The organism is Streptomyces cyaneofuscatus, from assembly GCF_033109485.1.
Classification (GTDB): Bacteria; Actinomycetota; Actinomycetes; order Streptomycetales; family Streptomycetaceae; genus Streptomyces; species Streptomyces cyaneofuscatus.
Window position 1 is genome coordinate 4,958,151 of the sequence record NZ_CP137002.1, and the last position, 57,671, is coordinate 5,015,821.

Annotated in this window: 46 protein-coding genes and 1 tRNA gene (1 of these 47 only partly in view); 27 read left to right on the forward strand and 20 right to left on the reverse strand. The window is 72.5% G+C overall.

Annotated elements, in window-relative coordinates; genetic code table 11:
* Positions 1 to 33: 33 nt before the first annotated feature.
* Positions 34 to 888, forward strand: coding sequence for a LuxR C-terminal-related transcriptional regulator (locus R2B67_RS21920; protein WP_317820431.1), 855 nt, complete (start codon positions 34 to 36; stop codon positions 886 to 888).
* Here R2B67_RS21920 and R2B67_RS21925 read toward each other — a convergent pair.
* Positions 847 to 1,344 carry a MarR family winged helix-turn-helix transcriptional regulator gene (locus tag R2B67_RS21925; RefSeq protein WP_018515683.1) on the reverse strand — a complete coding sequence of 166 codons (498 nt, stop codon included), beginning with the start codon at positions 1,342 to 1,344 and terminating at the stop codon, positions 847 to 849. The two genes, R2B67_RS21920 and R2B67_RS21925, sit on opposite strands and share 42 nt — an antisense overlap.
* An 89-nt stretch (positions 1,345 to 1,433) precedes the next feature.
* Between R2B67_RS21925 and R2B67_RS21930 the strand changes: the two genes are divergently transcribed.
* Positions 1,434 to 2,261, forward strand: a complete 828-nt coding sequence (locus R2B67_RS21930; RefSeq protein WP_317820432.1) for a trans-aconitate 2-methyltransferase — start codon at positions 1,434 to 1,436, stop codon at positions 2,259 to 2,261.
* A gap of 161 nt (positions 2,262 to 2,422) precedes the next feature.
* Here the strand turns inward: R2B67_RS21930 and R2B67_RS21935 are convergent, their stop codons facing one another.
* Positions 2,423 to 3,103 carry a TetR/AcrR family transcriptional regulator gene (locus R2B67_RS21935; protein ID WP_026242145.1) on the reverse strand — a complete coding sequence of 227 codons (681 nt, stop codon included), beginning with the start codon at positions 3,101 to 3,103 and terminating at the stop codon, positions 2,423 to 2,425.
* Positions 3,100 to 4,095 carry an acyl-CoA desaturase gene (locus R2B67_RS21940; RefSeq protein ID WP_317820433.1) on the reverse strand — a complete coding sequence of 332 codons (996 nt, stop codon included), beginning with the start codon at positions 4,093 to 4,095 and terminating at the stop codon, positions 3,100 to 3,102. The genes R2B67_RS21935 and R2B67_RS21940 overlap by 4 nt, the downstream gene beginning before the upstream one ends.
* Before the next feature lie 400 nt (positions 4,096 to 4,495).
* On the opposite strand from R2B67_RS21940, the gene ppc reads away from it, so the two are divergent.
* The gene (gene ppc / locus R2B67_RS21945) at positions 4,496 to 7,225 is read left to right on the forward strand and encodes a phosphoenolpyruvate carboxylase (protein ID WP_317820435.1); all 2,730 of its coding nucleotides are present in this window, start codon (positions 4,496 to 4,498) and stop codon (positions 7,223 to 7,225) included.
* A 72-nt stretch (positions 7,226 to 7,297) separates the two neighbouring features.
* On the opposite strand, the gene R2B67_RS21950 is transcribed toward ppc, so the two are convergent.
* The 7 genes from R2B67_RS21950 to R2B67_RS21980 form a co-directional block, all read right to left on the reverse strand.
* Positions 7,298 to 7,789 (reverse strand): hypothetical protein, encoded by a 492-nt coding sequence (locus R2B67_RS21950; protein WP_317820437.1) that lies wholly within the window; start codon positions 7,787 to 7,789, stop codon positions 7,298 to 7,300.
* Between the two features lie 113 nt (positions 7,790 to 7,902).
* Positions 7,903 to 8,496, reverse strand: coding sequence for an aminoacyl-tRNA hydrolase (gene pth / locus R2B67_RS21955; RefSeq protein WP_237326305.1), 594 nt, complete (start codon positions 8,494 to 8,496; stop codon positions 7,903 to 7,905).
* A gap of 116 nt (positions 8,497 to 8,612) precedes the next feature.
* A complete protein-coding gene (locus tag R2B67_RS21960) occupies positions 8,613 to 9,209 on the reverse strand; it encodes a 50S ribosomal protein L25/general stress protein Ctc (RefSeq protein ID WP_317820439.1) in 597 nt (198 codons plus the stop codon).
* A 223-nt stretch (positions 9,210 to 9,432) separates the two neighbouring features.
* Positions 9,433 to 10,410, reverse strand: coding sequence for a ribose-phosphate diphosphokinase (locus tag R2B67_RS21965; protein WP_018515674.1), 978 nt, complete (start codon positions 10,408 to 10,410; stop codon positions 9,433 to 9,435).
* Between the two features lie 120 nt (positions 10,411 to 10,530).
* Positions 10,531 to 11,979, reverse strand: coding sequence for a bifunctional UDP-N-acetylglucosamine diphosphorylase/glucosamine-1-phosphate N-acetyltransferase GlmU (gene glmU, locus R2B67_RS21970; RefSeq protein WP_317820445.1), 1,449 nt, complete (start codon positions 11,977 to 11,979; stop codon positions 10,531 to 10,533).
* Positions 11,980 to 12,087: 108 nt separating this feature from the next.
* Positions 12,088 to 12,159: transfer RNA gene (locus R2B67_RS21975), tRNA-Gln, on the reverse strand.
* On the reverse strand, positions 12,160 to 13,053 hold the full coding sequence (locus tag R2B67_RS21980; RefSeq protein WP_317820446.1) for a hypothetical protein: 894 nt from the start codon (positions 13,051 to 13,053) through the stop codon (positions 12,160 to 12,162).
* Between the two features lie 156 nt (positions 13,054 to 13,209).
* Here R2B67_RS21980 and R2B67_RS21985 point away from each other — a divergent pair, with 156 nt between their 5' ends.
* Positions 13,210 to 14,574: a sensor histidine kinase gene (locus R2B67_RS21985; protein WP_317820447.1), complete on the forward strand. Its 1,365-nt coding sequence runs from the start codon at positions 13,210 to 13,212 to the stop codon at positions 14,572 to 14,574.
* Between the two features lie 192 nt (positions 14,575 to 14,766).
* Here R2B67_RS21985 and R2B67_RS21990 read toward each other — a convergent pair whose 3' ends face one another.
* Complete coding sequence (locus R2B67_RS21990) at positions 14,767 to 15,321, reverse strand: SUKH-3 domain-containing protein (protein WP_237326300.1); 555 nt, start codon at positions 15,319 to 15,321, stop codon at positions 14,767 to 14,769.
* 10 nt (positions 15,322 to 15,331) lie between these two features.
* Positions 15,332 to 15,865 (reverse strand): YwqJ-related putative deaminase, encoded by a 534-nt coding sequence (locus R2B67_RS21995; RefSeq protein WP_026242143.1) that lies wholly within the window; start codon positions 15,863 to 15,865, stop codon positions 15,332 to 15,334.
* Between the two features lie 236 nt (positions 15,866 to 16,101).
* Here R2B67_RS21995 and R2B67_RS22000 point away from each other — a divergent pair, with 236 nt between their 5' ends.
* The 4 genes from R2B67_RS22000 to R2B67_RS22015 all read left to right on the forward strand — a co-directional run bounded on the left by R2B67_RS22000 (position 16,102) and on the right by R2B67_RS22015 (position 21,939).
* Positions 16,102 to 17,079 (forward strand): SMI1/KNR4 family protein, encoded by a 978-nt coding sequence (locus tag R2B67_RS22000; protein ID WP_109978103.1) that lies wholly within the window; start codon positions 16,102 to 16,104, stop codon positions 17,077 to 17,079.
* 5 nt (positions 17,080 to 17,084) lie between these two features.
* Complete coding sequence (locus tag R2B67_RS22005) at positions 17,085 to 19,673, forward strand: SUKH-4 family immunity protein (RefSeq protein WP_381075004.1); 2,589 nt, start codon at positions 17,085 to 17,087, stop codon at positions 19,671 to 19,673.
* Positions 19,674 to 19,896: 223 nt separating this feature from the next.
* On the forward strand, positions 19,897 to 20,796 hold the full coding sequence (locus R2B67_RS22010; protein ID WP_317820452.1) for a coiled-coil domain-containing protein: 900 nt from the start codon (positions 19,897 to 19,899) through the stop codon (positions 20,794 to 20,796).
* 150 nt (positions 20,797 to 20,946) lie between these two features.
* Entirely contained in the window at positions 20,947 to 21,939 is a 993-nt protein-coding gene (locus R2B67_RS22015; RefSeq protein ID WP_317820453.1) for an aldo/keto reductase, read from the forward strand.
* A gap of 45 nt (positions 21,940 to 21,984) precedes the next feature.
* Here the strand turns inward: R2B67_RS22015 and pdxR are convergent, their stop codons facing one another.
* From pdxR to R2B67_RS22030, 3 genes are all read right to left on the reverse strand, one after another.
* Positions 21,985 to 23,430 carry a MocR-like pyridoxine biosynthesis transcription factor PdxR gene (gene pdxR, locus R2B67_RS22020; RefSeq protein WP_317820455.1) on the reverse strand — a complete coding sequence of 482 codons (1,446 nt, stop codon included), beginning with the start codon at positions 23,428 to 23,430 and terminating at the stop codon, positions 21,985 to 21,987.
* A 20-nt stretch (positions 23,431 to 23,450) separates the two neighbouring features.
* Positions 23,451 to 24,284, reverse strand: a complete 834-nt coding sequence (locus R2B67_RS22025) for a hypothetical protein (RefSeq protein WP_317820457.1) — start codon at positions 24,282 to 24,284, stop codon at positions 23,451 to 23,453.
* Between the two features lie 127 nt (positions 24,285 to 24,411).
* A complete protein-coding gene (locus tag R2B67_RS22030; protein ID WP_317820458.1) occupies positions 24,412 to 24,621 on the reverse strand; it encodes a DUF397 domain-containing protein in 210 nt (69 codons plus the stop codon).
* 93 nt (positions 24,622 to 24,714) lie between these two features.
* Here R2B67_RS22030 and R2B67_RS22035 point away from each other — a divergent pair, with 93 nt between their 5' ends.
* Positions 24,715 to 25,026 carry a hypothetical protein gene (locus tag R2B67_RS22035; RefSeq protein WP_317820459.1) on the forward strand — a complete coding sequence of 104 codons (312 nt, stop codon included), beginning with the start codon at positions 24,715 to 24,717 and terminating at the stop codon, positions 25,024 to 25,026.
* Positions 25,027 to 25,048: 22 nt separating this feature from the next.
* Here the strand turns inward: R2B67_RS22035 and R2B67_RS22040 are convergent, their stop codons facing one another.
* Positions 25,049 to 26,737: an MFS transporter gene (locus R2B67_RS22040; RefSeq protein WP_381075000.1), complete on the reverse strand. Its 1,689-nt coding sequence runs from the start codon at positions 26,735 to 26,737 to the stop codon at positions 25,049 to 25,051.
* 480 nt (positions 26,738 to 27,217) lie between these two features.
* On the opposite strand from R2B67_RS22040, the gene R2B67_RS22045 reads away from it, so the two are divergent.
* From R2B67_RS22045 to R2B67_RS22105, 13 genes are all read left to right on the forward strand, one after another.
* Entirely contained in the window at positions 27,218 to 28,006 is a 789-nt protein-coding gene (locus R2B67_RS22045; RefSeq protein WP_317820460.1) for an ABC transporter ATP-binding protein, read from the forward strand.
* The gene (locus tag R2B67_RS22050) at positions 28,003 to 30,588 is read left to right on the forward strand and encodes an ABC transporter permease (protein ID WP_317820461.1); all 2,586 of its coding nucleotides are present in this window, start codon (positions 28,003 to 28,005) and stop codon (positions 30,586 to 30,588) included. The genes R2B67_RS22045 and R2B67_RS22050 overlap by 4 nt, the downstream gene beginning before the upstream one ends.
* A gap of 361 nt (positions 30,589 to 30,949) precedes the next feature.
* Complete coding sequence (locus R2B67_RS22055; RefSeq protein WP_317820463.1) at positions 30,950 to 31,237, forward strand: hypothetical protein; 288 nt, start codon at positions 30,950 to 30,952, stop codon at positions 31,235 to 31,237.
* A gap of 65 nt (positions 31,238 to 31,302) precedes the next feature.
* Complete coding sequence (locus R2B67_RS22060) at positions 31,303 to 33,147, forward strand: AfsR/SARP family transcriptional regulator (protein ID WP_317820464.1); 1,845 nt, start codon at positions 31,303 to 31,305, stop codon at positions 33,145 to 33,147.
* A gap of 5 nt (positions 33,148 to 33,152) precedes the next feature.
* Positions 33,153 to 35,432, forward strand: coding sequence for a TOMM precursor leader peptide-binding protein (locus R2B67_RS22065; protein WP_317820466.1), 2,280 nt, complete (start codon positions 33,153 to 33,155; stop codon positions 35,430 to 35,432).
* Positions 35,422 to 37,392 (forward strand): TOMM precursor leader peptide-binding protein, encoded by a 1,971-nt coding sequence (locus R2B67_RS22070; RefSeq protein ID WP_317820470.1) that lies wholly within the window; start codon positions 35,422 to 35,424, stop codon positions 37,390 to 37,392. The genes R2B67_RS22065 and R2B67_RS22070 overlap by 11 nt, the downstream gene beginning before the upstream one ends.
* Before the next feature lie 44 nt (positions 37,393 to 37,436).
* The gene (locus R2B67_RS22075; protein ID WP_317820472.1) at positions 37,437 to 39,020 is read left to right on the forward strand and encodes a nitroreductase family protein; all 1,584 of its coding nucleotides are present in this window, start codon (positions 37,437 to 37,439) and stop codon (positions 39,018 to 39,020) included.
* A gap of 15 nt (positions 39,021 to 39,035) precedes the next feature.
* Positions 39,036 to 41,771 carry a lantibiotic dehydratase gene (locus tag R2B67_RS22080; protein WP_317820474.1) on the forward strand — a complete coding sequence of 912 codons (2,736 nt, stop codon included), beginning with the start codon at positions 39,036 to 39,038 and terminating at the stop codon, positions 41,769 to 41,771.
* Positions 41,768 to 42,823 carry a lantibiotic dehydratase C-terminal domain-containing protein gene (locus R2B67_RS22085; RefSeq protein WP_317820475.1) on the forward strand — a complete coding sequence of 352 codons (1,056 nt, stop codon included), beginning with the start codon at positions 41,768 to 41,770 and terminating at the stop codon, positions 42,821 to 42,823. Before R2B67_RS22080 ends, R2B67_RS22085 begins: the two co-directional genes overlap by 4 nt.
* Positions 42,820 to 43,929: a site-2 protease family protein gene (locus tag R2B67_RS22090; RefSeq protein WP_317820476.1), complete on the forward strand. Its 1,110-nt coding sequence runs from the start codon at positions 42,820 to 42,822 to the stop codon at positions 43,927 to 43,929. Before R2B67_RS22085 ends, R2B67_RS22090 begins: the two co-directional genes overlap by 4 nt.
* A gap of 41 nt (positions 43,930 to 43,970) precedes the next feature.
* Complete coding sequence (locus R2B67_RS22095) at positions 43,971 to 44,930, forward strand: ABC transporter ATP-binding protein (RefSeq protein WP_317820477.1); 960 nt, start codon at positions 43,971 to 43,973, stop codon at positions 44,928 to 44,930.
* Between the two features lie 50 nt (positions 44,931 to 44,980).
* Positions 44,981 to 45,736, forward strand: a complete 756-nt coding sequence (locus R2B67_RS22100) for an ABC transporter permease (protein ID WP_317820478.1) — start codon at positions 44,981 to 44,983, stop codon at positions 45,734 to 45,736.
* Positions 45,733 to 47,679: a TOMM precursor leader peptide-binding protein gene (locus R2B67_RS22105; protein ID WP_317820480.1), complete on the forward strand. Its 1,947-nt coding sequence runs from the start codon at positions 45,733 to 45,735 to the stop codon at positions 47,677 to 47,679. Before R2B67_RS22100 ends, R2B67_RS22105 begins: the two co-directional genes overlap by 4 nt.
* An 80-nt stretch (positions 47,680 to 47,759) precedes the next feature.
* On the opposite strand, the gene R2B67_RS22110 is transcribed toward R2B67_RS22105, so the two are convergent.
* Entirely contained in the window at positions 47,760 to 47,936 is a 177-nt protein-coding gene (locus R2B67_RS22110; RefSeq protein WP_018515646.1) for a thiazolylpeptide-type bacteriocin, read from the reverse strand.
* Positions 47,937 to 48,280: 344 nt separating this feature from the next.
* Here R2B67_RS22110 and R2B67_RS22115 point away from each other — a divergent pair, with 344 nt between their 5' ends.
* Entirely contained in the window at positions 48,281 to 49,534 is a 1,254-nt protein-coding gene (locus R2B67_RS22115; protein ID WP_317824932.1) for an amidohydrolase, read from the forward strand.
* Positions 49,531 to 49,812, forward strand: coding sequence for a hypothetical protein (locus R2B67_RS22120; RefSeq protein ID WP_317820483.1), 282 nt, complete (start codon positions 49,531 to 49,533; stop codon positions 49,810 to 49,812). The genes R2B67_RS22115 and R2B67_RS22120 overlap by 4 nt, the downstream gene beginning before the upstream one ends.
* A gap of 22 nt (positions 49,813 to 49,834) precedes the next feature.
* Here R2B67_RS22120 and R2B67_RS22125 read toward each other — a convergent pair whose 3' ends face one another.
* Entirely contained in the window at positions 49,835 to 50,830 is a 996-nt protein-coding gene (locus tag R2B67_RS22125) for a helix-turn-helix transcriptional regulator (protein ID WP_317820485.1), read from the reverse strand.
* Positions 50,831 to 51,340: 510 nt separating this feature from the next.
* Between R2B67_RS22125 and mfd the strand changes: the two genes are divergently transcribed.
* Complete coding sequence (gene mfd, locus R2B67_RS22130) at positions 51,341 to 54,874, forward strand: transcription-repair coupling factor (protein WP_317820487.1); 3,534 nt, start codon at positions 51,341 to 51,343, stop codon at positions 54,872 to 54,874.
* Between the two features lie 157 nt (positions 54,875 to 55,031).
* A complete protein-coding gene (locus tag R2B67_RS22135; protein ID WP_317820488.1) occupies positions 55,032 to 55,610 on the forward strand; it encodes a chloramphenicol phosphotransferase CPT family protein in 579 nt (192 codons plus the stop codon).
* 7 nt (positions 55,611 to 55,617) lie between these two features.
* Here the strand turns inward: R2B67_RS22135 and R2B67_RS22140 are convergent, their stop codons facing one another.
* On the reverse strand, positions 55,618 to 56,442 hold the full coding sequence (locus R2B67_RS22140) for a nucleotidyltransferase domain-containing protein (protein WP_317820490.1): 825 nt from the start codon (positions 56,440 to 56,442) through the stop codon (positions 55,618 to 55,620).
* 222 nt (positions 56,443 to 56,664) lie between these two features.
* Here R2B67_RS22140 and R2B67_RS22145 point away from each other — a divergent pair, with 222 nt between their 5' ends.
* Positions 56,665 to 57,468 (forward strand): HNH endonuclease family protein, encoded by an 804-nt coding sequence (locus tag R2B67_RS22145; protein ID WP_317820492.1) that lies wholly within the window; start codon positions 56,665 to 56,667, stop codon positions 57,466 to 57,468.
* A 51-nt stretch (positions 57,469 to 57,519) separates the two neighbouring features.
* Here R2B67_RS22145 and R2B67_RS22150 read toward each other — a convergent pair whose 3' ends face one another.
* Positions 57,520 to 57,671, reverse strand: partial view of a hypothetical protein gene (locus tag R2B67_RS22150; protein WP_026242136.1) — the 3' end only. The gene runs 514 nt beyond the window's last position; only the last 152 of its 666 coding nucleotides appear in the window; its start codon lies off the right edge, out of view; it ends in the stop codon at positions 57,520 to 57,522.

Consider the following 57,671-nt stretch of genomic DNA (forward strand, 5'->3'; position numbering starts at 1 on the left):
CAGCTGTCCGCCCCCGCTGATGGGGGTCTCTCTGTGGCTCGAATCCGGGTTCTGGTGGTCGACGACCACCGCATCTTCGCCGAATCTCTCGCGGCGGCCCTCGCGGCCGAACCGGACGTGGACGTGGCGGCGGCGGGCAGCGGCCCGGCCGCGCTGCGCGCACTGGAGCGCGCGGCCGCCGAGGCGCGCCCGTACGACGTGATCCTGGTCGACGCCGAGCTGGGCGGGCCGGCCCCCGGGGGCGCCGCGGCCCACGGGGGTGCCCCTGCTCTCGGCGGCTCCCCTGCTGCCGGTGGCGTCCCGGCTGCCGGCGGTGTCCCGGCGCTCCCCGTGCCCCGGCCGGAGGAGCCGGGGGCCGTCGACGGCATCTCGCTGGTCGCCCAGGTCCGCGTGGCCCGGCCCGGCGTGCGCTCGGTGGTGCTGGCGGAGAAGGACGACCCGCGGTGCGCGGCCCGGGCGCTCCAGGCGGGGGCCTCGGGGTGGGTGGCCAAGGACTGCTCGTTGCAGCGGCTGCTCACGGTGATCCGGGGGGTGCTGCGCGACGAGACGCATCTGCCGCCCGCCCTGCTCACCGGGGTCCTGCGGGAGCTGACCACGGCCCGCAAGCACCGCACCGAGAGCGAGCAGCTGGTGGAGTCCCTGACGCCGCGCGAGCGCGAGGTGCTGCGCTGCATGGTGGCGGGTCTTGGGCGGAAGGCGGTCGCGGAGCGGTTGTTCCTCTCCCCGCACACGGTCCGTACGCATATGCAGAACGTGCTGGGCAAGCTCGGGGTGCACTCGACGCTGGCCGCCGTGGCGCTCGCCCGCCGGGCCGGGGTCGGCCCGGCGGAGCCCGTAACGGTCCGGCTAGCCGGGGATGTTGTCGAACGGGGCAGTCAACTGGCGTAGCAGGCCGGCCAGTTCGCCGCGCTGGCGGCGGGAGAGCTCGCCGAGGATGGCCCGCTCCTGGTCGAGGAGCCCGGCCAGCGACTGGTCGGCCTTGTCGCGCCCCTCGGCGGTCAGCCGGACGAGGACGCCGCGCCGGTCGCTGGGGTCGGGGAGCCGCTCGACCAGGTTCTTCTTGGTGAGCCGGTCGATGCGGTTGGTCATCGTGCCCGAGGTGACCAGGGTCTGGGTCAGCAGTTGCCCGGGGGAGAGCTGGTACGGGGGTCCCGCGCGGCGCAGCGAGGTCAGGACGTCGAACTCCCACGGCTCCAGGTGGTGCTCGGCGAACGCTATGCGGCGGGCCCGGTCGAGGTGGCGTGCCAGGCGGGAGACGCGACTGAGCACCTCGAGTGGTTCCACGTCGAGGTCGGGGCGCTCTCGGCGCCATGCTGCGACCAGTCGGTCGACCTCGTCCTCCATGTGGATCAGTGTAGAGGGTCTGTCGACATGAAGTCTCTTGAATTCAAGTGTCTTGACATCAAGATATCGCCAGCGTGATCCTGTTCCCCATGACACCGACGCCCCCGTCCACGCCGCCCACGACCGACCCCACCTGGGACCCGCAGCAGTACCTGCGCCACGCGGACCACCGCACCCGCCCCTTCCACGACCTCCTGGCCCGGATCGGCGACCTCCCCGGCCACCCCGCGCCCCGCATCGCCGACCTCGGCTGCGGCGCCGGCAACGTCACCGCCCTCCTCGCCGACCGCTGGCCGCAGGCCCGTATCACCGGCTACGACACCTCCCCGCAGATGCTCGCCGAGGCCGCCGCCCACGCCCGCCCGCCCCTCCTCGACTTCGCCGAGGCCGACGCCGCCACCTGGACGCCCACCGAGACGTACGGCCTGATCGTCTCCACCTCCGCGCTCCAGTGGATCCCCGGCCACGCCGCGTACTTCCCCCGCTGGCTGGACGCCCTCGCCCCCGGCGGCACCCTTGCCTTCCAGGTCCCCGGCAACTTCACCGCCCCCAGCCACACCCTCCTGGCCCGCCTCCGCGACTCCGACCGCTGGCGCCCCCGCCTCCACGGCACCGGCGACCGCACGGCCTCGGTCCTGGAGCCCGCGGACTACCTCACCCGCCTCCGCGACCTGGGCTGCACGGCGGACGTCTGGGAGACCACCTACCTCCAGACCCTCCAGGGCGAGGACGCCGTACTCGACTGGGTCAAGGGCACCGCCCTGCGCCCCGTCCTCACCGCGCTCGCCGACGACCCCGAGGCCCGCGACGCGTTCGTCACCGAATACCGCGACCTGCTGCGCGAGGCGTACCCGCCGGGCCCGTACGGCACGGTCTTCCCGTTCCGCCGCATCTTCGCCGTAGCCCGCAAGCCGTAGACCGAGCCCTCGAGGAGAACCGTTGACCGCCCCTGTGGGCCTCGCCGCCGTCGACCACGTCCAGCTCCACCTGGGCATCGAGCAGGACCTCCACCGACCCGGCGGGCAACCGGCCGGAGTTGCTGGAGCCGGACACGGCTTGAGGCGCCGGGGGCACCCGGTCAGCTCTTCCGGTGCCCTATCAGCCGCGGCTTCGCCTCCAGGTTCTCCAGCCCGTGCCAGCACAGGTTCACCAGGTGCGCCGCGACCTCCGCCTTCTTCGGCTTGCGGACGTCCAGCCACCACTGGCCGGTCAGCGCCACCATCCCCACCAGCGCCTGCGCGTACAGCGGGGCCAGCTTCGGGTCGAAGCCGCGGGCCTTGAACTCCAGGCCCAGGATGTCCTCCACCTGCGTGGCGATATCGCTGATCAGGGAGGCGAACGTGCCCGTCGACTGCGCCACCGGGGAGTCCCGGACCAGGATCCGGAAACCGTCCGTGTACGACTCGATGTAGTCCAGCAGCGCGAACGCCGCCTGCTCCAGCAGCTCCCGCGGATGGCCCGCCGTGAGCGCCCCCTGCACCATGTCCAGCAGCTGGCGCATCTCGCGGTCGACCACCACCGCGTACAGGCCCTCCTTGCCGCCGAAGTGCTCGTACACCACCGGCTTGGAGACCCCGGCGCGGGCCGCGATCTCCTCCACCGACGTGCCCTCGAACCCCTTGTCGGCGAAGAGGGCACGGCCGATGTCCAGCAGCTGCTCGCGGCGCTCCTTGCCGGTCATCCGGACGCGCCGGGCCCGCCGGGAGGAGGTGGGTCTGCTCTTCTCGCTGCTGCCGTCGGTCGCCACGTCGTCAATCATGCCGGGTCGGCCGGTACGGGCGTGCGCCGGGCATCGATACGGGCCGCATCCGGCCACCGCACGTTCGACGCCCACCCCAGCTGCTCGAACCAGCGGATCAGCCGGGCGCTGGAGTCGATCTGCCCCCGCATCACCCCGTGCCGCGCGCTCGTCGGGTCCGCGTGGTGCAGGTTGTGCCACGACTCGCCGCACGACAGCACCGCCAGCCACCACACGTTCCCCGAACGGTCACGGGACTTGAAGGGGCGCTTGCCGACCGCGTGGCAGATCGAGTTGATCGACCACGTCACGTGGTGCAGCAGCGCCACCCGTACCAGCGAACCCCAGAAGAACGCCGTCGCCGCACCCCACCACGACATCGTCACCAGACCGCCCACCAGCGGCGGGATCGCCAGCGAGACGATCGTGAAGGTCAGGAAGTGGCGCGAGATGGCCCGGATCGCCGGGTCCTTGATCAGATCGGGGGCGTACTTCTGCTGCGGGGTCTGCTCCTCGTCGAACATCCACGCGATGTGCGCCCACCACAGCCCCTTCATCAGGGCCGGCAGGCTCTCCCCGAACCGCCACGGCGAATGCGGGTCACCCTCCGCGTCCGAGAACTTGTGGTGCTTGCGGTGATCGGCCACCCACCGCACCAGGGGCCCCTCCACCGCCAGCGAACCCATCACGGCCAGCGCGATCCGCAGCGGACGCTTCGCCTTGAACGAACCGTGCGTGAAGTACCGGTGGAAACCGATCGTGATGCCGTGGCAGCCGATGAAGTACATCGCCACCAGCAGCCCGACGTCCAGCCAGCTCACCCCCCACCCCCACGCCAGCGGCACCGCCGCCACCAGGGCCACGAACGGCACCACGATGAACGCCAGCAGCGCGAACTGCTCGATCGACCGCTTCTTGTCCCCGCCCAGCGTGCCGGGGGGAAGCGTGGAGACGGTGGTGGCGGTGGTCGCGGATGGGCCGGGCTCGTCGATCACATCGGGCGTGGACGGCATAGGGGAGACCCCCGGAGGGTGAGGAAGTGGTGCTCGGACGGCCATGGCTACGGTTCCGTAACCTACGGCTTGGTAAGTATGGCAGTGACGGGGCCCACAACACGAGAACCCGGTCCAGCCCGTCGTACGCGGTAGTCCGCCTGCCCGAGGGGTAGGGCACTCGGTGCCGACGGTGTTCCCCGCCCCCCGCCAGGGCTGCGGACACGCCGGAGGCGACGACACCTATCCTGGGAGGGTCGGACAGCGCGGTCCGCACCCGCTCGTCGGGGCGTGGCAACAGCACCGCTGCCTGCCGCAGGGCCCCGTACCCCGCCCAGTGCTCTCCCACCACCCAGCAGCACCGTCACCGGGAGACGCCGAAGCGACGCACCTCCTCATTCACTGCAAGGAGCCGCACACTGTGAGCAGTGCCGACCAGACCCCCGCCGCCAGCCCCGAGCTGCGCGCCGACATCCGCCGCCTCGGCGACCTCCTCGGCGAGACCCTCGTACGCCAGGAAGGCCAGGAACTCCTCGACCTCGTCGAGCGGGTACGCGCCCTGACCCGCACCGACGGCGAAGCAGCCGCCGAGCTCCTCGGTGAGACGGAGCTGGAGACCGCCGCACAGCTCGTGCGCGCCTTCTCCACCTACTTCCACCTCGCCAACGTCACCGAGCAGGTCCACCGCGCCCACGAGATGCGCGACCGCCGCGCCGCCGAGGGCGGGCTCCTGGCCCGCACCGCCGACCGGCTCAAGGACGCCGACCCCGAGCACCTGCGCGCCACCGTCAAGAACCTCAACGTCCGGCCGGTCTTCACCGCCCACCCCACCGAGGCCGCCCGCCGCTCCGTCCTCAACAAGCTCCGCCGCATCGCCGAGCTCCTGGAGACCCCGGTCATCGAGGCCGACCGCCGCCGCCACGACCTCCGGCTCGCCGAGAACATCGACCTCATCTGGCAGACCGACGAACTCCGCGTCGTCCGCCCGGAGCCCGCCGACGAGGCCCGCAACGCCATCTACTACCTCGACGAGCTCCACGCCAACGCTGTCGGCGACGTCCTCGAAGACCTCGCCGCCGAGCTGGAGCGCGTCGGCGTCGAACTCCCCGCCGGCACCCGCCCCCTCACCTTCGGCACCTGGATCGGCGGCGACCGCGACGGCAACCCCAACGTGACGCCCGCCGTCACCTGGGACGTCCTGATCCTCCAGCACGAGCACGGCATCACCGACGCACTCGAACTCATCGACTACCTGCGCGGCCTGCTCTCCAACTCCATCCGCTACACCGGAGCCACCGACGAGCTCCTCACCTCCCTCCAGGCCGACCTGGAACGCCTCCCCGACATCAGCCCCCGCTACAAGCGGCTGAACGCCGAGGAGCCCTACCGCCTCAAGGCCACCTGCATCCGGCAGAAGCTCGTCAACACCCGCGAGCGCCTCGCCAACGGCACCCCCCACCGCCCCGGCTGCGACTACCTCGGCACCTCCGAGCTCCTCGCCGACCTGGCCCTCATCCAGACCTCCCTGCGCGAGCACAAGGGCGGCCTCTTCGCCGACGGCCGCATGGACCGCACCATCCGCACGCTCGCCGCGTTCGGCCTCCAGCTCGCCACCATGGACGTACGCGAACACGCCGACGCCCACCACCACACACTCGGCCAGCTCTTCGACCGCCTCGGCGAGGAGTCCTGGCGCTACGCCGACATGCCCCGCGACTACCGGCAGAAGCTCCTCGCCAAGGAGCTCCGCTCCCGCCGGCCGCTCGCCCCCACCCCCGCCCCGCTCGACGCGGACGGAGAGAAGACCCTCGGCGTCTTCCACACCATCAAGGAAGCCTTCGAGCGCTTCGGCCCCGAAGTCATCGAGTCCTACATCATCTCGATGTGCCAGGGCGCCGACGACGTCTTCGCCGCCGCTGTCCTCGCCCGCGAGGCCGGACTCCTCGACCTCCACGCCGGCTGGGCCAAGATCGGCATCGTCCCGCTCCTGGAGACCACCGACGAGCTCAAGGCCGCCGACACCATCCTCGACGAGATGCTCGCCGACCCCTCCTACCGGCGCCTCGTCTCGCTCCGCGGCGACGTCCAGGAGGTCATGCTCGGCTACAGCGACTCCTCCAAGTTCGGCGGCATCACCACCAGCCAGTGGGAGATCCACCGCGCCCAGCGCCGGCTCCGCGACGTCGCCCACCGCTACGGCGTACGCCTGCGCCTCTTCCACGGCCGCGGCGGCACCGTCGGCCGCGGCGGCGGCCCCTCCCACGACGCGATCCTCGCCCAGCCCTGGGGCACCCTGGAGGGCGAGATCAAGGTGACCGAGCAGGGCGAGGTCATCTCCGACAAGTACCTCATCCCGGCGCTCGCCCGCGAGAACCTGGAACTGACCGTCGCGGCCACCCTCCAGGCCTCCGCGCTCCACACCGCCCCCCGCCAGTCCGACGAGGCCCTTGCCCGCTGGGACGCGGCCATGGACACCGTCTCCGACGCCGCCCACAACGCCTACCGCAAGCTCGTCGAGGACCCCGACCTCCCGGCCTACTTCCTCGCCTCCACCCCGGTCGACCAGCTCGCCGACCTGCACCTCGGCTCCCGGCCCGCCCGCCGCCCCGGCTCGGGCGTCTCGCTCGACGGACTCCGCGCCATCCCGTGGGTCTTCGGCTGGACCCAGTCGCGGCAGATCGTGCCCGGCTGGTTCGGCGTCGGCTCCGGCCTCAAGGCCCTGCGCGAAGCCGGACTCGACACCGTCCTGGACGAGATGCACGAGCAGTGGCACTTCTTCCGGAACTTCCTCTCCAACGTGGAGATGACGCTCGCCAAGACCGACCTGCGCATCGCCCGGCACTATGTCGACACGCTCGTCCCCGACGAGCTGAAGCACGTCTTCGACGCCATCGAGGCCGAGCACGCGCTCACGGTCAAGGAAGTCCTCAAGGTCACCGGCTCCACCGAACTCCTCGGCACCAGCCCGGCACTCCAGCAGACCTTCGCCATCCGTGACGCCTACCTGGACCCGATCTCCTACCTCCAGGTCTCGCTCCTGGCCCGCCAGCGCCAGGCCGCCGAGCGCGGCGAAGAGCCCGACCCGCTGCTCTCCCGCGCCCTCCTGCTCACCGTCAACGGTGTCGCGGCGGGCCTGCGCAACACCGGCTGAGCACCGGCTGAGCACCGGCTGAGTACCGGTTGAGCACCGGCTGAGTACCGCTTGAGCGAACGGGCGGCCCTGCTACAGCGCGACGAACGTCGCCGCCAGCAGGGCCGCCCCCGCCGTTCCGACCCCCCACCCCGTACGCGGCATCCGCAGCCCGCCGCCGATCACGAACCCGGCCAGCACCATCGCCCCGCTCAGCGGCATCCACGCATGCAGAAGGCCCGGCACCCCCGTGCGGACCACCACATCGGTACCGGGCTTCACGACCACCGGAAAACGGTCACCCTTCTCCGCCGCGACCGACCTCTCCACCGTCACCCGCGCCCGCGCCGCCGACGACGCGTCCGGCTCGTACCGGCCGGTGCAGGTCTCCTCACCGCACTCCGTCACCGTCAACGTGCCGTGCTCACGCCCCTGGGCCAGCACGACATGGTGCGCCGTACCCCACGACGACCACACCCCCGCGGCCAGCAGCACCAGGGCCACCAGCCCCATCGCGGTCCGACGGCCCACGAGCGCCGTCCGACGGCCCACGTGCGCCGCACGCTGGGAAGAGCTCCGCTTCATGGGGGCAGATCCTTGGCCAGAGCACAGCCCCCGGTCAACCTGTGGCCGAAAAACGTCCCAAGGGGGACAGGAATGTCAGGAGTTGCGCACGGCAGGAGCGAACAGGCCGCGGCTCAGGAGTTGTACGCGCTCTGCGCCCGCTCCAGCCCCTCCGCCAGCAGACACTCCACCGAGTCCGCCGCCCGGTCCACCAGGAACGCCAGCTCCTTGCGCTCCACCGACCCGAAGTCCTTCAGCACGAAATCCGCGACCTGCATCCGCCCCGGCGGCCGCCCGATCCCGAACCGTACCCGGTGGTAATCCGGACCCATCGACTTCGTCATCGACTTCAGCCCGTTGTGCCCGTTGTCCCCGCCGCCCAGCTTCAGCCGCAGCATCCCGTAGTCGATGTCCAGCTCGTCATGGATCGCCACGACATGGTCCGTCGGCACCTTGTAGAAGTCCCGCAGCGCCGTCACCGGCCCACCGGACAGATTCATGTACGACATCGGCTTCGCCAGCACCACCCGCCGGCTCCCCGGACCCGGCGGACCGATCCGCCCCTCCACCACCTGCGCCTGCGCCTTCTGCGCGCGCTTGAACTTCCCGCCGATCCGTGTCGCCAGCAGATCGGCCACCATGAACCCGACGTTGTGCCGGTTCGCCGCGTACTCGGGGCCGGGGTTGCCGAGGCCCACGATGAGCCAGGGGTCGGTGGCGTCGGACATCAGCGCTCGGTCTCCTCGTGCGGGAACAGGTGATGGCAGGCGAACGGGGCGGCGGCTCCCCCGGAAGGGAACCACCACCCCGTCAGTCAAGCAGGTGGAACGGTGAGGCGTGAGGCTCAGGCCTCGGCACCCTCGGTCTCACCCTCGGCGGCCTCGTCCTCGGACGGCTCCTCGGCCTGCGCGGCGACGACCTGGATCACGATGGCGTCCTCGTCACCGGCCAGCGTGGCGCCCTTGGGCAGCGTGATGTCCTTGGCGACGATCGAGTCACCGGCGTCCAGGCCCTCGACGGAGACCGTCACGGACTCCGGGATGTGGGTGGCCTCGGCCTCGACGAGCAGCGTGTTCTGCACGAACTCGAGCAGGTTGGCGCCCGGCGCCAGGTCGCCCTCGGTGTGCACCGCGATCTCGACCTGGACCTTCTCGCCGCGCTTCACGGTGAGGAGGTCGACGTGCTCGATGGTGCCCTTGAGGGGGTGACGCTGCACGGCCTTCGGGATGACCAGCGCGTCCTTGCCGTCGATCTTCAGACCGATCAGCACGTTGGCGGTACGCAGCGCCAGCAGCAGGTCGTGACCCGGCAGCGTCACGTGGACCGGCTCGGCACCGTGGCCGTAGACGACGCCGGGAACCTGGTCGGCACGGCGGATGCGGCGGGCGGCGCCCTTGCCGAACTCGGTACGGACCTCGGTGGCGAGCTTGATCTCGGCCATGTTGCACTCCTCGTCAGGTGGGTGAGCCGTCGGCTGACGGAACTCGGACGGTCACCCGGCCCACGACAGGCCTGCTACGAAGAGCGCGTCGATAACGGAGTGTCCGTACACACAGGTACGGCCTCCCTCGCCGAGCAACTCGGTGAGTCTACCCGGCGGGGAGGCCGTACCCCAAAGTGGATCAGCGGGGACCGATCTCAGGCGGCCGGCCCCGCTCCTCCGGTCAGCCCTGCTCCTCGAAGAGGCTCGTCACCGAACCGTCCTCGAACACCTCACGCACCGCACGCGCGATCGTCGGCGCGATCGACAGCACGGTGATCTTGTCCAGCTCCAGCTCACCCGGGGTCGGCAGCGTGTCCGTGAACACGAACTCGCTCACCTTCGAGTTCTTCAGCCGGTCCGCCGCCGGACCCGACAGCACCCCGTGCGTCGCCGTCACGATGACGTCCTCCGCCCCGTGCGCGAACAGCGCGTCCGCGGCGGCGCAGATCGTGCCACCCGTGTCGATCATGTCGTCGACCAGCACACAGACCCGGCCCTCGACGTTGCCGACGACCTCGTGGACGGAGACCTGGTTCGGCACGTCCTTGTCGCGGCGCTTGTGCACGATCGCCAGCGGCGCGTCCAGCCGGTCGCACCAGCGGTCGGCGACCCGCACACGGCCCGCGTCCGGCGACACGATCGTCAGCTTGGAACGGTCGACCTTGGCGCCCACGTAGTCCGCCAGGATCGGCAGCGCGAACAGGTGGTCCACCGGGCCGTCGAAGAAGCCCTGGATCTGGTCCGTGTGCAGATCCACGGTGAGGATCCGGTCCGCACCCGCGGTCTTCATCAGGTCCGCGATCAGACGCGCCGAGATCGGCTCACGGCCCTTGTGCTTCTTGTCCTGACGGGCGTACCCGTAGAACGGCACGATCACCGTGATGGAACGGGCCGACGCGCGCTTCAGCGCGTCCAGCATGATCAGCTGCTCCATGATCCACTTGTTGATCGGAGCCGTGTGGCTCTGGATCAGGAAGCAGTCCGCGCCACGTGCCGACTCCTGGAAGCGCACGTAGATCTCACCGTTGGCGAAATCGAAAGCCTTCGTCGGCACGAGACCGACACCCAGTTGATGTGCGACCTCCTCGGCCAGCTCGGGGTGGGCGCGGCCGGAGAAGAGCATCAGTTTCTTCTCGCCGGTCGTCTTGATCCCGGTCACAGCACAGTCTCCTCAGACGTGTATCTGGCGCTGCACGCATAGGTCCCGATGTGCAACGAGCCAGCCGAAATGGGGTGAGCATCTATCACGGTACGCCGTCACCGGCGCACCTGTTTCCGGTCAGCTTTCGCCGTCGGCTCCCTGCGAGGACGCCTGAGCAGCCTGAGCGGCGGCGCTGCCCGGACGCTTCCGGGCCACCCAACCCTCGATATTCCGCTGCTGGCCCCGCGCCACGGCGAGCGAACCGGAGGGGACGTCCTTCGTGATGACCGACCCGGCGGCGGTGTAGACCCCGTCCCCGACCGTGACCGGTGCCACAAACATATTGTCCGAACCGGTACGGCAGTGGGAGCCGATCGTCGTGTGGTGCTTGGCCACCCCGTCGTAGTTCACGAAGACGCTGGCCGCGCCGATGTTGGTGTGGTCGCCGATGGTCGCGTCACCGACGTAGCTGAGGTGCGGAACCTTGGTCCCCTCGCCGATGGTGGCGTTCTTCATCTCGACGTACGTACCGGCCTTGGACTTGACCCCCAACCGCGTCCCCGGCCGCAGATACGCGTACGGCCCGACGGAGGCCCCCGCCCCGATCTCGGCCGAGTCGGTCACGGAGTTGTCGACGCGGGCCGCGGCGTGCACGACGGTGTCCTTGAGCCGCGAGTTCGGCCCGACCTCACTGTCCTCCGCGAGATGCGTCGTCCCGAGCAGCTGCGTCCCCGGATGCACGACGGCATCCCGCTCGTACGTCACGGTCGCGTCGATCAGCGTGGACGCCGGGTCCACCACCGTCACGCCCGCGAGCATCGCCCGCTCCAGCAGCCGCTCGTTCAGCAGCCGGCGCGCCTCGGCGAGCTGGAGCCGGTTGTTGATGCCGAGGATCTCGCGGTGGTCGCCCGCCACGGACGCCCCGACCCGGTGCCCCGCCTCGCGGAGGATGGAGAGCACATCGGTGAGGTACTCCTCGCCCTGGCTGTTGTCGGTGCGCACCTTGCCCAGCGCGTCGGCCAGGAGCGACCCGTCGAACGCGAACACCCCGGAGTTGATCTCCGCGATCGCCCGCTGCTCGTCGGTGGCGTCCTTGTGCTCGACGATCTCGGTGACCGCACCGGTGGCGGCGTCGCGCACGATGCGCCCGTAGCCGGTGGAGTCCGGGACCTCGGCGGTCAGGACGGTGACCGCGTTGGCGTCGGCGGCGTGGGTAGCGGCGAGCGCGCCGAGCGTCTCGCCGGAGAGCAGCGGGGTGTCGCCGCAGACGACGATCACGGTCCCGTCGACAGACCCGCCGAGCTCTTCGAGCCCCATACGGACGGCGTGCCCGGTCCCGTTCTGCTCGGCCTGGAAGGCGGTGCGCACGGGGGCGTCGCCGGCGTTCAGGTGCGCGGTGACCTGCTCACTGGCGTGCCCGACGACCACGACGAGGTGCTGGGGGTCCAGCTCCCGGGCGGCGGCGACGACATGTCCGACGAGCGAGCGCCCGGAGATCTCGTGCAGGACCTTGGGGGTCTTCGACTTCATACGGGTGCCCTCACCCGCTGCGAGGACGACGACGGCTGCCGGGCTGGTTGCGCTCACGGATGTGCCCTTCGGCTTCGGGTGGTGGTCATCCGCAGGATACCGGGGGTGTTTCGGCGGGGAATGGGGGCGGGCCCCGACCGGTGTGGTCGGGGCCCGATGCGTGAGCTCCGCCGGCTGGATTCGAACCAGCGTCTCAAGGCTCCAAAGGCCTGCGGGATGCCGCTACCCCACGGCGGATCACGGCTCAACCCTACCGGGTCGATCACCCTCCTTGAGCCGGGAGGTGGCCCCTTCGGCGATCCCCGACCACCACCCTTCGATGCGGCGATAGAGGGTGGCGCCCTTGGCCACGCGGATCACCAGGCACCCCCGGTACGCCTCGCCCACGTTCTTCCGCACCGTCTTGGGGTTGTGCTTCTTGAGCGTCGTCTTCTGAAGCGCGGACACGTCGATGCCGACCAAGCCGGCCCAGTAGCGCTCGGCGGCCGGGACGTCGGCGGTTTCGTGGATCATCACCCGGTAGGAGAGGCGGTCCCGCCCCACTTCCAGCAGATTCAGCCACGCCAGATAGACGGCTATGACGCCCGGGTCGCTGTTGATGAAGGTGACGTTCTCGCGACGGTCGTAGACCTTGTCCTTGCCGCCTTCGGCCCAGTACAGGGCCACTCCGGTGTAGAAGAGCTCCTGGTCCGACATGGTCACTGTCTCGTCGCGGGCAGCAGCCTTCGTCCTCTGCCGTTCGGCGTCGCGCACCGCCAGTTCGTGGTCCCAGCGCATGCGTCCCGCGAGACGCGCCTGCTCGATGGCGCTACGGCTCCGCTCCGGCTTCGGCAGATCCCGTACCCAGAGCGAGATCGAACTCTTCGAGCACCCCAGCTCCACCTGGATCTGGTCGTAGGTCATGCCCTGGAGGCGCAGCTCGCGGGCCTTCTCCCGTACGTCGTCCTTGGCGTTGGGCCGCTTCGTCCACTCCGGGGCCGGCTCGCCCTGGAGGAGGCGGTTGAGGAGGTCGTTGTTGTCGACGTGGAGGCGGTCGCGGATCTGGCGGCGGCTGAGCCCCTCCCGGCGCAGCGCCACCGCCTGGGTGCGTAAGCCCTCGAAGTCGGCGTACTTGCTTGTGGTTTCCGTCATACGGTGATCGTCGTCCGGAATGCGAACGTCCGGGTCGAAAGTGCGGTCGATTCGCCATTTCAGGCGATCGGCGTGTGTTTCGTGCTCGTTCGAACGCGGAACGTGCTGTTGCCGGTCACCGGAAAATGGGATGCGACCGCCCGTAGGCTGGATGCCATGACCGCAACGGGGGCAGACCGGGAGGCGGCGGGATCGACCACCCGCGGCTACTGGTGGTGGGAGCGGCGGCGCAGTGTCGCCCTGGACGTAGGACTGGCGCTGGTATCGGCGCTGGAGTGTGCGCTGGAGGGGGTGGAGTTCGCCGGGAACACCGGGCTGCCGGTGCCGGTGGGCGTGGTGTTCGGGCTGCTGGCGGGTTCGGTGCTGGTGGTGCGGCGGCGGTGGCCGATCGCCGTGGTGCTGGTGTCGATCGCGATGACGCCCGCCGAGATGGGCTTCCTGATGGCCCTGGTGGGCCTGTACACGCTGGCCGCGTCCGAGGTCCCGCGCCGGATCACCGTCGTCCTGGCGGGGATGGCTCTGGTGGGGACGTTCATCGTCACCTACGTACGGCTGCGCCAGACCGTTGCCGAGGATGCCGATTTCGGGCCGGGGGACTGGTATGTGCCGCTGGTGTCGGTGTTCATGGCGGTGGGGCTGACGGCTCCCGCCGTGCTGTTCGGCCTGTACATAGGGGCCCGGCGCCGCCTGATGGAGAGCCTGCGGGAGCGGGCGGACTCGCTGGAGCGGGAGCTGTCGCTGCTGGCGGACCGGGCGGAGGAGCGGGCCGAGTGGGCGCGTACGGAGGAGCGGACCCGGATCGCGCGGGAGATGCATGACGTGGTGGCCCACCGGGTGAGCCTGATGGTGGTCCATGCCGCGGCGCTTCAGGCCGTTGCCCCGAAGGACCCGGCGAAGGCGGTGCGGAACGCGGCGCTGGTGGGGGACATGGGGCGGCAGGCGCTGACGGAGTTGCGGGAGATGCTCGGGGTGCTGCGGAGCGGGGACGCGTTGATCGCGCCGGTGGCGGCGGGTGGCGGTGCGGTTCCGTTGGCGTCGGTGGGGCAGGCGGCTGCGGCGGCCGCGGCGGCGGCGTCGGAGGACGGGCCCCGGCTGAGCGAGCTGGAGGCGCTGGTGGCGCAGTCGCGGCAGGCGGGGATGGTGGTGGAGCTGTCGGTGGACGGTGAGCTGCGCCCGTACGCGCCCGAGGTCGAGCAGACGGCGTTCCGGGTGGTGCAGGAGGCCCTGACGAACGTGCACAAGCATGCGGCGGGGGCGAAGACGTGGGTGCGGTTGGCGCACCGGGGTTCCGAGGTCGCGATGCAGGTGGAGAACGGGCCTTCGGACGCGGCGGCGGCGGATGCGGGGCTGCCGAGCGGGGGGAACGGGTTGGTGGGGATGCGGGAGCGGGTGCTGGGGCTGGGGGGTGTGTTCGTGTCCGGTCCTACGGACGCGGGTGGGTTCCGGGTGTCGGCAGTGCTGCCGGACGCGGCGGGCCCACATTCCAGCCCGTCCGGCCCACCCAGCCCGTCCGGCGTTTGAGACGGGCCCGCACCCCCAGCCCGTCCGGCGTTTGAGGACGGAACCCTTGCCGGGGAGAGCGGCGGCCCCTGGGTGTCCGGGGACGTGATGGTGCTCGTTCGTCCCGAGCGACGGTTCCGTCCTCAAACGCCGGACGGGCTGAAGTGGGCGCCCCCGCAGGCTGAAGTGGCTGCCCCATGGGCCGAAAGTGGCTCAGGCCCCCGACGGGCTCGATGTCAGGCGTACCGGTTGCGTGCCGGTGATCAGTGTCGCCAGGGCCTCGTCGATGTCCTGGCCCAGGAACCAGTCGCCCGTGTGGTCGATCCCGTACACCCGCCCCTCCGTGTCGATCGCGAGCACCGCCTGCTCCTCGCCCTCCGCCCCCAGCGGGGCCACCTCCGTCTCCAGGGCGCGGCCCAGGTCGCCCAGGGTCCGGGCGAGGTGCAGTCCGTGCAGCGGGTCGATGCGGACGGCGGTGGGTGCGATCTGCCGGCCCGGTGCGGTCGCCGTGATGTGCAGGGCCCCGAACTCCGCCCAGGCCTCCACCGCCGCCGGGAAGACCGCGTGCCGGTGCCCGGCGGGCGAGGTGTGGGCGCGCAGGGCGTCGGCCCACTCCTCGGCCTGCCGGATGTCCCAGCGCCCGGGCTGCCATCCCGCCGCGCGCAGGGCGGCGTCGACGGCGACGGGGAAGCGGGTGGAGTTGTGCGGCGGCCTCTGCTGAGGCGGAAGGTGAGGAGCGTGCGGGGGGTGCGGCTGCTGGTCGTGCATCGGTGGGCGGTCAGCCCTTCTCGGCGGTGGTCGCGGCGCCGGTGGTGGTGAGGTCGACGGGGCGTACGCCGAAGTGGGAGAGGAGCGCCGAACAGGATCGGCACGGTGGTGCGTAGCTGCCGTGCAGCGGGTCGCCGTCCTCACGGATGCGGCGGGCGGTGAGCCGGGAGTGTTTGAGCGCCCGGCGGGCTTCCCCGTTGGTCAGGGGTTTGCGCTGGGCGCGTTTGGAGCGGCCGCTCTCGGTGGCGGTGAGCTGCCGGGAGAGCAGTATGGCCTCGGGGCAGCGGCCGGTGAAGCGTTCGCGCTGGCCGCTGGTGAGGGTGTCGAGGAAGTCCTGGACGAGCGGGTGCAGGGCCGGCGGCTGGTCCCCCTTGCCGGCGGTGCAGGTGAGCGTCTCTCCGCGTACGGACAGCGCGGCGGCCACGGCCGGGAGGATCCCGTCGCGGCGGTGGAGCAGGTGAGGCGTGCGGCTGGTCTCGGTGCTGCTCCAGTTGAGTCGCGGATCCCCGGATGTGCCATTGGTGACTGTTTGTACTGAATGCATGGTGCGGTCGTCCCTCCCTGCAATCCCCCGAGTTGCGGGGACAGCCTGCCAAATGTGCAACGTCGTGGGGAAGCTGGGTGGGGGAAACGTGTGCGCGTGTCGCCGGAAGGTGCCGGACCGTCGCCTCACCGTCACGCGAATGTGACCGTTGGTGACGGAACCGGCGGGGCGGGACCCCCTGTTGCCCCACCGCTTAGGCTGTGCGGAACCACCAGACGCAGCAGGGGGCAACCGCCATGACGACAGGTCGGCTCGGGCAGCAAGCCGCGCCACCGAACGCGGCCTATGCCGGTCAGGTCGTGCACTTCCCGGACCCGGTCCGGGCGTCCCGCCACCCCAGGGGTGTGCGCGTGGGCGACAGCGGCCATCCGGATTTCTCGCCGTACGCGCGGGCCGCCGCCGAGATCGCCGACCCCCCGCAGGGGTTCGGTGTCGATGAGCTGCGGCTGACCGACTACGTGTCGGCGAACGCGGCGATGGCGGCCTCCGGCCATGAGCTGTGGGACACGATCGAGGCGGTCGCGACGCCGCACGGCTGGACCTGGCACCACGTGGCGGGCGGCCGGCGGATGGAGCTGGTGCCGGTCGAGGTGAAGGCGCTGCTGCGTCATCACGGCGGTCTGGCGACGACCGAGGTCGACCAGAACCGGCGCGGTACGCGTCCGTTGCAGGAGACCCGCCCCGCGCATTTCCGGCTGCCCAAGGGCGCGGTCGCGGTGAGCGAGCAGCAGATCCAGGGTGTCGAGGAGGACCTCGGTTACCGGCTGCCGGGCGCCTACCGTTCCTTCCTCAAAGCGGCGGGCGGTTCGGCCCCCGTGGGGGCCGCGCTGGACGCCGAGTTGGGGCTGCTGGTGGACCAGCCGTTCTTCACGGTGCGTGACGAGGCGGCCGTCAACGACCTGGTGTACGTGAACAAGTGTCTGCGGGACCACTTCACCAAGGACTACCTGGGCGTCGCCTTCGTCCAGGGCGGGATCCTGGCCGTGAAGGTGCGCGGGCAGGACGTCGGTTCGGTGTGGTTCTGCCCGTACGACGATGCCCGGGACCAGGACGGCTGGAGCGTGCAGGAGCGCGTCGAGCGGCTGTTGCTGCCCTGCGGTGCGGACTTCGACGCCTTCCTCCAGCGTCTTGCGGGCAACCCGCCGGAGCTGGAGACGGTGGCGAACCTGATGGTGGACGGCGGCTTCGCGCGCGCCGTCCCGGTGGAGGGGTGAGCGCGGTGGTGACTTTCGCGCAGGCGCAGGAGCGGGCGGACGAGTGGGTCAACGGTGACGTGCCCGCGTACCAGCACCGTGAGGTCCGGGTCCGTGAGTTCGAGCTGGGTTTCGTGGTGTGGGCCGAGGACCGCGCGGAGGGCCCTGTCTCGGACGGAGGCCGTCAGCGGCTGGTGATCGCCCGGGACAGCGGTGAGGCGACGTTGTGGCCGGGGCTGCCGGTGGGTGAGGTGATCCGGCGGTACGAGGAGGAGTACGGGACCCCCGTGGGTGCGCCGGCTCCCGCGCCGGAGCCGCCCCAGCGGGTGGACCTGAACCAGACGTCGTTCCTGCTGACGCCTCCGGAGTGGCTCCAGGAGGCGGCGGACAAGCTGGGGATCCCGGACCACCGTGCGGAGCGCCGGGCGGCGGCGGAGCAGGAGGACGAGGCTGCGGCGGCGGACGGGGAGGCTTCGGCAGCTTCCCCTGCTTCTGCTGGCTCCTCTGCTTCCCCTGCTCCTGCTGCTTCCCCTGCCTCCTCTGCTTCCGCGTCGGGCCGGACGGCCGGCGGAACGCCCGTACCCGCTCCTGCGGATGAGCCTGCCGACGCCACCCCCGCACCCTCCTGGCCTGCCGCAGGCGGCAGCTCGGGCGGTGCGGGTGGCGCCTACGAGCCGACCGCCAACGACGGTGTGCCCGCCGACGCGACCCCGTGGGCCGGTACGGACACCAACTCCGCCGACTCCGACGACGGGGCCGTTCCGCTGCCCGCGACGGTGTTCGCGCCGCCGCTGTCGGGGACGGACGATGAGGAGGCCCCGCCGCCGGTGGTGTCGGCGGAGGCGCCGACCGCGCTGATGTCGGGGGGCAGCCAGCTCCCGCGTACGCAGGTGGCCCCCACCATCAAGCCCGCCGAACAGGACTCCTCGGGCGCCGGGGACATCGCGGACGCGGCCACCAGCAAGGCCGTGGTGCCGCCGCGCGGTTCGCGTGGCGCGGGTCCGACGACCCCGCCGCCGCCCGGTGCGCCCGGGATCCCCGGCGTACGCGCCGGTGCGACGCCGCCGCCCTCCGGCCCGGGTGCGCCCGGTGCTCCGGCGGGCGGGTACATCCCGACGCAGCTCGTCTCCCAGCTCGGCCCGCCCGGCGCCACCCCGCCGCCCGGCCCGCCCGGCGCCCCGCAGCCGCCCGCTACGCCCGGTCCGCCGCCGGGCTCCACGCCCCCTCCGGGCGGCGGGGTCCACCACGCGGCGACGATGCTCGCCGACGGCAGCAGCCTCGGTGCGGGCGTCCCGGCCGCCCCGGGCGCACCCCGCCCGCCGGGCCCTCCCGGTGCCCCGGGCGCCCCGCTGCCCCCGGGCCCTCCCGGTGTCCCCGGCGCCCAGCAGCCGCCCGGCCCGCCCGGCCCGCCCGGCCCTCCCGGGCCCCCCGGACCTCCGCCCGGCTCCACGCCGCCCCCCGGCGGGGTGCACCACGCGGAGACGATGTTCGCGAACTCGGGCCCGATCCCGGTCCCGGGCCCGCCCGGTCCTCCCGGACCTCCGCCCGGTGCTCTGCAGGCACATCAGCAGGGAGGCCCGGGAGGTCCGCACACCCCGCCGCCGCCCCCGGCGTACGGCTATCCGCAGCAGCCCACCGGTCTGCCGACCGTGGGCCCCGGCTACCAGGCGGTGCTGCGGTTCCGGGCGCCGGACGGCAGTGAGCAGCAGTTGATCCGGCGTTCGGCGCCGGGCACCCCGCACCCCGAGTGGCAGATGCTGCACGAGCTGCGGGCGATGAACGTGCCGCCGCAGCAGGTGATCGAGCTGCACACGGAGCTGGAGTCCTGCGAGCTGCCGGGCGGGTACTGCGCCCGGATGATCCGGGAGACCTGGCCGCAGGTGCGGATCACCAGCGTGGCGCCGTACGGCACCGATCACGCGAGCCGCCAGCAGGGCATGCAGCACCTGCTCACCCACCAGGGCGAGCTGCACCAGGTGGCGGACGGCCCGGCGCGGCCGGCTCCGCTGCGGGCTCCGCTGCCGCAGATGCCGCCCGCCCCGGTGCTGCCGCCGGAGGCGGTGGCCGATGAGCTGCTCCAGGCGTTCGGCCCGCAGGGGATCCTGCGGTTCGACCAGCGTGCGGTGTCGCGTCAGGGTGTCCCGGAGATCGTGGCGCGGACCCTCGTGTGGGCGGGGCTGCCCGCCGATTTCGGGCCGTTCTTCTGGGCGCAGCCGGGGCAGCCGGTGGTGCCGACGCTGGGCGAGCTGGCGGCGCAGCGGCAGGTGCAGGCGGCGCCGGACGCGGGGTCGTACCTGGTGATGGGTACGGACTTCGGGCGCGCGATCTGTGTCCAGTACGGGACGGCGAACATCGTGGCCGTGCCGGTGGAGGCGGGTCCGGGCGGTCGGCCGGTGGCGCCGCAGTTCGTGAACACGGGGCTGCCGGAGTTCGTGCGGTCGATGGCGCTGCTGGGCCGGATGTGGCGGCTCCGGTTCGGGCTGACCCCGGAGCAGGCGGGCCGGTGGACCGTCGATTTCCAGGCACAGCTGGTGGCGCTGGATCCGGCGGCGCTGGCGTCGCCGGAGAGCTGGTGGTCGGTGCTGCTGGAGCAGATGTGGGACGGTCTGCTCTGATCCGTACCACTGGCCGATAGGGGTCGGTGGCGGTCGTACGAGGCACCCGGTCCGGGACGGATCGGGTGCCTCGTGGCGTACCGGGCATGTGACGCCGGTCGCTTTCCGTCCTGAAAGCGCCTGATCGATTCCGACTTCCGGCCCCAATTGCCGCATCCTTGACGTATCGCGGGGAGATCCGTGTGCGTCCGTGTGTCCGTAGGTCGGAGAGGGGCTTCAGGCTATGAGTGCTGGACCGGTGTCCGCGTTCGACGTCGTCGGCGTGCGGGGGCGTGGTTACCGTCCGGAGCAGGTGGACCGCGCGGTGGCGGAGCGGAGCGCCGAGCGGGACAGGGCGCTCGCCGAGGTCGTACGGCTGGAGCGGCTGGCGCAGGAGCTTGCGGCGGAGGCGGCCCGGCTGGCGGAGACCGTGGCGGGGCTGCCCGCGCAGGATTACGCGGAGCTGGGGGAGCGGGCGCAGCACATCCTGGCGCTGGCGCAGGAGCAGGCGGCTGCCCTGCGGGCGGACGCGGAGGCGGCGGGCCAGGAGCTGGCGGACGCGGCCGACGCCGAGGGCCGGGCGCTGGGGGACCAGGCGCGGCAGGCGGCGGACGCGGTGCGGGCCGCTGCTGTGGCGGCGGCGGAGGAGCGGGTCGCCGAGGCGGTCCGGGAGGCGGAAGGCGTGCTCGCGGCGGCCCGCAAGGAGGCCGAGGAGGTGCGCGGGGCGGCCGAGACCGCGATGGCGCAGACCCGGAGCCGTACGGCGAGTGTGCTGTCCCACCAGGACCAGGAGCACGCCGAGCGCCACCAGGCCGCCGAGGCCGAGATCGCTGCGGCCGAGGGGGAGTTGGAGGCGCGCCACAAGGAGCTGACGGACCGGGCGGAGGCGCTGCTCGCGGAGGCGTCCCGGGCGCTGGCGGAGACCCGGGAGGCGGCCCGCCACGGCCAGGAGGACGCGGAGGCGCGGGCGGCGGAGATCCTGTCGGAGGCCCGGGTGCGCGAGGAGCGGATCGTCCGCGAGACCGAGCGCGTGCTGCGGGAGCACGAGGAGGGCCGCGAGGAGGTCCAGGCGCACATGGCGCACGTTCGCAGCTCGCTGGCGGCGCTGACGGGCCGGGTGACGGCGGGGGCCGGGGAGGACTGAGGGCCGCTGCGGACTCCGCCCAACCGGCGAGCGGTCTGGTTTATCGCCGCCGGATTGGCCCGGGATACCGATCCGTTCGGTGCCTACGGTGGTGCCAGTTCCGCCGGGCGCACGCCCGGCGCGAGAACCGGACACCCCGAGGAGTTCCGCATGCTGCGACGCCGTATCGGAGGACCCACCGGTCCCCTGGCCAGTGCCCTGTCCCTGGGCACGCTGCCCTTCGGCACGACGGTCGACGAGGAGACGTCCTTCGCCATCCTGGACCGGTTCGTGGAGGCGGGCGGCACCCTCCTCGACACCGCCAACAACTACGCGTTCTGGGCGCCCGGCGGGACCGGCGACGAGAGCGAGGCCACCATCGGCCGGTGGCTGGCCGCCCGGGGCCCGGCCCTGCGCGACCAGGTGTTGATCTCCACCAAGACGGGCGCCCGCCCGACCGTGCCCGGCACCGGCCTGGAGACGGCCGAGGGCCTGTCGGGGCCCGTCGTCCGCAAGGCGGCGGAGGACAGCCTGCGGCGCCTCGGCACCGACCGGATCGACGTGTACTGGGCCCATATCGAGGACCGGACCGTCCCACTGCAGGAGACGGTCGAGGCGTTCGACGCGCTGGTCAGGGCGGGGAAGGCGGATGTGCTCGGCTGCTCGAACCACGCCACCTGGCTGACCGAGCGGGCCCGCGCCACGGCCCGGGCGGCCGGGATGACCCCGTACACGTGCGTGCAGCAGCGCTACTCCTACCTCCAGCCGCGCTTCGACCTGGGGCTGCCGGAGACCGCCCATGTGCACGTCACGCAGGAGCTGCTGGATTACGTCCGGGGCGAGGCCGACCTGACGCTCATGGCGTACTCGTCGCTGATCTCGGGCGCCTACACCCGGCCGGACAAGCCGCTGCCGGAGGCGTACGACCACCCGGGCAGCGTGCGGCGGCTCGCGGTGCTCGGTGAGGTGGCCGACGAGCTGGGGGCGAGCGTGAACCAGGTGGTGCTGGCCTGGCTGATGGCCGGTGACCGGCCGGTGATCCCGATCGTGGGGGCGAGTTCGGTGGAGCAGCTGGAGGAGATCCTGGGGGCGGTGGAGCTGGAGCTGCCGGGGGAGCTGAAGGAGCGCCTGGACACGGCGGCGCTCGGCCCGGCCGCCGCCTGACCTACGTGCTTGCGCGCCTACGCGCCTACGTGCCTACCTACGTGTCTACGTGCCGTGCTCCTTGGCCCGTACGCGTTCGATGGCGTGGGCGAGGCGCTGGACGGCGCCCGGCACAGCCTGGTCGGTGAGGTTCCCGTAGCCGACGACGAGGGTGGCGGCCGTCGGGGTGTCCGTGGCGGCCGGGGCCGCGCGGTAGTCGTCCAGGCTCGCCAGGCGTACGTCCGCCCGTGCGGCCTCCTCCACCACCGCGCCCGCCGGGCAGTCCGTCAGGGGGAGGAGAAGGTGGAATCCGGCGGCCGCCCCGCCGACGGGCTGTCCGGGCAGCCGGGCTTCGACTTCGCGCAGGAGGTGGTCGCGGCGGCGCTTGTAGCGCAGGCGGGAGGCTCGCAGATGGCGGTCGTACGAGCCGGAGGAGACGAACCGGGTGAAGGCGTCCTGGTCGATGACCGGCGGCGGGGTGCCTCCGGTGTCCCTCGCGGTGAGGGCGGCGGTCCACCGTTCCGGGGCGGCGATCCAGCCCAGCCGCACGGCGGGGGAGAGGGTCTTGCTCAGCGAGCCGAGCAGGGCGACATGTTCCGGCGCGACCCCCTGCAAGGCCCCCACGGGATGGCGGTCGTAGCGGAACTCGGCGTCGTAGTCGTCCTCCATGACCAGGCCGTCCATCTCCTTTGCCCAGTCGACGAGTTCGGCGCGGCGGGCGGGGGCGAGGACGACGCCGGTGGGGAACTGGTGGGCGGGTGCCACGATCACGGCCCGGACGGCGGTGGCCCGGTGTAGGAGGTCGACGCGCAGCCCGTGCTCGTCCACGGGGATCGCGACGGGGGTCAGCCCGGCGGCGGCCACGGTGAGGCGGAGCTGCGTCCAGCCGGGGTCCTCGACCGCCACGTGGGTGTGCCCGGCGGCCCGTAGGCCCCGGCACAGTCGCATCACCGCGTCCAACGTGCCCGCGCAGAGGACGAGTTGCCCGGGCTCGACCCGGGCGCCGCGCCCGCGCGCGAGGTAGGCGGCGAGCTGCCGGCGCAGCCGTGGCAGCCCCGCCGCGTCGGGGTAGCCCAGCTCGTCCCAGGTCAGCTCGGCGGTCGCCGCGCGTACCATGTCGGCCCAGCGCTTACGCGGGAACGCCCGCAGGTCGGGGACGCCCGGCAGCAGGTCGTACCGGGGCGTCCAGCGGTCCGCGCCCTCCCGCGCGCCACCGCGTACGGAGCCGCCGGTGCGGGCCCGTACGCGGGTGGCCGAGCCGCTGCGGGCCTCGAAGTAGCCCTCGGCGACGAGTTGGGCGTACGCCTCGGTCACCACCCACCGCGAACACCGCAGATCCGCCGCGAGCACCCGGCTGGCGGGGAGGGTGCTGCCCGCGGCGAGGCGCCCGCTGGTGACCGCGGTGCGCAGCGCCCGGGCCAGCCGTGCGTGCAGCGGCCCCTCGGCGGGGGGTTCCAGCTCCAGGAAGGTGCCCCAGGCGGGCCCGGTCTGCTCGCGTCCGGCGGATGGCACGGCGTTACGGGACCGGGTCGTCAGCGCACGTCGACGAAGTCGGCGGTGGACGTGGCGGGGCCCGTGATGGAAGAGCCGTTGTGCGTCCAGCGCCAGTAGCCGTCCGTCGAGGCCGTGACGGTGGTCTTCAGAGCGCCCGCGGAGTTCGACTTCACCGTCTTCACGGTGGTGTAGGCCGAGCTGCCCTTCTTGCGGAACTGGAGCCTGGCGCTGCCCGCGACGGCGGTGTACTTGTGCTTCGTCCAGTCGGCGCGGGTCAGCTTCCCGGTGACGGTGAGCTTCTTGCCCTTCTTCACCGGCTCGGGGGAGGCGTTGACGGTGGCCTTGGCCCAGCGCTTGAGCTGGACGGAGCCGGGGGCCTTCTTGAACTCCTCGGCCTTGAGCCGCCCGTCGGACTTCCAGAGGCGCAAGGTGAGGCCGATCTTCCAGGTGGTGGCGTAACTGTTCGACGCGAGGTCGTAGGGCGGGTCGATGAAGAGCGTGCCCTCGCAGCGCTCCTGCCAGTCGTTGATTGGATAGCAGGTGTATATGCCCATGCGCAGGCTGTCGTTGTCCGGATTCTTCGGCAGCTTGGCGCCCCGGTAGAGGAACGGTTTGGCGTCGTACGCGGACGGCTGCGAGGTGGAGAGCCCCGGCGGCAGGGAGACTTCGAAGGTGACCGGCGGCTCCTTCGCCTCCTTGGTGCCCACCACGATGGGTTTGCCGTTGTTGACGACGACCTTGGAGACGACGATCCCGGTGGGCGCGGCCTGCGCCGGCGGGGCGGTCACCGTGGTGAGGAGCACGGCCCCCGCGACGGCGGCGACGGCGCCGGTTCTTCGGCTCCTGGGATTCCTGCTGCGACCTGCGTTCACTGCGCACCTCTTGGCTGTACGGGGGTGGCGGGCCCGCTGCCCGAACCTCACGGGCAGCAGGCGGTGCGTCAGCGTACCAACGCGACGATCATGGCCGGTCACCGCGTCGGGAGGGGGTGTGCGAGGTCTATTCGGCGGCGGTTACGGCGCCGATGAAGGCGGTCCAGGCGGTGGCGGGGAGGATGAGTGCCGGGCCGCCCGGGTTCTTGCTGTCACGGACCGGGACGACGCCGGGGAATCCGTCCGCCACCTGCACGCAGTCGCCGCCCTCCTCGTTGCTGTAGCTGCTGCTGCGCCAGGCGGCGGCGGTCAGATCGGGACGGGACGCGGTTTCCACGGTAATCGACCTCCAGCACGGATCGGATCAGTTCGAGCGACATCAGCGGCGGGAGCGCCATCGCCCTGAGGTGATCGTAGGTCAGAACGAACCGTGGTCCCGCTTCTGCTGCTCGTCCTCGCGCAGCCCGTCGGGATGGTCCTCCCCGACGAGGGCGGCTCGCTGATCGGCGGCCTGCTCCGCATCACCGGCGCGGTTCTGCTCTGCACCTCGGTGCACTGGACCACCGCTCGGAAGACCGTGGGCGTCCTGCTCACCTTCGCCCTGCCTGGCGTCGCCATGGCTGTCTGGAACCTGACCGACGGTGGACCGTCGGGTGCCGGTCCGGCCCTCGTGGCCAACCTGGCGGCGCTCGTCCTGACGGCCGGTACGGCGGCATGGCTGTGGCGGGTCCGCCGCGCCTGAGGCGTTGTCGCCGGGCCGTCTTCTACTTCGCGTCGGGGAAGTCGCCCGTCTCGGTGATGACCGGGAAGCGGCGCGGGGCGAGGACGACGAGGGCGAGCAGGGCCAGCGCGGCGGCTCCGGCCGCGCCGATGTAGACGTAGTCCACCGCCGCGTCCACCGCCCGCCGCAGGTGGTCCGTCGCCGCCGAGAGCGCGCCCGGGTCCTCCAGGGCGCGGGCGACCGCGTCCAGGTCGTCGGGGAGTCCGGGGGCGGGGGCGTCGAGGAGGCGGGCGGCCAGCACGCTGTTCGCCACGGCCCCGAAGACGGCCGCGCCGATGCTCTGGCCGACCTGGCGGCAGAAGAGGACGGACGCCGTCGTCGTACCGCGCTCCGCCCACCCCACCGTCGACTGCACGCCCACGATCAGGGGCAGTTGGAAGAGGCCGAGGGCCGCGCCGAGCAGCAGCATGATCAGGGCGGGCTGCCAGGGCTCACCGGGGTAGGGGAGCAGCGGGAAGGCCAGCAGGATCAGCAGGGCGGCGCTCATGCCGATGATGGCGGTGAGCCGGAAGCCGATGCGGTTGTAGACCCGGTCGGAGAGCGCCGCCGAGACCGGCCAGCTCAGGGTCATCACCGAGAGCACGAACCCGGCGGCGATCGGGCCCAGGCCGAGGACCGACTGCGCGTACGTCGGGAGGAAGACGGTCGGCGCGACCATCAGCAGCCCCATCGCGCCCAGCGCCAGGTTGACCGAGGCGATGGTGCGGCGGCGCCAGACCCAGCCCGGGATGATCGGTTCCGCCGCCCGTCGTTCGATGACGACGGTCAGGGCGGCCAGCGCCACGCTCGCCGCGAACAGGCCGAGCGAGGGCGCCGAGAGCCAGGGCCAGGCCACCCCGCCCTGGACGAGGGCGGTGAGCAGCAGGGTGCCGGTCGCGAAGACGGCGACCGCGCCCGCCCAGTCGATACGGGGACGGGTCTTCGGCCGGGGGCGTGCGGGCTCATGGAGGTGGCGGACGACCAGCCACAGGGCGATCGCGCCGACCGGCAGGTTGATGAGGAAGATCCACCGCCAGTCGGCGTACCCGGCGAACAGCCCGCCGACGACCGGTCCGGCGACCGCCGAGGTGGCCCAGACGGTGGACAACTTGGCCTGGATACGCGGGCGTTCCTTCAAGGGGTAGAGGTCGGCGGCGATGGTCTGGACGGTGCCCTGGAGGGCGCCGCCGCCGAGGCCCTGGATGACGCGGAAGGCGATGAGCGCGCCCATGTTCCAGGCGGCGGCGCAGAGCAGGGAGCCGACGAGGAAGAGGATGATCCCGGCGATCAGGACCGGCTTGCGGCCGAAGGTGTCGGAGAGCTTCCCGTACACCGGGAGCGTGACGGTGACGGCGAGCAGATAGCCGGAGAAGAGCCAGGAGAAGACGGTGAAGCCGCCGAGGTCGCCGACGATCTGGGGTACGGCGGTGGAGACGATGGTGCCGTCGATGGCGGCCAGCGCCATGCCGAGCATGAGGGCCGCGACGACGGGGCGGCGGCCCCGGGGGGTGGTGAGGGCGTCGGCTGCGGCGGGGGGCGGCCCGGCCGTTCCGTGCGTACCGCGTCTGCCGTCCGTGCCGCCCGCGTCGTGACCGGCCTCAGTACCGCCCGCGTCGTTACCGGCCTCAGTGCCGCCCGTGCTGTTACTGGCCGCCGTACCGCCCGTACCGTCCCTGGCTTCCGTGCCGCCCACCGGTTTTCCTTCCCTATGCACGTATCTCCCGGGGCACTGTCTCATCCCGGGCGGCGGCGTGGGGGCGTTCGGGGTGAGGTCGTGGCTGCGGGAGCGGCGGTTTTCAGACGTGCTGCTCGGGCCGCTGGTGATCATGTCCATCGGTGGACGCCACGCTTCCGGCCTCCGCTTGCCCGAGAGGGACCCTGACCCCGCCTCCCTCCGGAGGACGACTCCCCCTAGGGGGCGCCCCCTCATAGTGGCCAGGGCCCCTTCCTCCCGGCGGAGGACGTGGGGAGCGAGGGCGTTTCCTTAACCTGTTCTTACGTCGCGCCTGGGGCCGGCAGCAGGGGGGAGGGTGGGGAAAACCCCACCTCAAGACTGCGCTGGGCACCATCGCGCCGGACAGCTTGCTGAACCCAGACTTGGAACGTACTCGACGACCGACGACGTCCAGTCGTCAATCGACCGTCCAGTCATAACCGACATAGGAGACATACCGTGACAACGGCTGTAACCATTCCCAGGCACGGGGGCACTGGAGGGCGTACGGCCGTCGCGGCGCGAGCGCGGCAGGTCGTCAAGGCCTACGGCAGCGGGGAGACCCGCGTCGTCGCGCTCGACCATGTCGACGTGGACATCGCCCGCGGGCAGTTCACGGCGATCATGGGCCCGTCCGGCTCCGGCAAGTCGACGCTGATGCACTGCCTGGCCGGGCTCGACACGGTGACGTCCGGCGAGATCTTCCTCGACGAGACCGAGATCACCAAGCTCAAGGACAAGAAGCTCACCCAGCTCCGGCGCGACCGGATCGGCTTCATCTTCCAGGCGTTCAACCTGCTCCCCACGCTCAACGCGCTGGAGAACGTCACGCTGCCGATGGACATCGCGGGTCGCAAGCCCGACGCCGCCTGGCTGCGCCAGGTCGTGGAGACCGTCGGGCTCGCCGAGCGGCTCAAGCACCGCCCCACCCAGCTCTCCGGCGGTCAGCAGCAGCGCGTCGCGGTCGCCCGTGCGCTCGCCGCCCAGCCGGAGATCATCTTCGGTGACGAGCCGACGGGGAACCTGGACTCCCGGGCCGGGGCCGAAGTGCTCTCCTTCCTCCGCAAGTCGGTCGACGAGCTGGGCCAGACCATCGTCATGGTCACCCACGACCCCGTCGCCGCCTCCTACGCGGACCGGGTGCTCTACCTCGCCGACGGCTCCATCGTCGACGAGATGTACAACCCGACCGCGGACCAGGTCCTCGACCGCATGAAGCACTTCGACGCACGTGGGCGGACGTCATGACTGTCTGGAAGACCTCGATGCGCAACTTCTTTGCGCACAAGGGCCGGATGGCCCTCTCCGCGGTGGCGGTGCTGCTCTCCGTGGCGTTCGTCTGCGGCACCCTCGTGTTCACCGACACGATGAACACCACCTTCGACAAGCTCTTCACCGTGTCCTCCCCGGACGTCACGGTCAGCCCGAAGGGCGCCGAGGAGAACGACGAGCAGCCCGACAACGGCAAGCCCGCCTCCCTGCCCGCCTCGCTCGTCCAGCAGGTCGAGAAGGCCGAGGGTGTGAAGAAGGCGGAGGGTTCCGCCTTCTCCATGGCGGTCACCGTCGTCGACAGCAAGAACAAGAACATGGGCTCCGAGACCGGCGCCCCCACCATCGCGAGCAACTGGACCGACAACGACCTGCGTTCGATGGAGATCACCTCCGGACACGCACCCCGCGGCCCCACCGAGGTGATGGTCGACGGCGACACCGCGAAGAAGCACAAGCTCAAGATCGGCGACGAGCTGCGCACCATAGCCGCCACCGGTGACCTCAAGGCGAAGATCAGCGGCATCGCGTCCTTCACCGTCACCAACCCGGGCGCGGCCATCGTCTACCTCGACACCGCCACCGCCCAGAAGCACCTGCTGGGCGCCCCCGACGTCTTCACCCAGGTCCTGGTGACCGCCGAGAGCGGCGTCAGCGACACCCAGCTCAAGAAGAACGTGGCCGCCGCTCTCGACGGCTCCGCCGCGTACACGCTGCAGACGCAGCAGGAGGCCGCCGACGCCAACAAGGACTCCATGGGCGCCTTCCTGGACGTCATGAAGTACGCGATGCTCGGCTTCGCCGGGATCGCCTTCCTCGTCGGCATCTTCCTCATCGTCAACACCTTCTCGATGCTGGTCGCCCAGCGCACCCGCGAGATCGGCCTGATGCGGGCCATCGGCTCCAGCCGCAAGCAGGTCAACCGGTCCGTGCTGCTGGAGGCCGTCCTCCTCGGCATCGTCGGCTCCGTCCTCGGTGTCGCCGCCGGTATCGGACTCGCCGTCGGGCTGATGAAGCTGATGAGCGCCGTGGGCATGGAGCTGTCCACCAGGGACCTCACCGTCGCCTGGACGACGCCCGTGATCGGCCTCGTGCTCGGTGTCGTCGTCACCGTCCTCGCCGCGTACATCCCGGCCCGCCGGGCCGGCAAGGTCTCCCCGATGGCCGCCCTCCGCGACGCCGGGACCCCGGCCGACGGCAGGTCCGGCTGGGTCAGGGCCGGGATCGGCCTGGTCCTCACCGGGGCCGGCGGCGCCGCCCTCTGGGCGACGACGCAGGCCGACAAGGCCACCGAGGGCTCGGGCCTTCTCGCCGTCGGTGTGCTGCTGACCCTGATCGGCTTCATCGTGATCGGCCCGCTGCTGGCCGGTGTCGTCGTCCGGGCCCTCAGCGTGGTCGTCCTGCGGCTCTTCGGCCCGGTCGGCCGGCTGGCCGAGCGCAACGCGCTGCGCAACCCCCGGCGTACGGGAGCGACCGGCGCGGCCCTGATGATCGGGCTCGCCCTGGTCGCCTGCCTCTCCGTCGTCGGGTCCTCCATGGTGGCCTCGGCCACCGAGGAGCTCGACAAGTCGGTCGGCGCGGACTTCATCGTCCAGGACAGCGGTGCGGGCCGCCCGATCGTGCCCCAGGCCGCCGAGGCCCTGCACGCCGTGCCCGGCCTGGAGCACCTGACGGACTACACGTACATCAAGGCGAAGATCACCGCGCCGAACGGCAAGACGGTCGACGAGGGCATCACCGCCACCGACCCGACGTACCAGCAGGACGTCCGCCGCACCGCCCTCTCCGGCGACCTGGCGAAGGCGTACGGGAAGAACGCCATGTCGGTCGGCGAGGACTACGCCGAGAAGCACGGGGTCAAGGTCGGCGACACCCTCACCATCGCGCTCAAGACGGGGGAGAGCGCGAAGCTGAAGGTCGCCGCCATCACCTCCGACGACACCAACATCGACCGCGGCGCGATGTACACGAACATCACCACGGCGACCTCCTTCATCTCCGCCGACCGGATGCCGCAGAACGTGGCGATGTTCGGCAGGGCCGAGGAGGGCAAGGAGAAGGAGGCGTACGCGGCCCTCAAGAGCGCGCTCGCCGAGTACCCGGTCTACAAGGTGCAGAACCAGGCCGACTTCAAGGAGGACCTGAAGAACCAGATCGGCCAGCTGCTGAACATCGTCTACGGCCTGCTCGCCCTCGCGATCATCGTCGCGGTGCTCGGTGTGGTGAACACCCTCGCCCTCTCCGTGGTCGAACGGACCCGGGAGATCGGCCTGATGCGGGCCATCGGCCTCTCCCGCCGCCAGCTCCGCCGCATGATCCGCCTGGAGTCCGTGGTCATCGCGCTCTTCGGCGCGCTGCTCGGACTGGGCCTGGGGATGGGCTGGGGAACGGCGGCGCAGAAGCTGCTGGCGCTGGAGGGTCTGGAGGTCCTGGAGATCCCGTGGCCGACGATCCTCACGGTGTTCGCCTGCTCGGCGCTGGTCGGACTGTTCGCCGCACTCGTCCCGGCCTTCCGGGCGGGCCGGATGAACGTCCTCAACGCCATCGCGACGGACGGCTGAGGCCCCGCCTCTCTCAATCCATCCAGCAGGCGCCTCAACGGGCCTCTGAGTAAACGGAGTTCACCGTAGGGTGACCGGCAGGTCCCGGGGCGTTCCTCCAAACACCCCGGGGCCGAGTCCGTTCTCCGCCCCTGCCCCACCCGCTTCCCCGACAGGGCCCGCCGGTCACGGCGGGCCCTGACAGCTTGTTGCACGGGCGGCCGCTGCCGTGTGCAGCAAGCTGACACGGCTGCACCTCTGCGTCCCCGTTCCGCGCTGGCATCGTCGTCCCTACCGGGACACCCCCGGACATGGAACCGGGACACCCCGGTAGGAAACCGGGACGCCCCGGCATGGACCCCCACCGCCGAAAGGGGACAACGTGTACAGGACTTCGCCCCACCCGAAGCCGCGCCGCTCACCCCGCACCGCTGCCGCCGCCCTCGCCACCGGAATCGCCCTCGCCGCCGTCACCCTGCTGGCCGGCCCCGCAGCGGCCGCCGCCCCCCAGCGGACCGCCCCGGCCACCCCCGCGACGTACACCGTGCCGAACGGTGTGCCCGAGCACGTCACCCGGCTGGTCTGTACGGAACTGGCGGGGGTCATCGGCCACCTCCCGCCGGACTCCGTGCCCGTCCGGGTGTGCAAGCTGGTCAACGGCTGGGACTAGGAGGTGTCCTGCCGACCCTGCCGACCCTGCCGGGCTCGGACTCGGACTCGGAGGCGTCGATCGTGATGCGCTTCCAGCTCCTGGGGCCGCTGGCCCTCGCGGACGGCCCGGACGTCGTCGTCCTCCAGCCCTCCAAGCCGGTCATCCTGCTCGCCGCGCTCCTCCTGCACGCCAACTTCCCAGTCTCCGCTGACTACTTGCAGCGGGCGGTGTGGGGCGAGGACCAGCCCGCCACCGCCAGGGCCGCCCTCCAGACCTGCGTCCTGCGGCTGCGGCGGCTCTTCACCAAGCACGGGGTCACCGGTACGTCCATCGAGGCGGTCCCCGGCGGCTACCGGATCACCGCCGGTCCCCCCACCCTGGACCTCCTCGGCTTCCGCGACCAGGTGCGCCGGGCAACAGCCCTCGCAGGTGATCCGGAGGCGGAGCTCTACACGCTCAAGGACGCCCTCTCGCTCTGGCAGGGCTCCCTCCTCGCCAACGTACGGTCCGACGTCCTGCACCGGGACGAGGTGCCCCGGCTCTCCGAGGAGCGGCTCCGCGCGGTCGAGCGGGTCTGCGATCTGCTGCTGGGGCTCGGGCGCTGCGGCGAGGCACTGGTCGACCTGTGGACCGCTACGCGCGTATATCCGGGGCACGAACGGTTCCACGAGCAGCTCATCGAGGCCCTCTACCGCACCGGACGCCAGTCCCAGGCCCTTGCCGAGTACCGCAGGGTCAAGGGCTTCCTGCTGGACGAGCTGGGCGTGGACCCCTCGCCGTCCTTACGGCAGCTGGAGCTGTCCATCCTGCGCGGTGAGGACCTGGGGGCCGGTGGAGCAGTGCGTGCCGCCGTGGAACCCGCGCCCGCCCCTGCCTCTGCCCCCGCCCCGGGCCCGGGGGCCACCTCGCGGGTCATCCAGGGTGCGGCCGTCCCTCTCCCGGCCGCCGCCCCCAAAGCCGGTCCCGTCCCCGCCGTCCCGCACTTCACCGGCCGCGAGGCGGAGGCCGCCGCCATGGCCGCCCGGCTCACCGCACCGCCGCCCCCGGGCGCCGACGGCCAACGGCCCCTCACCGTCCTGGTCTCGGGTGCCCCTGGCATCGGCAAGTCCGCCCTCGCCCAGCACGTCGCCCACCTCGTGCGGGACAGCTTCCCGGCCGGCCGGCTGCTCGTCCGGATGACCCGGGCGGACGGCCGCCCCCGCACGGCGGACGAGGTCGCCGCCGAAGTGGGAGCCGCCCTGGGGCCCGCACGGGCGGGTGAGCGCGCCCTGCTGGTCCTGGACGACGTGGTCGACGCCGACCAGGTCCGCCCGCTGCTCACACCGCCGGACCTCGCCGTCGTCGTCACCAGCCGGATGGGGCTCGGCGGCCTCATCGCCACCCACGGCGGCTGGGTGCACCGGCTCACCGCCTTCACGGAGGCGGAGTCGTACGCGCTGCTGCTCGCCGCCCTCGGTACGGAACGGGTGGAGGCCGAACCCCGCGCGGCCCGGCAACTCACCGCGCTCTGCGGCCACTTCCCGGCCGCCCTGCGCATCCTCACCGCCCGCCTGCTGACCCGCCCCGGGCTGCGGCTCGGCGACGCCGTCGACTGGCTCGGCGACGACCCGCTGGCCCGGCTCACCCTGACCGACGCCCCGGACCACTCGGTGAGCGGCCTCTTCGACCGCGCGCTCGACCGCCTCGACCCCCGGCTGTCGGAGGCGCTCCTCCGTATCGGCGCCGGCCCGCCGGAGCTGCTGGGCGAGGCCATCAAAACGGACGGTAAGCGGAACCACCCGCCCGTGCCCGAAGACGTCCTGGAACAGCTCGCCGACGCCGGGCTCCTGGAGGACGGGCCGCCGGGCCCGTACCGCATCCATGACCTGCTCCGCGCCCACCTCCGAAGAACCGTCCGGATCCGCAACCGCCGCACAGAGAAGGTGTGATCCCCATGGCCGAGAGCGCCGCCCCCGCACCCGCCCCCGCCGCCGCACCCACCGGGTCCGCCCCCGCCGCCACCGGAAGCGGAACCGGAGCCTTCGACGCGCTCGCCGGGACCCGCCCGCGCATCCGCCGGGACGTCCTGTTCACCGAGACCCCCGGCGGGGTGCTCTTCCACAACGCCGACGGCGGCTTCCACCTCACCGGCCGCACCGCCTACCGCTTCGCCTCCCTCGTCGTCCCCCACCTCACCGGACACCACCGGCTGGACGAGCTGTGCGCCGGATTCGGCCCGGGGCAGCGGGCGATGGCCGCCGAGCTGGTCAAGACGCTGTACGCGCGCGGTTTCGCCCGTGACATCCCGGCGACGGACCCGGACACCGCCGGGGACGACGGGCTGAGCCCGGAGATCGCCGAGCGCTTCGCCGCCCAGATCGCCTACGTCGACCACTACACCGACGACGCCCCCGCCCGCTTCGCCCGCTACCGCACCACCCGCGTCGCCGTCCTCGGCGACGACGAGACCGCCCGCTGGTGCGTGCTGAGCCTGCTGCGCAACGGCTGCGCCCGCATCGGCACGACCTCCGCCCACGCCACCGCCCACGACGACATCGCCGCCGAGGCCGCCGGGGCCGGCGCCCAGATCGAGACGGTCGGAGCCGGTACGGACGCGGGCTGGCCGGGTCTGGACGGGTACGACATCGTCGTGGTCACCGGTTCCGGCGCCGGGGCCCGCACCCACCGGCTGCTGGCCGCCGGGGTCCCCGAAGGCGTGACGCTCATCCCCGCCTGGCTCTTCGGCCGCCGGCTGATCGTCGGCCCGCTCTCCACCGCCGCCTCCACCGGCTGCTGGTCCTGCGCCCTGCTGCGCCTCGGCGGCAACGTCGACGCGGGGGCCGCCGAGGCGCTGTGGAGCGAGGCGGCGGGAGCCGTACCGGCCTCCGGCGACGCCCTGTCCGGCCCGGTCGCGGCGATGGTCGGCAACCTCATCGGCTACGAGATCTTCCGCCTCACCACCGGCGCCCTGCCCGCCGAGACGGACGGCCAGGTCCTCGTCCAGGACCTGGAATCGCTCGACGTGATGGCCGAACCGGTCCAGCCCCACCCCCGGTGCGCCCGCTGCGCCGCCCTGGACGCGCGCGAGCCCGCCCCCGCGCTGCCGGGCGCCCTCGCGCTGCCCGTCACCCCGACCGTGGAGACGGCCCGGGACGCGGAGGGGCTGGTCGAGGAGTTGAACCGGGTCAGTACGGCGCTGGTGCGCCCGTACACCGGGATCTTCCGCCGGTACGACGACGAGGAGCTGACCCAGACCCCGCTGAAGCTCAGCCGGGTGGAGGTGGCGCTCGGGGGCGGGGTGCGGCGCCGGATCGCCGCGTTCGACGTGCACCATCTGGCGGGGGCGCGGCTGCGGGCGCTGTACGCGGCGGCTGAGGTGTACGTGGACCATGTCGTGCCGCTCGCAGGTGCCGTACAGGACGACCCCGTACGCGCCCTCCGCCCCGCCGCCCTCACCACCGGAGGCGGTACCGGTGCCGAGCCCACCGCCTGGATCACGGCCGCCTCCCTGATCACCAAGGAGCCCGTACGCGTCCCGGCGGCGGCCCTGCGCCCCTTCGGCCCGCACAACCGCGACCGGGCGCACCTGGCGAGCCGGGCCGGTTCCGGGGCGGGCGGCAGTGCGGCGGAGTCGGCGGGGCTGGGGCTGCTGTCGGCGCTGGCGCACGACGCGCTGGTACGGGCGGTGCGGGGCACCACCCGGGTGAGCCCGGTCGCGGCCGAGGCGGGCTCACCCGGGGGCGGCGGGACGGACCCGGAGCTGCTGTTCCTGCTGAAGTCCGCCGCCAACCTGGACATCGCGGTGGAGCTGCTGGACCTGGGGGAGGCGGATCGCACCTCGGCTTACGTGGTCCTGGCTCGCGAGGCCGACGGGCCTTCCGCGCACGGCCGTTGGGCGGTCGGTGCCGGGCTCTCCCGGCGTACGGCGGCCGCCTCCGCCCTGCGCGACCTGCTCGGTCAGGTCCAGCTCGCCGCCGAGGACCCGGGCGCGGTGGTCGACCTCGGTGACCCGCTGCTGGGGGACCTGGCCCCGGCGGCGATCGCGGTGGGCGGGGCGCCCGTGGCGGTGGACGGGCCGGAGACGTCGTTCGACGCCGTGCTGGAGCGGCTGCGGTCCGCCGGGCGCGACGCCGTGTATGTGGGGACGACCCCGGCGGACCTGCCGTCGGGCTCCATCGCCACGGCCCGGGTGCTGCTGACGGTGGACGGCGAGGGCGGCCCCGATGCCCGTTGAGACCCGGACGGACGTCCTGGCGGACTCCACCGACCTGCTCGCGGAGCTGCTGTCGGCAGGGCTGGCCCGGCACGACCGGGCGCAGTCCGCCACCGCACCCGTGGACGTCCAACCCCTGGGCGTACGCGACGCGTTCAGGGCTGACAGGTCTGAGGACAGGCCTTCAGCCCCCGCCGTCCCCGTCCGCTACTACGGCCGCCACGCCGTCGTCGGCCCCCTCCCGGCCTCCGGAGACACCCGGCAACTGCCCTGCGCCCGCTGCCTGGAGCGCCGCTGGCAGGCCGTGCGCTCGGTCGCGCTGCGCGAGGCGCTGGAGCTCGGCGACGGCACCCGGGCGGCGGGCCCGTCCCCGTACGTCACGCCCTTCGCGGCGGAGACGCTCGCCGGGCTCATCGCCGCCCGGCTGGACGGCGGCGGACCGGAGACGGGGGCCTTCCCCGCCGTCCACCTGGTCGACCTCCAGACCCTGGCCGTACGCCACTACCCGCTCGTCCCGGACCCCGAGTGCCCGGTCTGCTCCACCCCCGAGCCCGACACCGACGCGGCCGCCACCCTCACCCTGAAGCCCGCGCCCAAGCTGCGGCCGGGCAGCTTCCGGGTCCGGGACATCGGCTCGTACGAACTCCCCGTCGAGCCGTACGCCAACCCGGTCTGCGGCTCCCTCGGCCCCTCCGTCGTCCAGGACGTCTCGTCCACCTCCACCTCCGCCACCATCGGCTGCTTCTCGATGCGCTCGGGGCCCTACCTCCGCGAGACGTTCTGGGGCGGCCACGCCGACACCTTCGCCGAGAGTGTGCGGATCGGGGTGCTGGAAGGCCTGGAGCGGTACGCGGGCATGCGGTCGCGGGCCAAGCGCGCCCAGGTCCACGCGAGCCTGGACGGGCTGCGGGCGGAGGGCCGGGCGGCGGTGGACCCCCGGACCGTCGGGCTCTACTCCGACGCCTTCCACGCCGCCAACCCCCTTGTTTTGCCCTTCACTTCGGACCGGGAGATCCCGTGGGTGCGGGGCTGGTCGCTGCGGGACGAGCGGACGGTCCTGGTGCCGGAGGTGCTCACGTACTACCACGCGCCCGGGCTGGAGAACCGGTTCGTGCAGGAGAGCTCCAACGGCTGTGCCTCGGGCGGTGCGTTGGAGGAGGCCGTCTACTTCGGGCTGATGGAGGTGGTGGAGCGGGACGCGTTCCTGCTCTCCTGGTACGGACGGGCCGCCCTGCCCGAGATCGACCCGCGCACCAGCCGCCGCCCGGCCACCCGGCAGATGGTGGACCGGCTGGAGATGTACGGCTACGAGGCCCGGTTCTTCGACACCCGGATCTCCTTCCCGATCCCCGTCGTCACCGGGGTCGCCGTCCGACCCGACGGCGGCCCGGGCCGGATGTGCTTCGGCGCGGGCGCCGGACTCGACCCGGAGGCAGCACTCGCGGGGGCGCTCTGCGAGATCGCCACCGACGCCGTCAACCTCCAGGGCCGCACCGAGCGGGACGAAGGGCGGCTGCGGGCGATGGCGTACGACTTCGACAAGGTGGCCGCTCTCCATGACCACCCCCTCGCCTACGGCATCCCGGAGATGGGCGACCACGCGGACTTCCTGCTCGGCGCGCCCGGATCCGTACGTCAACCGGCTTTCTCCTTCGACGAGTTGTACGGGGATGGGCCCGGCACCCGGCCGGTCCTCCCGGTCTCCGACGATCTGCGCGAGGACCTCCAGCGGTGCGTGGACGCCGTCACGAGCGCCGGGTTCGACGTCGTCGTGGTCGACCAGACCATGCCCGAGCAGCGCGCCCTCGGGCTCACCACGGTGAGCGTCCTCGTGCCCGGCCTGCTGCCGATCGACTTCGGCTGGAGCCGGCAGCGGGCCCTGCACATGCCCCGGCTGCGCACCGCGCTGCGCGAGGCGGGGCTGCGTACGGCGGACCTCACCGACGCCGACCTCAACCCGGCCCCGCACCCGTTCCCATGACCGGTCTCTCCCTCCTCTCTCCTGCCGTGACCAAGGAGCTCGCCATGGGATACGCCCATGAATACGCCGCCGCGATCATGCACCGCGGCCGGGTCCCGATGGACCCCGCGGATTTTGTACCGAACTGGCAGGACGGGCCCCGCAAGGCCAAGTTCTACCCGGGCGCCGACAGCTTCCCGCTGCCCCACGCCCCCTACCCCGCCGACGCCACGCTCGACCGGGGTCTGTGCACCGAAGGGGCCTCGGGAAAAGGCGAGTTCGACCTCCGCATCCTCTCCGGCATGCTCCGGGACTCCTACGGGCTCACCGGCCGCCGCCTGGGCGTCCAGGCCAACACCGACCTGAGCGCTCTGCCCTTCTACCCGCTGGCCAACTGGTCGCGCGGCTCGGCCTCCGGAGGCGGGCTGTACCCGGTCGGCGTCCACTGGATCTCCGGGCCGAGCGGCCCCGTACCGCCGGGCGTCCACTACTACTCCACCCGCCACCACGCCATGCAGCGGCTGCTCACCGGCGATGTGTCCGGCGAGGTGCGTGCCGCGCTCGGGGAGGGCGCGCCGGGCCCGGCGACCGACCAGTATCTGGTGCTCTCCATCAAGTTCTGGCAGAACTCCTTCAAGTACAACAGCTTTTCCTTCCACGCCGTCTCCATGGACCTCGGCGCCTGCCTCCAGACCTGGCGGATGTGGGCGGCGGCCCGGGGCCTGGCCGTCGAGCCCGCGCTCTGGTTCGACGAGCAGCGGCTCGCGGCCCTGCTCGGGGCCGACCCGCAGGAGGAGGGGATCTTCGCGGTCGTCCCACTGAAGTGGGCTGGATACGCGCCTGGTTCGGACGGTTCCGCCGCTGCTCCTGCCGCCGTCCGCCGCAAGGACGTCGAGCGCTCCCGTACCGTCCTCACCTTCGACGCCCTGCTCCGCATGCAGGCCGTCACCTCCGCCGACGCCACCGCCCGGCCCGCCCCCGACGCGCTGGCCCCGGCCGCCGCGCACCCCGTCGACCCGGCGGCGACGGAGGTCGAGCTGCCCCCGGCCCGGCCGCTGGAGACCGACGTCCGCACCGCCCTGCGCGACCGGCGCTCCAGCTTCGGCCGCTTCGACGCCCAGCAGCCCGTCACGCGGCCGCAGTTGGCGGCCTGCCTGTCGGCGGCGGTCGCCGGATCGCGGCTCGGTGGGGACACCGGCGAGGTGCGACTCGCCAAGCTGTACGCGTTCGTCGGCCATGTGGAGGGGCTGGCGCCGGGGTCCTACGCGTACGACCCCGAGCGGCGGAGCCTGCGCCGGGTCAAGGAGGGACGGCCGGGGGAGTTCCTTCAGCGCAACTACTTCCTGGCCAACTACAACCTGGAGCAGGCCGGGGCCGTGCTCGTCCCGACCGTCCGGACCACCGCCGTCCTGGACGCGGTCGGCGACCGGGGATACCGCCTGGTCAACGCCACCATCGGGGCTGTCGCCCAGGCCGTCTACACCGCCGCCTCCGCCGTGGATCTCGGCTGCGGGGTCGCGCTGGGCTTCGACAACATCTCCTACATCGAGGAGCTCGGCCTCGAAGGGACGGGCGAGGCGCCCCTGCTGATCATGATGATCGGCAACGAACGGCCCGCGCCGGCCGACTTCCGCTACGAGATCGCCTGAGCGGGGGAGCCGACGATGAGCCACCACACCAACACCTCAGTGATCCGGCCCGCGTTCATGGCCCGGGTCGCCGGGCTGCCGGTCGAGAGCGTGCAAGGGCTGCGCTGCCCCGAGAGCCGCCGCTGGGCGGACGAAGTCCTCGACGAGTCGGCCCAGTTGCGGCTGCTCGCGGAGAAGGCCGGTGACCGGCTGCACGATCTGATCGGCGGCAGCGACGACGAACCCCTGCGCCGCGCCCTGCTGAAACTGCGCCGCGACATCTTCAACGGCCGTCTGCCCGCGCCGGATACGACCGACCGTGCCCTCGCGCAGGTACGGGAACGGGACCCGGCCGCCGCCGCCACCCTCGCCGACTGGCTGACCGGCCGCCGCGCGCTGGACGAGCGGCGTGCGGCGGGGGCGGCACTGCTCGCCGCCGAGACCGGCCGCAGCCGCGCGGCCCTGCGCGAACTCGCCGGTCACGAACGCCTGCGCCGGGCCCTGTTGCTCGCCTCCCCGGCGCTGGACGCCCAGCTCGACGCGTACCGCCGTCAGGCCCCGCCGCCGGGTGCCCGGCCCGACAAGAGGCAGCGCAAGATCGAGCGGTCGCTGCTGAGTTACGTGTACCGGACGGCGTGCAAGACGAGCCCGTTCTCCACCTTCACCGGGGTCGCGCCGGGCTCGCTCACCGGCTCCGACGGGCTGCGGCTCCACGTGGACGAGGAGTGGAGGGCGCAGGCCCGGCTCAACGTCGTCGTGCTGGGCCGCCTCGCCGGCGCCGTGATCGCGGACCCGTCCCGGCGCGCCGATCTGCCGGTCGCCCCCGCCTCCGGATGGGGCCGCGACGACGACCGGGTGCGTTACGTGCGGCGGTGGGTCACGGCCGGGGACGACGACACCGCCGTCACCTTCGACGCGGTGAAGGACCGGCTGTTCTTCCTGCGCCGCAGCGGCACCCTGGACCGCCTGCTCTCTCTCTTCGAGGAGCGCGGCGGGGAGCGCGGCGAGCAGCGGGGCGGGAGCGGGCTGCGGTACGGGGACCTGGTGGAGTGGCTGGCCCGGGACCAGGGGGCCACGCGGGAGGAGTGCGAGCAGTACCTCGGGGCGCTGCTGGACATCGGCATGGTCCAGGTGCCGTGCCTGCGGACCGAGGTGCACGACACCGACCCGCTGCGGGCGTTCCAGGGTGCGCTGCGGGGCCTGGAGCGCCCCTGGGCCGGCCGGCTCGCGGACCGGCTGGAGGAACCCGCCCGCTGCGTCGAGCGGTTCGCGGACGCCTCGCCGGACGAGCGGCGCGAGCTGCTGAGCTCGTTGCGGGCGGAGCTGCGGGCGGTCCAGGAGGAGGAGCTCGGGGCGGACCGGGCGAAGGTGCCGCAGACGCTGCTGTACGAGGACGCGGCGGCGGGCGCGCACACGGAGTTCGACCCCGTCGCCTGGCAGGAGCTGGCGGCCGGACCGCTGGTGGCCGTCGAGCGGGTGCTGCCCGCCTTCGACCTCACGCTCCCGCAGCGGATCACCTTCGCCGGCTTCTTCCTCGCGCGGTACGGGCGCGGGGGCCGGTGCGACGACCTCCTCAAGCTGGTCCACGACTTCCACGAGGACTTCTTCGACCAGTACATGACGTTCACCGCCACCCGCACCCCGTACGACGCCGACGGCACCTACGTCCCCGAGGTGAACTGGCTCGGCCTGGACCGCCTCCGCTCCCTCGACACCGCCCGCCGCACCTTCACCGCCCGCATGGCCGCGCTGGCGGAGGCGGCCGGGCCCGGGGCGGCCGAGGTGCGGGTGGACGAGGCGTTCCTGGCCGAGGTGGCCGCCCAACTGAGCGGCCTGGCACCGGACTTCGCCCCGATGAGCCACCACCTCCAGATCGCCGACCGCCCCGGCGACCCGCTCGTCGTCCTGAACCGGTCCTACGGCGGGGTCTCGTTCCCCTTCAGCCGGTTCACCCAGCTCTTCGACGGGCTCGACGAGCGGCTCTTCGCGGGCGGCGGGGCGATCGTGCCCGAGGGGGCGGTGCTGGCCGAGGTCACCGGCGGGCCGGTCACCAGCAACCTCAACCTGCACGGCCGGCTGACCCCGTACGAGATCGTCTGCCCCGGCGAACGCGGCACGCTGGAACCGGAGTTCAGGATCTCGCTGGACGACCTCCACCTGATCCACGACCCGGAGGCCGACCGGCTAATCCTGCGCTCGGCCCGCCTGGACCGCGAGGTGATCCCCGTCTACCTCGGCTACCTCGTCCCCCTGGCCCTCCCCGAGCTGCCCCGCACCCTGCTCCTCCTCTCCCCGACCTCCATGGCCCCGCTCAACGTGTGGGCCGGGGTCCCGGAGGGCGCGCCGGACGCGGACGGGGTCACCACACGGCCCCGGGTGCGCCACGGCTCGCTCGTCCTCAGTCGCCGCAGCTGGAGCGCCCCGGCCACCGCGCTGCCGCTGGACCGGCCGGGCACGAGCAGGACGGAGGACGGCTGGTTCCTGGACTGGCACGCGTTCCGGCGTGACCACGGGCTGCCCGACCGGGTCTTCGCGACCGTGTCCGACTCCGGGGCCCGGGGCGCGACCGGGGCCAAGCCGCAGTACCTGGACTTCGACAGCCCGCTCTCCCTGTCGGCCTTCGAGGCCCTGATCAAGACCCCGGAGGCCCGGGTGGTGTTCCGGGAGGCGCTGCCCGACGAGGACGCCCTGCACACCGTCTCCGGCCACGGCCGCCATGTCGCCGAACTGGCCGTGGAGACGGCCGTACCCGTCCCCAGGAGGACCCCATGACACCGCCGCCGCTTACGACGGAGACGACCGGCGCCTGGCAGGCCACCCACGTCTTCTACGCCGCCAACCCCCGCCCCTTCCTCCTCCACTGCGTCCGCCCGCTGGTGGCGGAGCTGGAGGCGGACGGGCTGCTCGCCGGGTACTTCTTCATCAACTACTGGCTGGAGGGCCCCCACGTACGCCTCCGCCTCAAGCCGTCCTCACCCGCCGCCGAACCCGAGGTGGCCGGCCGCACCGAACAGGCCGTGGACGCGTTCCTGGCGGAGCGGCCCGCGCTGTACGAGGTCGACTCCGGGTTCCTCAACGACTTCTACAACACCCTCTTCGAGATCGAGTTCCCCGGCAGCGAGCGCGGCCACTACATGGACGAGCAGGGCCGGATGAACCTGCGCCCCAACAACTCCCGCCACCGGGAGGCGTACGAGCCGGAGTTCGGGAAGTACGGCGGCCCGGCCGGGATCGAGCTGGCCGAGTGGCACTTCCGGCACTCCAGCGACCTGGTCATCGACGCGCTCGCCACCAAGAACCTCCACCTGCGCACGGTCCTCCTCGGCACCTCGGCCCAGCTGATGATGGTGATGGCGTCGACGTTCCTGCCGGAGCGGGCGGAGCTGACCGAATACCTGGACAGCTACTACGCGTTCTGGCACCGCGCCTTCCCCGGCACCGGCTTCATCGGTACGGACGAGTACGACCGGAACTACGCCCGTACGGCGGACGGCCTGCGGGACCGGTTCACCCGCATCCGGGCCGCCACCGCCCCGCCCGGCAGCGCGCGTTCGCTCCCCGGGTCGCTGGCCGGGTGGGCCGAGCACTGCGCCGAACTCCGGGACCGGGCGCGGAAGCTGGCCGTCGACGGGGACCTGGTCTTCCGGTCGTGGGACGGTGAGCGGGACGAGCAGGTTACCGACCCGGCGGTGGCGCTGCCGCTGCTGCTCTCCCCGTACCTGCATATGACCAACAACCGGCTGCACGTCACCATCCGGGACGAGGCGTATCTCAGCCATGTTCTGGGCCGGGTCCTCAAGGAGTCCGCCGAGGAGTCCGTATGAGTGCGCCCGGGACTTCCGGGGCGCTCGCCTCCTACCGGCCCGCCCTGCGCCCCCGGGTCCTGCTCAGCGACCCTCTCCTCGACGGGCCCGCCACCGTCCACCTGATCAAGGACACCGACACCGGCAACTCCTTCAAGGTCGGGGCGAAGGAGCACTTCCTCATCGCCCGGATGGACGGCGCGCGGAGCCTCGCGGAGATCGGGGAGGAGTACGCGGGGGAGTACGGGCGGCGGCTGGGGGACGCGCACTGGCAGCAGATCCTCACGATGCTCGGGACCAAGGGTCTGTTGACCGGAACGCCCGTGCCGGAGGCCCCTGTTGTCGCGCCGGAGTCCCGCACCCTCCTGCGCGGCACCCTCCCCCTGGTGGCCGACGCCGACGCCACCACCGCCCGTCTCCACCGGGTCGTCGGCTTCCTGCTCGCGCCGTGGGCGATGGTGCCGCTGCTGCTGCTGATCGTCGCGATGGAGGTGGTCGTCGTCGCCCGGTCCGGCGAACTGCTCCTCGCCGTAAGCGAATTGTTCGCCAACCCCGTCCTGCTGACCGGCACGGCGATCCTGCTCTGGACGAGCACCGCCCTCCATGAACTCGCCCACGGCGTGGTGGCCCGGCACTACGGCGGGCGGGTCGCGGAGATCGGGCTGCGGTGGCGGCTGCCCGTCGTCATCATGTACTGCACAGTCGACAACTACCTCTATCTCGAAAGCCGTTGGCACCGCATCGCCACAGCGGTCGCGGGCGCGGTGATGAACCTGCTCTTCCTGCTCCCGTTCTGCGCTCTCTGGCTCTTCGCCCCGCTGGACGACGCCACGCACGACGCGCTCGCCGCGCTGCTGCTCCTCGGCAGCGTGCAGGCGTTCGCGATGCTCGTACCGCTGCCGCCGCTCGACGGGTACAAGGTCGCGAGCCAGCTCGCCGGGGCCACCGGTCTCGCCGCCTCCGCCGGCGGCTACCTGCGGCTCGTGCTGCGCCGCTCCCCGGAGGCGGCCGCGTATCCCCGCAGGGCCCGTATCGCCTACCCCGCCTATGTGTTGGGGACGGTGCTGGTTCTCGCCGCTCTGGTCGCGGCGGTCGCCGCGGGCGCCCATCATCTGCTGACGGCCTGATCCCGCTGACGGCCCGTTTGTTCCCCCTCAAGGAGAGTGCCATGACGTCCACCGCCCCCCACACCCCGCACGACCCCCCTCCCGGGGCGTCCGACGGCCCCGCCGCCGTCGCCCTGACCGACGTCCACAAGACGTACGGCACGACCAGGGCCGTCGACGGGGTCTCGCTGACCGTCGGGCGCGGGGAGTTCTTCGGGCTGCTCGGGCCCAACGGGGCGGGCAAGACCACGCTCGTCGAGATCATGGAGGGGCAGCGGCGCGCCGGCTCCGGGACGGTGACGGTCCTGGGCGAGAGCCCCTGGCCGCGCAACACCGCCCTGCTGCCCCGGCTCGGCGTGCAGACGCAGAGCTCCGCGTTCTTCGTCCGGCTGACCGCCCGCGAACACCTGGCCACCATGGCCGCCCTCTACCGGTGCGACGCGGCCGCCGCCGAACGGGCCCTCGCCTCCGTCGGCCTCACCGAGCAGGGCGCGACCCGGGTGGACGACCTCTCCGGCGGCCAGCGGCAGCGGCTCGCCATCGCCTCCGCCCTCGTCCACGACCCCGAGCTGATCTTCCTGGACGAGCCGACCGCCGCCCTCGACCCGCAGGCCCGCCGCTCCCTGTGGCAGGTGCTCCGCGACCTCAAGGGCGCCGGCCGCACCATCGTCTACACCACCCACCACCTGGACGAGGCCGAGGCGCTCTGCGACCGGGTGGCGATCATGGTGGACGGCAGGGTGGCGGCGCTCGACAGCCCCGGCCGGCTCATCGCCGCCTCCAGCCCCACCACCCGGCTCCTGGTCCCGGCCGACCGTCTCACCCTCGACCAGGCCCGCGCGATCCCGGGCGTGGAGCGGGTCACCGAGGAGGGCGGCTCGATCGTGCTGGAGACCCTCGCCTCGGGCCAGGTGCTCGCGGCCGTCGACGAGATCGCCGGGCTCCAGGGCGTACAGACCAGGACGGCGAGCCTGGAGGACGTGTACCTGGCGCTGACCGGCACGGGAGCTCAGCAGCCGTAACTCCGTTGAACGACTCCCCTCGCACCGAACCACCGATACGGAGATACCCGATGAGCGCCTACACCGCGCTGAGCCAGGCCGGATACCGGGCCTACACCCGCGACCGCACCACCCTCTTCTTCACCTTCGCCTTCCCTCTGATCTTCCTCGTCGTCTTCGGGCTGATCTTCCACGGCCAGACCGTCGAGGAGAGCGGCAAGCCCTACATCAACTACATCGCGCCCGGGGTGCTCTCCTGGGGCGTCGGCAACGCCGCGGTGTTCGGCGTCGGCTTCGTCCTCATGCAGTGGCGGCGCGACGACATCCTCCGGCTGATCCGGATGACGCCCACGCCGGTCTCCGCCGTGCTCGCCTCCCGCTATGTGCTGGCGCTCGCCATCGGAGCCGTACAGGCGGTTCTGTTCGTCGCCGTGGCCCTGCTCCCCTCCTTCGGCCTCCAGCTGGACGGCCGCTGGCCGCTCGCGCTGCCGGTACTGGTGCTCGGGATCACCGCGTTCCTCGCGCTGGGCGTCATCGTCGGCAGCTACGCGAAGACCCCGGAGGCGGTCGCGGCCGTCGCCAACTGCCTGATGATTCCGATGGCGTTCCTCTCCGGTTCGTTCTTCCCACTGGACGCCATGCCGCAGTGGATGCAGAACCTCTCTCGCGTCCTGCCGCTGCGCTACCTCAACGACGGGGTGTCCGGCGCCCTGACCGGCGGCGGCTCCCTGACGGACATCGGCGTGGCCTGCGCGGTGCTCGCCGGATTCGCCCTCGTCCTCGGCGCGGTGGCGCTGAAGACCTTCCGCTGGAGCGACAAGTCATGACGACGGCGACCGACCCCACCACGCCGCTGGACGCGGCACGTTCGCAGCTCCAGGCCGCACTGTCGGCCCGCCACTGTGGTGGTTCCCTGCCCGTCCCGTACGTCGTCCCGCTCGGGGCCGCCGACACCCTCGGCTTCGGGCACCCGGACCCGTACGCGGCCATCCGCCCGGCCGCCAACGTCCAGCTCACCTCCCGGGCCGCCCTGATCGGCCCCTGGGGCGGCGGGCCCTCCGGCGCCCCCTGCGGGCAGTGCCTCGCGATGCGGTGGCAGCGGTTGCGCAGCCGGTCCGAGCGGGAGGCGCTGGAGCTGGGCCACGAGCCACGGGGGGCGGTGCACTGGCCGGTGCTCACCGCCTACGCGGTGGACGCGGTGTGGGCCACGTACCAGGCCGTCATCGGGGGAGGGACGGCCAACCCCGACGCCACCCCCGCCGACCGCGCGCTGCCCCAGGTCACCCGCATCGACCTGGCCACCCTCGCCACGGCCACCTTCCCGCTGCTCCCCGAACCCCTCTGCCCCGCCTGCGTGTCCGAGGTCCCCGACACGGCGGAGGCCGCCCGGATGGAGCTGGGCCCCACCCCCAAACCGGACCCCGACGGCTACCGCCTCCGTACGCTCGACTCCTACCCCCTGCCGACCGCCGCCCTCGCGAACCCCGTGTGCGGGGCGCTCGGTTCGGACACCTGGATCAACCCCGCCTCCACCACTACGGCCCCGGTCGCGGGGACCCACTTCGTCCGCGGCTACGCCGGTCTCAACGACGTCACCTGGAGCGGCCAGGCCAACCGGTACGCCACCAGCCGCACCCTCGCCTACCTGGAGGGCCTGGAGCGGTACGCGGGCACCCATCGCCGACGCGGCACATCCCCGGTCGTCGACAGCTACCGCAACCTGGCCGAGCAGGGCCAGGCCCTCAACCCCGCCGACTGCGGCTTCTACGCCCCCGAGACGTACGCCTCCGACCCCCTGGTCAGCCCCTTCGACCCGGACCGCGCGATCCCCTGGGTCTGGGGCCACTCCCTGCGCGACGACCGCCCGGTCCTCGTCCCGGCCCGGCTCGCGCACTACAGCGCCGGGGTCGACGCCGACAACTTCGTCTTCGAGTGCTCCAACGGCTGTGCCACGGGCGGAAGTTTGGAGGAGGCGATCCTCTTCGGACTCCTCGAACTCGTCGAGCGGGATGCCTTCCTGCTCGCCTGGTACGGCCGCGCCCGCCTCACCGCGATCGACCTCACCACCGCGACCACCCCCGCCGTCCGCTCGATGCTCGACCGGGCCGCCCTGCACGGCTACGACGTGCACGCCTTCGATACGCGCATGGATCTGGCCGTCCCCGTCGTCACCGCCCTCGCGGTCCGGCGCGACGGCGGCCACGGCACGCTCTCCTTCAGCGCGGCGGCCGGATTCGACCCGGCGGACACGGTGGAGGCGGCACTCTCGGAGGTCCTCACCTACATCCCGCACCTGCCCTACCAGGTGGCCGAGCGCCGCACCGAACTGGAGGCGATGGAAAGGGACTTCAGTAAGGTCCTGCACCTCAAGGACCACGCCCAGCTGTACGGGCTGCCGTCGATGGTGCGGCACGCGGCCGAGTACCTGGAGCCGGAGGCCGTCCTCCCGCTGGAGGAGGTGTTCGCCGACTGGCAGCCGCTCCGACCGCGCACGGGCGACCTGATGGACGATCTGCGGTGCCTGCGCGACCAGTTGACGGGCGCCGGGTACGACGTCATCGCCGTCGACCAGACGACCCCCGAGCAGCACCGGATGGGCCTGCACACCGTCTCCACCACCGTCCCGGGCCTGCTGCCGCTGGACTTCGGCTGGACCCGGCAGCGGGCCCTGCACATGCCCCGGCTGCGGACCGCGCTGCGGGCGGCCGGGCGGCGGGCGGACGACCTGCCGGAGGCGGAGATCAAGGCCGTCCCGCACCCGTTCCCGTGACCGGCTCCGCGCCGGACGCACGTCAGCCCCCTCCGACCGACGGAGGGGGCCGGCGTACGCGCGCGGCCTGGGAGCGGGTGTCAGGCGCTGCAGGAGGTGGTGCTGGTGGTGCTGGAGCAGGTGGAGGTCGAGGAGGAGGACGTGGAACCGGCGAGGACGACCTCCACCGCGTCGGAGTAGTCCGAGATCTCGAAGGTCTCCGACTCCAGCTCCAGGATCTCGTCGGCGAGGGTGGCGAGCTCGGTCTTGGGGGCCATGGTGTTCTCCCTGGTCTCGTGGGGGCCGACGGCCGGTGGTTCCGGCCCGGTGTCCCCGGTCCTGAACCCATCGGGTCCTGAACCCATTGGAGGGGTGGCCGCTGTCAGATCGGCCGCGCTTTCGCTGTCACTTCGCTGGCACCGGATGACAGCGGGACGGCAGGGCCTCTGACAGCCGTACGGATCAGGCTCGTTGCGAGGGAAATGGGATGAGGTGCGAAGTGGTCACAGCGGCGGGAACGGCGAAGGTCACCGACGGCGACGGGCGCGAAGGGACGGGCGAAGAGGCGACGGGCGAAGGGACGACGGGCGAAGGGACGACGGGCGAAGAGGCAACGGGGGCCATGGGGGCCCTGCCCCTGCCCCTGCCGCGCCCGCTGCTCAGATCCGCCCTCGCGCTCTACCTCGACCTGCACGCCCACCCCGAACTCTCCGGCCACGAGCACCGCACCGCGGACCTCCTCGCCGCCTGCCTGGCCGGCCACGGCCTCGCGGTCACCCGAGCGGTCGGCGGCGGCCACGGCCTCGTCGGCGTGCTGCGCAACGGCCCCGGCCCCACCGTGCTCCTGCGCACCGAACTCGACGCGCTCCCCGTCACCGAGGCCACCGGCCTGCCGTACGCGAGCACCACCTCCGGGGTCATGCACGCCTGCGGCCACGACCTGCACATCGCGGCGGTGACCGGGGCGGTGGCCCTCCTCGCCGCGGACCGGGACAGCTGGTGCGGCACGCTCCTCGTGGTGGGCCAGCCCGCCGAGGAGACGCTGAGCGGGGCCCGGCCGATGCTGGAGGACGGCCGCCTGTACGAGCGGTTCGGCACCCCGGACGCGGTCCTCGCCCAGCACGCGGCCCCGCTCCCCGCCGGTACCGTCGCCCACGCGCCGGGCGGGGCGCCCCTGATGGCGGGCAGCATCGCGGCCGATGTCACCCTCCACGGCCGGGGCGGCCACGCGGCCACCCCGCACCTCACCGTCGACCCGGTCCTGATGGCCGCCGCCACCGTGCTCGGCCTCCAGTCGGTGGCGGCCCACGCGACCGCCCCCGCCGAACAGGCCGTGCTCACCGTGGGTTCGGTGCGGGCCGGCGAGCGCGGCAACATCACCCCGGACACCGCCGAACTCTCCCTCACCGCAAGGGCGTTCACCGACTCCGCGCTCGACCGCCTGCTGGCCGCCGCGACCCGCGTCGTACGGGCCCAGGCCGCCGCGGCGGGCGCCCCGCGCGACCCGGAGCTCACGGTGACGGCCCGCTCGCCCGCCCTGCTGCCCGACCCGGTGCTGACGGCGGCGGTCCGCCGCGCCCATGAGGGGGCCCTCGGCGCGGCCCGGGTGCTGGACGCCGCCCCCTCGACGGCCACCGAGGACTTCCCGCACTTCGCGGCGGGCGGGGCGCCGACGGCGTACTGGCTGCTCGGCACCACGGGGGTACGCCAGTGGCGTGCGGCCCGGGCCGGGGGCGCCCCCGTGGACCCGAACCACGCCCCAGGCTTCGCCCCCGACGTACGCACCGCCCTGCCCGCCGGCATCACGGCCCTGGCGGCGGCGGCCCGGCACGTGCTGGGCGCGGGACCGGGAGACGGCGGGGAGGCCGAATCATGACGCCGGGTCCTCCCGGTCCGCCCGGTCCGCCCGGACGGGCCGGGGTCGCCGCTGTCGTCCTCGTACGCCGGGACCGGGCCGCCCCGACCGGCTGGACCACCGTCGTACGGCTCCTGGGGCTGCTCCCCGGCCACTGGTGCTGCCACCCGGAGGTGGGCCAGGACCGGGTGGTGCTGCGGATCGAGCTGGCCGGGGCGACGGACGCCCCGGCGGTGCGGCGGGCGGTCTCGTGCGTCCTGGCGGACACGGCGCTGCGGGGCTGGACGGAGGAGTTCTGAGCGCGACGGCACCTCCAGGACGTCAGATCCAGCCTCGCTCCCGGGCCAGCAGCGCGGCCTGGGCGCGGCTGGCGGCGCCGAGGGTCTGCATCAGCTCGGCGACATGCCGCCGGTAGGTCCGTACCGACACCCCCAGCTCCCGCGCCCCGGCCTCGTCCTTGCCGACCGTGCACATCGCGACCAGCACCCGCCGCTCCATGGCGGAGAGGCCGCCACGGTCCGCGCCGCTCCCACTGCCTGCCAGGGCCAGCTCCTCGGCCTGGTCCCAGATCTTCTCGAACAGCGCGATGATGTTGGAGACGAGCCCGCTGCGGTGGGCGAGCAGCGCGCCCCGGGAGGTGTCGCGGGGGTCCAGCGGGACGAGGGCGGCGCGGCGGTCGTAGACGAGGAGCCGTTCGGTGGTGTCCGCCGTGACCCGGATCGAGGCCCCGTGCTCGGACAGCTCCCGCAGATAGGCGGCGGTCGGCGGGTCCTGGAGGGCGACGCTGGAGACGACGTTGCGGATCCGGACGCCGCGTCTGAGGCAGCGCAGGTCCAGCGGTCTGGAGCGGGCGATGTTCTCCGGGGAGAGCCGGGTGTACGGCTCCACGGAGAGGATCTCGTCCCGGGCGAAGAAGGCGAGGTCGTCGATCCGGTTGCGGATCTGGGTGAGCCCCTCCAGCTGCTCGATGCCCTGCGGAGGCGGCGTACGGGCCCCCTGCTCCGCGCGTAGACCGTCAATGACGTGCCGCGACCGGGTGACGCGCTGCAGCTCCTGGTGGAGCGCGTGGAGCCGCAGGTCGACCAGGCGGGAGAGGGCGGTCTCGGGGTCCTCGGGCGCTATCCGGCGGCCGTCGTCCTCCACCCGCAGGAGGCCCAGCTCCCGGAGCCGGGCGATCCGGGCGCGGGCCTGCCCTGGCTCGGTGTGGAGCAGGAGGTGGAGGTCGTCGGCGGCGGTGGAGGGGTTGCGCAGGAAGTGGCGGTAGATCTCTTCCTCGGCGTCGGAGACCCCGAAAACCGCCATCTCGTTCTCGCCCACGTACGCCCCCGATACCCGATACCTGGTGTCCGCTTGAGTCCGTGCACCGCGGGGGATCGCCCTGCGGAGCCGGTCGCCGCCCGCTGCCGCGGCCGGTGGAACTGGTGGAACCGTGTCTGCGCCGGTGAACCGTCGGAAACCGTTCGTGCCATGGTCGGCCACAGACTAGACGCTGGGGTCACTCCTGTGAGGCCCCCGGACAGAACTGTGTGCCGTACGGAGATGAACGGCGGGTGACCGGCGGTGAGCGGTGGCGGTGGTACGACGGACGGCCCCGGACCGGTACCGCCCGCACCCGCCGGGGTTGCCCGAACGGGCACCTGGGGAGCCTCCCCGCCCGGCCCGCCCGGTACACCGGCTCCACCCCGGTTGCGGGAGCGACTGTCAGCGGTGGGTCGTAGTCTGGAAGCCCCGGCTCGTCCCACGCGTCGGGCTCTTCGCGTTGCCCCCGGCCGCGGCAGCCGGCTGCCGGCCACACCTCACCACCTCATGACCCGGACGGATGCCCCTATGAGCTTGCACGGTCTGCTGGATGTCGTCGTGACGGACCCGGCGATCGCCGAGGCGGTGAAGGCTGCCGCCGACAGCCACCGCATGCATGTCGACCTGGTGGGTCCGCCCGGCGCCCGGCCGTTCGCCGTGGCCGCGCTGGCCCGGCAGACCGGCCGCACCGTGCTGGCCGTCACCGCGACGGGCCGGGAGGCCGAGGACCTTGCCGCCGCGCTGAGGACGCTGCTGCCGCCGGACACGGTGGCGGAGTTCCCGTCCTGGGAGACCCTGCCGCACGAGCGCCTCTCGCCCCGCTCGGACACCGTGGGCCGCCGCCTCGCCGTGCTGCGGCGCTTGGCGCACCCGCGCGCGGACGACCCGGAGACGGGCCCGGTCTCGGTGGTCGTCGCGCCGGTCCGCTCCGTACTGCAACCGCAGGTCAAGGGGCTCGGCGAGCTGGAGCCGGTATCGCTCACCAGCGGGCAGAGCGCGGACCTGGGGGAGGTGGTGGACGCGCTGGCGGCCGCCGCGTACGCCCGGGTGGAGCTGGTGGAGAAGCGGGGCGAGTTCGCCGTACGGGGCGGGATCCTTGACGTCTTCCCGCCGACCGAGGAGCACCCCCTTCGGGTGGAGTTCTGGGGCGACGACGTCGAGGAGATCCGGTACTTCAAGATCGCCGACCAGCGGTCCCTGGAGGTCGCCGCGCACGGCCTGTGGGCGCCGCCCTGCCGTGAGCTGCTGCTGACCGACGAGGTACGGGAGCGGGCGGCGGCCCTCGCCGAGGCGCACCCGGAGCTGGGCGAGCTGCTCGGCAAGATCGCGGAGGGCATCGCGGTCGAGGGCATGGAGTCGCTGGCCCCTGTCCTGGTGGACGACATGGAGCTGCTGCTCGACGTCCTGCCCAAGGGGTCGATGGCGCTGGTCTGCGACCCGGAGCGGGTCCGGACCCGGGCGTCCGACCTGGTTGCGACGAGTCAGGAGTTCCTCCAGGCGTCGTGGGCGGCGACGGCGGGCGGCGGCGAGGCCCCGATCGACGTGGGCGCGGCCTCGCTGCGGAGCATCGCGGACGTCCGGGACCGGGCCCGTGAGCTGGGGATGATGTGGTGGTCGACCTCCCCGTTCGCCGCCGACGACGCCGACCACGACGAGGACACGCTCAAGCTGTCGATGCACGCCCCGGAGGCGTACCGGGGGGACACCGCCCGGGCGCTCGCCGACACGAAGGGGTGGCTGGCCGACGGCTGGCGCACGGTGTACGTGACGGAGGGCCAGGGCCTCGCCACCCGTACGGTCGAGGTGCTGGGCGGCGAGGGCATCGCGGCCCGCTTCGTGCCCGACCTGACCGAGATCGCCCCTTCCGTGGTCCACGTCTCCTGCGGGGCGATCGACCAGGGCTTCGTGGACCCGGCGCTGAAGCTGGCGGTGCTCACCGAGACGGACCTGACCGGCCAGCGCACGGCCACCAAGGACCTGGGCCGGATGCCGGCCCGCCGCAGGAAGACGATCGACCCGCTGACGCTGGAGGCGGGCGACTACATCGTCCACGAGCAGCACGGTGTCGGCCGGTACGTGGAGATGGTGCAGCGCACGGTCCAGGGCGCGACCCGTGAGTACCTGCTGGTGGAGTACGCCCCCGCCAAGCGCGGCCAGCCCGGCGACCGGCTGTACATCCCGACCGACCAGCTGGAGCAGGTCACCAAGTACGTGGGCGGCGAGGCCCCGACCCTGCACCGGCTCGGCGGCGCCGACTGGACGAAGACGAAGCAGCGGGCGAAGAAGGCGGTCAAGGAGATCGCCGCCGACCTGATCAAGCTGTACTCGGCCCGGATGGCGGCCCCCGGCCACTCCTTCGCCCCCGACACCCCGTGGCAGCGGGAGTTGGAGGACGCGTTCCCGTACGCGGAGACGCCGGACCAGCTCTCCACGATCGCCGAGGTCAAGGAGGACATGGAGAAGACGGTCCCGATGGACCGGCTGATCTGCGGTGACGTCGGCTACGGCAAGACGGAGATCGCGGTCCGGGCGGCGTTCAAGGCGGTGCAGGACGGCAAGCAGGTGGCGGTGCTGGTCCCCACGACTCTCCTGGTCCAGCAGCACTACGGCACGTTCACGGAGCGCTACTCCCAATTCCCGGTCAACGTCCGCGCCCTGAGCCGCTTCCAGTCCGAGACGGAATCGAAGGCAACCCTCGCAGGCCTGAAGGACGGCGCGGTCGACCTGGTCATCGGCACGCACCGCCTCTTCTCCTCCGAGACGCAGTTCAAGGACCTGGGCCTGGTCATCGTGGACGAGGAGCAGCGGTTCGGCGTCGAGCACAAGGAGCAGCTGAAGAAGCTCCGCGCCAACGTGGACGTCCTCACGATGTCCGCGACGCCCATCCCCCGTACGCTCGAAATGGCGGTCACCGGCATCCGCGAGATGTCCACGATCACCACCCCGCCGGAGGAGCGCCACCCGGTGCTGACCTTCGTCGGCCCGTACGAGGAGAAGCAGATCGGCGCGGCGATCCGCCGTGAACTCCTGCGCGAGGGCCAGGTCTTCTACATCCACAACCGGGTCGAGTCCATCGACCGGGCGGCCGCCCGCCTGCGCGAGATCGTCCCGGAGGCGCGGATCGCGACAGCACACGGCCAGATGTCCGAACAGGCCCTGGAACAGGTGGTGGTGGACTTCTGGGAGAAGAAGTTCGACGTTCTGGTCTCCACGACGATCGTGGAGTCCGGCATCGACATCTCCAACGCCAACACGCTGATCGTGGAGCGCGGCGACAACTTCGGCCTCTCCCAACTCCACCAGCTGCGCGGCCGGGTGGGCCGAGGCCGCGACCGAGGCTACGCCTACTTCCTCTACCCCCCCGAGAAGCCCCTGACGGAGACGGCCCACGAGCGCCTGGCGACGATCGCCCAGCACACGGAGATGGGCGCGGGCATGTACGTGGCGATGAAGGACCTGGAGATCCGCGGCGCGGGCAACCTGCTGGGCGGCGAGCAGTCCGGCCACATCGCGGGCGTCGGCTTCGACCTGTACATCCGCATGGTCGGCGAGGCGGTCGCCGACTACCGGGCCCAGATGGACGGCTCCGTGGAGGAGGAGCCCCCGCTGGAGGTCAAGATCGAGCTCCCCGTCGACGCGCACGTCCCGCACGACTACGCCCCCGGCGAGCGCCTGCGCCTCCAGGCGTACCGAGCGATCGCCCAGGCCACGTCGGAGGACGACATCCGCGCGGTCCGCGAGGAGCTGACCGACCGCTACGGCCCCCTGCCCGAACCGGTCGAGAACCTCCTCCTGGTCGCGGGCCTCCGCATGCTGGCCCGCGCCTGCGGAGTCGGCGAGATCGTCCTCCAGGGCTCCAACATCCGCTTCGCCCCGGTGGAGCTGCGCGAATCCCAGGAACTCCGCCTGAAGCGCCTGCACCCCAAGACGATCATCAAGCCGGCCGCCCACCAGATCCTGGTCCCGCGCCCGACGACGGGCAAGATCGGCGGCAAGCCGGTGGTGGGGCGCGAACTGCTGTCGTGGACGGGGGAGTTCCTGACGACGATCCTGGGGTCGTAACTCCAGATTTTCTCAACGCGCCCCTGGTCCCGGCGGACGTCCACGCCGGGACCAGGGGCGTACCGGCGTGCCCGGGAGGGCGAGTGGCCGCCTGCCAACGCCTGCGCTTCCCAGGGCGATCTCCTGGGCGGCGTCGGCAACGTGCGATCATGCCGATGTGGCATCCGGTCGGATCATTTTCCTCAACGGCACCTCCAGCTCAGGGAAGTCGAGCATCGCCAGGGAGCTTCTGGACATCCTGGACGACGGCGTCTTCTTCCACCTGGCAGTCGACGCTTTCAACGCGATGCGCAGTAAGCGGGAGCTCGGGGCGGAGGAACTCGATGCCGCGCTGCGGCGGACCAGGATGGGCTTCCACCGCTCGATCGCGGCCATGGCGGAGGCGGGCAACGACATCGTGGTCGACCATGTGCTGAGCGAGCCGTGGCGGCTGCTGGACTGCTTGGCGGTGCTAAGGCCCGAGGACGTGCTGTTCGTCGGCGTCCACTGCCCGTTGGACGAGCTTGCCCGCCGCGAACTGGCCCGGGGCGACCGCCCATCGGGCCTTTCGGCGCACCAGTACGGCCTGGTCCACGCCCACGGCGACTACGACCTGGAATGCGACACCGGTACTGCAAGCCCGCACGAATGCGCGCAGCGGATCAAGGCGTACCTCCCGCACCGCCCCAGCCCCACCGCCTTCACCCGCCTCCGCAGACGTCACCTGACGGACGGCCGGGAACCCCTGACGGCGTGAGGCATGCCTACTCGGCCGGGGACAGGGCCACCGCGATCTCCTCGTGCAGCCCCAGCGGCAGCCGGGTGTCCCACCGGTCCGCCGCCTCGGCCGCCAGGTCGCGGCTCCACTGCCAGCTGTTCGCCGCCGCCGTGCGGAGAGCCTCCGGGGTCAGCGGCCCGGCGGTCGTGGCGTACCGCTCGACGTCCGCCACCGGCAGGTCCGTCTCCAGGGCGCGGCTCGGGGTGAGCCAGTGGGCCGTCGAGCGGCGCAGCAGGCGGCAGAGCTTCAGTTGGAGCGGGGCGATCACGGCGTGCAGCAGGTTGTGGGCGCGGGCCGTTTCGCCCCGGGTCTGGATGTGGGCCAGCATCAGGGTCCAGTTGGCCAGTTCGTCGGTGAGCTGCTGGGCGGTGGCCACCGGCTCCGGCGGGGAGAAGGCGGCCAGTTCGCGGGCGGCGGCGGTGAGGTGGCCGGTGCGGTCGAGGAGGACGGCGGCTTCGGGGCGGGGGAAGTGGACCTGGCCGCGCCAGGTGGCGATTTCGGCGATGCCGGGGCCGGTGGGCTCGACGTGGAACTCGCCGCGCATCAGGTCGTCGAAGACCACGGCGAGGATGCCGTACATGTTCGTGTACGCGAGCTTCAGCGGGGCCAGCCGCTCCACGAACTCCCGCCCGTCGAAGGCGTCGACGTCCTCCTCGCGTACGTACAGGCACGCGTCCAGGTCCGAGTGGGCGTCGGCCTCGCCGAGCGTCCAGGAGCCGTAGAGGAGGACGCCCTCGATCCGGGGGTCGGCCCCGGCCGTCGAGCGCAGCAGCTCGATCCGGCGGTTCAGGGCGTCGGCGGGCAGGGGCATAGGGGCGGTGTGAGGCGTACGGGCGGGGTGCGCGTGCGGCATGGCCGGGGGTCTCCCGAGTGGAGTGTGTGGGCATACGAACAAGGCTGGCGTGGGGCGAGGGCCAGAACTGTGCGCTCGGCGCCGGAACGGGCTGAAGGCCAGTCATGAAAGGGCCCCGGTCGGGGAAGACGCCCATAAGATTCTGAGCCTTCGGCTTTCTCCCCGTCAGGATGGCTTCACGTGATATCTCCCCGTACGTACCGAGCCGCGGCCCTCCCCGCCCTCAGCGCCCTCGTCGTGCTCGCCCTGGCCGGCTGCGACCCCGACGACCTCGCGGCGGAGAGCGGCGGCACCACGAGCGGCAGTGCGAGTGGTGGTGCGAACGGTGGCGGGGCGCAGTCCGCCGAGGGGTTCGGCGTCAGCCCGCTGGACAACCCCGACGGTACGAAGCCGGGCCTGGCCCCCCTCACCGGCGACGCCGACCGGGCCGCCGCCCGCAAGATCATCGAGAAGGTCGCCACCAAGGGGCGCGGCCCCAAGACCGGCTATGAGCGGAGCAAGTTCGGGTCCGCGTGGAAGGACGGGATCGACGGCATCCCGCTCGCCCGGAACGGCTGCGACACCCGCAACGACCTTCTCGCCCGCGACGGCAAGGACATCGAGCACCGCTCGGGCTCCAACTGCGTCGTCGTTTCGCTGAAGCTCAAGGACCCCTACACCGGCAAGTCCATCGACTGGCGCAAGCAGCAGGCGACCAAGGTGCAGATCGACCATGTGATGCCGCTCTCCTACAACTGGCAGATGGGCGCCGCCCGCTGGAACGAGACCAAGCGGCAGCAGATCGCCAACGACCCGCTCAACCTCCTGCCGGTCGACGGCCCGGCCAACAGCGCCAAGCGCGACTCCGGCCCGGCCGCCTGGCTGCCGCCGTACAAGCCGGTCCGCTGCTCGTACGCGGTGCGGTTCGCCCAGGTCTCGCTGAAGTACGACCTCCCGGTCACCGCCCCGGACAAGCAGGCCATGCTCGCCCAGTGCGGGGGATGAACCGGCCGTCCTGCGGGACCGCGGTCCGTGGTCCCGCAGGATGACGCACGCCTAGACCTTGCCGCCGCAGATCACGTTGTACGGCCGACCCATCGCCATCATCAGCTGCATCGGCTCCGTGGTCGCCGCCGGGCACTCCTTCTTGTCCTCGACCAGGGCCAGCACCTTGAAGGCGTCCGACCCGGCCGACGCGCAGGCGATCT

Bases quoted from the DNA above. Each gene is read 5' to 3' on its own strand.
- R2B67_RS21940 (WP_317820433.1), bottom strand. From the start codon at position 4,095: ATGCCGTCCACGCCCGATGTGATCGACGAGCCCGGCCCATCCGCGACC.
- R2B67_RS22140 (WP_317820490.1), bottom strand. From the start codon at position 56,442: ATGCCCCTGCCCGCCGACGCCCTGAACCGCCGGATCGAGCTGCTGCGC.
- R2B67_RS22110 (WP_018515646.1), bottom strand. From the start codon at position 47,936: ATGGCCCCCAAGACCGAGCTCGCCACCCTCGCCGACGAGATCCTGGAG.
- R2B67_RS22060 (WP_317820464.1), top strand. From the start codon at position 31,303: ATGCGCTTCCAGCTCCTGGGGCCGCTGGCCCTCGCGGACGGCCCGGAC.
- R2B67_RS22075 (WP_317820472.1), top strand. From the start codon at position 37,437: ATGGGATACGCCCATGAATACGCCGCCGCGATCATGCACCGCGGCCGG.
- R2B67_RS22050 (WP_317820461.1), top strand. From the start codon at position 28,003: ATGACTGTCTGGAAGACCTCGATGCGCAACTTCTTTGCGCACAAGGGC.
- R2B67_RS22100 (WP_317820478.1), top strand. From the start codon at position 44,981: ATGAGCGCCTACACCGCGCTGAGCCAGGCCGGATACCGGGCCTACACC.
- R2B67_RS21980 (WP_317820446.1), bottom strand. From the start codon at position 13,053: ATGACGGAAACCACAAGCAAGTACGCCGACTTCGAGGGCTTACGCACC.
- R2B67_RS21995 (WP_026242143.1), bottom strand. From the start codon at position 15,865: ATGCATTCAGTACAAACAGTCACCAATGGCACATCCGGGGATCCGCGA.
- R2B67_RS21985 (WP_317820447.1), top strand. From the start codon at position 13,210: ATGACCGCAACGGGGGCAGACCGGGAGGCGGCGGGATCGACCACCCGC.
- R2B67_RS22090 (WP_317820476.1), top strand. From the start codon at position 42,820: ATGAGTGCGCCCGGGACTTCCGGGGCGCTCGCCTCCTACCGGCCCGCC.
- R2B67_RS22010 (WP_317820452.1), top strand. From the start codon at position 19,897: ATGAGTGCTGGACCGGTGTCCGCGTTCGACGTCGTCGGCGTGCGGGGG.
- R2B67_RS22065 (WP_317820466.1), top strand. From the start codon at position 33,153: ATGGCCGAGAGCGCCGCCCCCGCACCCGCCCCCGCCGCCGCACCCACC.
- R2B67_RS22000 (WP_109978103.1), top strand. From the start codon at position 16,102: ATGACGACAGGTCGGCTCGGGCAGCAAGCCGCGCCACCGAACGCGGCC.
- R2B67_RS21935 (WP_026242145.1), bottom strand. From the start codon at position 3,103: ATGATTGACGACGTGGCGACCGACGGCAGCAGCGAGAAGAGCAGACCC.
- mfd (WP_317820487.1), top strand. From the start codon at position 51,341: ATGAGCTTGCACGGTCTGCTGGATGTCGTCGTGACGGACCCGGCGATC.
- R2B67_RS22080 (WP_317820474.1), top strand. From the start codon at position 39,036: ATGAGCCACCACACCAACACCTCAGTGATCCGGCCCGCGTTCATGGCC.
- R2B67_RS21950 (WP_317820437.1), bottom strand. From the start codon at position 7,789: ATGAAGCGGAGCTCTTCCCAGCGTGCGGCGCACGTGGGCCGTCGGACG.
- R2B67_RS22115 (WP_317824932.1), top strand. From the start codon at position 48,281: ATGGGGGCCCTGCCCCTGCCCCTGCCGCGCCCGCTGCTCAGATCCGCC.
- R2B67_RS21960 (WP_317820439.1), bottom strand. From the start codon at position 9,209: ATGGCCGAGATCAAGCTCGCCACCGAGGTCCGTACCGAGTTCGGCAAG.
- R2B67_RS22095 (WP_317820477.1), top strand. From the start codon at position 43,971: ATGACGTCCACCGCCCCCCACACCCCGCACGACCCCCCTCCCGGGGCG.
- R2B67_RS22120 (WP_317820483.1), top strand. From the start codon at position 49,531: ATGACGCCGGGTCCTCCCGGTCCGCCCGGTCCGCCCGGACGGGCCGGG.
- R2B67_RS22070 (WP_317820470.1), top strand. From the start codon at position 35,422: ATGCCCGTTGAGACCCGGACGGACGTCCTGGCGGACTCCACCGACCTG.
- pth (WP_237326305.1), bottom strand. From the start codon at position 8,496: ATGTCCGACGCCACCGACCCCTGGCTCATCGTGGGCCTCGGCAACCCC.
- R2B67_RS21930 (WP_317820432.1), top strand. From the start codon at position 1,434: ATGACACCGACGCCCCCGTCCACGCCGCCCACGACCGACCCCACCTGG.
- R2B67_RS22085 (WP_317820475.1), top strand. From the start codon at position 41,768: ATGACACCGCCGCCGCTTACGACGGAGACGACCGGCGCCTGGCAGGCC.
- R2B67_RS22105 (WP_317820480.1), top strand. From the start codon at position 45,733: ATGACGACGGCGACCGACCCCACCACGCCGCTGGACGCGGCACGTTCG.
- R2B67_RS22015 (WP_317820453.1), top strand. From the start codon at position 20,947: ATGCTGCGACGCCGTATCGGAGGACCCACCGGTCCCCTGGCCAGTGCC.
- R2B67_RS21990 (WP_237326300.1), bottom strand. From the start codon at position 15,321: ATGCACGACCAGCAGCCGCACCCCCCGCACGCTCCTCACCTTCCGCCT.
- R2B67_RS21925 (WP_018515683.1), bottom strand. From the start codon at position 1,344: ATGGAGGACGAGGTCGACCGACTGGTCGCAGCATGGCGCCGAGAGCGC.